The organism is Dietzia sp. 2505 (assembly GCF_040546785.1).
GTDB lineage: Bacteria > Actinomycetota > Actinomycetes > Mycobacteriales > Mycobacteriaceae > Dietzia.
Map to the genome: position 1 here is coordinate 284820 of NZ_JBEPON010000004.1, position 55724 is coordinate 340543.

Here is a 55724-nt window from a genome sequence, read left to right on the forward strand (position 1 = left end):
TGGAGCAGGACGACTTCCTCAACGCGGTCCTCGTCGTCGACCACCCCGGGTCCCCCCGCGACGTGCTCGACTGGGGCCTCGCGCGGGAGCGCGCCGCCGGCCGCACGCGCGCGGTCCGCTGGGGGCCGAGATCGCTCGATGTGGACGTGGTGTCCGCAGAGGTCGACGGGACGCCGGTGCGCTCCCGGGACGAGTCCCTGACCCTGCCCCACCCGCGCGCTGCCGAGCGCGCGTTCGTCCTGGTCCCGTGGTCGGAGGTCGAGCCCGGGGCCCGGCTCGACGGCCTCGATCTCACCGACCACCTCGACGCCCTGGACCCCGCCGAGGTCGCCGCGGTCCGCCGCACACACGACCGGCTGGACCCCGAAGGGTGGGGCCGCTGACATGGCTCGCATCGCGGTGTCCACCCTCGTCCTGGTCGCACTCGTCGCCGGGGTGGCCGCCTACTTCCTGACCGGTGCGCTGCTCGGGTCGCTGCCGCCCCTCGGGTGGGGATGGGTCACGCTCCCCGTGGTGGCGTTGATCGACGTGCTGCTGGCGCTCCGGATCCGGTCCGCGGTCTCCGACGGCGGGGTCGGTCAGGACCGAAGCCAGATGCACCCGCTGACGATCGCGCGGTGCGCAGCCCTCGGGCAGGCGTCGGCCGTGCTGGGGGCCGCGGCCGGAGGACTGGGGGCCGGACTCGTCCTCTACTTCGCGCCGAGGCTGGGCGAGCTGGCGGCGGCCGGCGCGGAGCTGCCGTCGTCCGTGGCGGTGCTGGTGTCCGGGGCGCTGCTCGTGGGGGCCGGCCTGTTCCTCGAGTCGTCGTGCGAGACCCCGCCCTCCGACGATGACGTGGGGGGACTCGCCCAGCCGACCTGAGCTGATCGAGCGGTCAGCAGACGGCGGGCATCTGGAGGAACACGCGCTGGTTACCCGTGTGACTAGTGGTTCTCTGCGTATCATGCGGGGCATGAGTTCCGACGGCGCGATCGACAAGCCCCGATCCGTCCGCCCCGCCCGCGGCGACGACCGCGGCCTGGCGGGGATCGCTCTCGGGGCGCTGCTGGTGCTGGCACTCATCGCGACCGTGGTGATGGTCTTCTCCGACAATCCGGTGTGGATGCGGATCGGCACCCTCTCGGCACTCTGGGCGGCGTTCATCGGGGCGTTCCTCGTGGCCCGGTACCGGCGGCAGGCGGCGGCCGAGGCGGCTCGGGTCCGCGACCTGCACACCGTGTACGAACTGCAACTCGAACGCGAGATCTCCGCCCGTCGCGAGCACGAGCTCGTGGTGGAGAAGGACCTGCGCGACTCCGTGCGGGCGGAGACCACCGACTCCATCCACGCGCTACGCCACGAGATCGCCGCGTTGCGGGAGCAGCTCGGTCAGATGGGCGTCACCCTGACCGACGAGCGTCTCGCCGTGGGTGGCGACACCACCGCCGGGGAGCTCGGCGCCGGGTCGTCACTGCCGTCGGTGCCGTCCGAGCGCGTCGAACCTCGCCGTCGAGCACCGGAATCGACCCTGACCCCGCCGGTCGGTGCTTCTCCGTCGGGTCGCGCGTCGGCCACGCCCGCCTCGGGCAGCCCCGCGTCGTCCGGCATGCCCGGCTCGACCCCGCCCGCATCGTCTACCTCCTCCGGCCCGGTTCGACCCCGGTCGTCGACGCCCGAGCCGACCGTCACCGGCGTCGGTCGGGACGTCACGCCCAGTACCGAGCGCACCGAGAAGTTCTCCCCGGTCGAGGCCGCGGAGTCCCGCCCCACAGGCTCGAAGGACGACAAGCCACGTGGCCCCGCGGTCCGCCCCGCCGGTCGTTCGAGGTCGGAGCCGCTGAGCCCGCCGGAGCCGCAGAAGCCCGAGCCCGAGACCGCGCGGGAGCAGGCGCAGAAGCCCGAGCCCGAGACCGCGCGGGAGCAGGCGCCGAAGCCCGATCCCGCGGCCGCCGAGTCCGCGCCGCACAGCCGTCACGGCGAGGGCGGCGGACTCTCGGTCGCCGAGCTCATGGCGCGCCTCGGCGGCGACGACGCACCCGGTCGTGGCCGTCGCCACCGCCATTCGGCTGACTGAGACGGCGCGAACCGGCGGACCACGCCCCACCCCGGCTTTGTGAGGTACGCCACTCGGACGTGCCCTGGTCGGAGAGTGCGACTATTCTCGCCCCCGAGATGTCCGGGACCCACCACGTGAGCGGGCCTGGAACGGATCGAGCACTGGAGCACCTCATGATGTCCGAATTCGGCGTCACCGGAACACCCCCTGCCCGCCTCTCGGTCGGCCTCGTGTCCGCGGGACGCGTGGGCACGGCTGTCGGCGCCGCGCTGGAGCGTCGTGGACACGTCGTCTCCGCGGTCGTCGCCCGGTCCGAGCGGTCGCGTGAGCTCGTCTCCCGCCGTCTGCCGGAGGCCCGAATCTCCGATCCCGTCGCGGTGGCCGGGGCCGTGGAACTGCTGATTCTCGCGGTTCCCGACAAGGCCCTGCCGGAAGTGGTCGCGGAATTGGCTGACGCCGACGCCTTCCGCCCCGGCCACATCGTGGTCCACGTCGCCGGCGCGGTGGGCGCGGACGTGCTCCGTCCCGCTGCCGACGCCGGCGCGGTCGTGGTGGCGGCCCACCCCGCGATGACCTTCACGGGTGGAGACTCGGACATCGAGCGCATGGAGGGGTGCTCGTGGGCGCTGACCTCCCCGGACGAGGTCGGCCTGGTCGTCGGACAGATGCTGGTGATGGAGACGGGCGGCCTGCCCGTCACCGTCGCCGAATCCCACCGGGCGCTCTACCACGCTGCGCTCGCGCACGGCGCCAACCACCTCGTCACTCTGGTCAACGACGCCGCGGAGGCTCTCGCGGCTTCCTTCTCGGTCCTGCCGGGCGGCGGGGTCCAGGGGGACCCGGACGGCATGCTCGGTTCGGACGCCGGGGCGCTGGCCCGTCGCACCCTCGAGCCGCTGTTGCGGGCCGCGCTCGACAACGTCCTGGCCTCCGGGGACTCGGCGCTGACCGGCCCCGTCATGCGGGGCGACGCGGTGACGGTCTCACGGCACCTCGACGCGCTCGAGGACGTGGACAGCGGCATCGCCGCCGGGTACCGCGCGCTCGCGCTGCGGACGGCGGATCGCTGTGGTGCCGGACGCGACGTCACCGACCTCCTGGCCCCCGACCTGACGGAGCAGCTGCGATGACCACCTCGACCCTCCCCGTGCGGACGGCGGTCCCGGGACGGCCGGGAACCGGCTACACCCGGGGCGAGCTGACCGTCCACCACGACCCCTCGGCGCTGCACGCGGTCACCCGGTCGCTGCGCAAGGTCGGCAGGCAGATCACCTTCGTCCCGACGATGGGCGCACTGCACGAGGGGCACCTGGCCCTGGTCGAGGCCGCCCGCCGGACGCCCGGTTCCGTGGTCGTGGTGTCGATCTTCGTCAACCCGCTGCAGTTCGGGCCCGGTGAGGACCTGGACGCCTACCCGCGGACTCTCGACGAGGACGTGGCCAGGCTGGCCGCCGCCGGCGTCGAGCTGGTCCTCGCCCCCAGCGCCTCCGCGATGTATCCGAACGGGCCGAGGACCACCGTGCAGCCCGGGCCGACGGGTGACATCCTCGACGGCGCCGCCCGCCCCGGCCACTTCGCCGGGATGCTCACCGTGGTGGCCAAGTTGTTCAACATCGTCGCCCCCCACCAGGCGTTCTTCGGCGAGAAGGACTATCAGCAGCTGGTCCTGATCCGTCAGATGGTGGCCGATCTGGACATGGACGTCCGGGTGGTGGGTGTTCCGACCGTCCGCGAGTCCGACGGGTTGGCGATGAGCTCGCGCAACCGCTATCTCTCCGGGGAGGAGCGGGAGTTGGCCACCACCCTCAACGCGGCGCTGGTGGCCGGGACGTTCGCGGCCAAGGGTGGCGGGCAGGCCGTGCTCGACGCCGCCCGCGCGGTCCTGGCGGAGCGACCGCAGATCTCGATCGACTACCTCGAGCTCCGGGCCGGCGACCTCGGCGAACCGCCGCAGGAGGGGCCGGGGCGGCTCCTCGTGGCGGCACGCGTTGGAAAAGCGCGCCTCATCGACAACGTCGGCGTGGCCATCGGCACGGGGTTCCTCGCCGCCGCCGAGGCGACCGTCGCCTCCCAGCAGGCCGAGCTGGCCGCAGACCTCCAGGAAGGCCTCTAGATGCAGCGCACCATGCTCCACTCCAAGATCCACCGGGCGACCGTGACCCAGGCCGACCTGCACTACGTGGGGTCCTGCACCATCGACGCGGACCTGATGGACGCCGCCGACCTGCTCGAGGGACAGCAGATCGACATCGTCGACATCGACAACGGCTCCCGTCTGACGACCTACGCCATCACCGGCGAACGGGGCTCGGGGGTCATCAGCATCAACGGCGCGGCCGCGCACCTCGTCCATCCGGGCGATCTGGTGATCATCATCGCGTACGCGGTGATGGAGGACGCCGAGGCGCGGGCCTACGAGCCGCGCGTGGTGTTCGTCGACTCCCACAACCGGAAGCTGACGGAGGGCACCGATCCGGCGGACGTCCCCGAGGGGTCGGGACTCAAGAACCCGCGCGTCCCCGAGCCGGTCACCGTCTAGGTGCCGGGGTAGGGCCGTGCTTCTCACCGTCGACGTCGGCAACACCCACATCCGGCTCGGCGTCTTCCCCCCTGATGGCGGGCCGCTCGAGCGCACCTGGAGCATGCGGACGTCGCCGGCGGTGACCTCCGACGAGTTGGCGCTGACCATCCGGGGGTTGCTCGGGGAGTGCGCCGGGCGACTCTCCGGCATCTCGGCGATGTCGGTCGTGCCCTCGGTGACGGGCGAACTGCGACGGATGGCCGCCGACTACTGGCCCGGGTTGCGCGCGGTCGTGGTGGCGCCCGGCGTGAAGACCGGGGTGCCGCTGCTCGTGGACTCTCCGCGGGAGGTGGGGTCCGACCGGGTGGTCAACGCCCTGGCCGCCCACACCCTGTTCGAGGGCGCGGTGATCGTCGTCGACGTGGACACCGCGACCACGGTCGACGCGGTCTCGGCGCGGGGTGAGTTGCTCGGGGGGGCGATCGCGCCCGGGATCGACATCTCCGTGGACGCGCTCGCCGAGCGTGCGGCCGCGTTGCGCAAGATCGAGGTCGTGCGGCCCCGGGGCGCGCTGGGCAAGAACACGGTCGCCGCGCTGCAGGCCGGGATCGTGATCGGGTTCGCCGGGCAGATCGACGCCCTCGTCGACCGACTGCGGACGGACGTCGCCGAGCTGGCCGACGCGGCGGTGGTGCTGACCGGATTGCGTGCGGACGTGGTGGCGGAGGAGTCGAGGACGATCACCGACGTGGAGCCGGAGCTCGCGCTCGAGGGCCTGCGGTTGGTGTTCGAGAGGAACGCCTGAATCTCGCCCCGCGCCGGTGGCATGCTGTCCGCCATGGACGGGATCGGGCGGAGAGAGATCGACGACGACGAGGTGATCCGCAGGGACACCTCCGAGTTCGACCGCGGGGTGTCCTTCTTCGACGCCATCTACGGCTTCGCCGTCACGCTGCTCATCGTGAACGTCGACCTGCCGGAGCCGGAGGCGTGGCAGGACCTCGGCTCCCTGGCGGCATCCGGGCTCGGGCAGCAGTTGACCGGGGTCGCGCTGAGTTTCGTGGTGATCTGCGCGCTGTGGCGGGTCAACGTCAGGATGATCAAGGGCCTCACCGGACTCGACGGCCCGATGGTCGTCGGCAACCTCCTGGCGACGGGCCTGGTGATCCTCGTGCCCTTCACCACCGACGCGATCAGCAACCCGGCCACGGCCGATCTCGACCTGCCCACCGCGCTGTACGCCCTCAACATCGCCGGGGTGTCATTGGCGCAGGCCGCCGTGTACCAGCGTGGACGCGCGGTCGGACTGGAGCGCCGTCCCACGTCGGCGAGGGAGAACCGCATGGTGCTCTTGGCGGCGACCACCACCCCGGTGGTGTTCCTGGCCTCGGTCCCCGTGGCGGTGACCATCGGCGCGGGGACCGCCCAGCTGATGTGGGTGTCGTTGGTCGTCCTGCTGCCGTTGACGGGTGGCCTCGTGAACCGGGCCAGGGGGACCTGACGGCGCAGCGGCGTCGGGCTGAGCAGGGGCCAGGCTGTACGTGGGCCAGGCTGTGCGCGGGGTCGCGCTGCGCGTGCGGGTCAGGCCGCGGAGCGATAGCTCGTCATGGAGACCGACCCCCACGCGTACCCCTTGCTGAAGGCGTCCAACCTCTCGCCGGATCCGGCTGCCATGCCCGCCGTGTAGAGCAGGGGCAGGAAGTGATCGGCGCTGGGTACGGCCAGTCGGGCGTCGGGGTGTTCGACGAGTGAGAGGGCGTCCTCCGGCCGCTCGGTGAGCAGTTCCTGGGTGTGGTCGTCGAAGCGGTGCGCCCAGTCCGTCCCCGAGTCCCCGCGGGAGGGGTCCACGGCCGCCAGGTTGTGCACCACGTTGCCGCTGGCCAGGATCAGGACACCGGAGTCCCGCAGCGCCGAGAGCCTGGTGCCCAGGTCGAAGTGGTAGCCCGCGGGCTTGGAGGCGTCCACCGACAACTGGGCCACCGGGACGTCGGCGTCGGGGAACACGTGGGCGAGGACGGACCACGTGCCGTGGTCGAGACCCCACGAGTCCCGGTCCTCGCCGACCCAGGTGGGTTTGACCACCTCGGCCACCTCGGAGGCGAGTTCGGGTGCTCCGGCGGCGGGGTAGTCGAACTCGTTGAGCTCCCGTGGGAAACCGTAGAAGTCGTGGATGGTCCTCGGATTCGCCATGGTGGTCACCGCGGTGGCCCCGATGTACCAGTGAGCCGAGACGGCCAGCACGGCCCGGGGACGTTCGGGCAGGGAGGTGCCGAGCGCGGCCCACTCGCGGGTCCACTGGTTGACCTCGAGCGCGTTGAGGGGGACGCCGTGGCCGATGAAGACGGCGGGCTGACGCGTGCGTGCGGTGGTCATGATGCTCCTTCGATCTAGCTATATGATGCATCAACTATCGCTTGGGCGCCAGCGGGTGCGCCAGCGGGTGCGCTGTCGGGTGTGGTCAGGGCTCCGGGGGATCCGCCCTTGCTCTAGATAGACCGGTCTGTCTATTATTGGGGTTATGCACGCACGACGAATGCCCTCGGCCGGTCCGGCGGGCTCCGCGCGTGCGCAGCACTGGTGTCCCCGACCGGCAGCAGCACCCTCGAACGGACCAACCGGGACCCGCCTCACCAGGAGCACCAGATGACCTCTGTCGCCGTCACCATCACCGACCCCGCCGCCCTCACGCTGGACGTGGCGGACTACCGCGCCATCGTCGAGGCGGGGGCGCTCGTCGTGGACATCCGCTCGCGGGTCCAGCGCGAGCGGCAGGGTGTGCTGGCCGGGGCGGTCGCTGTCGAGGCCCGCCCCGTCGTCGAGCTACTCGATCCCCGTTCGCCGGCGCCCCTCGCCGCCGTGGACGAGGGGCGCGAGGTGCTCCTCGTCAGTGACGACGGTCTCGACGCCGAGCTGTTCGCCCTGGAACTGCACTCCCGTGGTGTGCGACGGGTCCGGGCGGTGGACGGGGGGCACGACGCGCTGCGGACGGCAGGGGCACTCGGCCTGCTCTCGGACGCCGAGCACCTGCTGCGCGAGCGGTCCGCGATCTCGGCGCACTGAGCGCAGCACCACGTCCGACCGGGGGCGGCCCGGCACCGACCCCGGTACGGTCACGTCCATGACGGACGACATCTCGGCAGATCTGCTCCAAGGCATCCTCGACGAGGTCCGTGACGACTCCTCGGGCGACCTGGTCCCGCACCTGGGCGACTACGAACACCCGAATCCCGACGCCCTGGCGATGGCCGTGTGCGACCTCGAGGGCACCGTGACCTCCGCGGGGGACGACGACATCCGCTTCGATCTCCAATCGGCCTCCAAGCCGTTCGTGTACGCCCTGGCCCTGGACCAGAAGGGCGTCGACGAGGTGGCCAAGCGGATCGGGGTCGAACCCTCCGGAGACGCCTTCAACGAGATCTCCCTCGAGGCCGGGACCGGCCGGGCGCCCAACGGTCTGGTCAACGCCGGGGCGTTGGCCGCCCACGCGCTCGTCGGGGACACCGACGACGACGAGGTCTCGCGCTTCGAGCACATCCGCGCACTGCTCTCCCGACTCGTCGGCCGCGACGTGGAGGTCGACGAGGAGATCGCCGACATCGAGGCCAAGAGCGCACACCGCAACCAGGCGCTCGCGCACCTCCTGGCCGAGGAGGGCACCCTCGCGGACGACCCCCACGAGGTGGTGGCGGGGTACGGACGCCAGTGCGCGGTCCGCGTGGACGTCCGCGAACTCGCCCACATGGCCGCGATGTTCGCGAACGGTGGCGTGAAACCCGGCAGTGACGAACGGATCCTCGGGCGCAAGGCGGTCCGCTACGCCAATAGCGTGATGTTCACCTGCGGCATGTACGACGCGGCGGGCGACTGGGTCTACCAGGTCGGACTGCCCGCGAAGAGCGGGGTGTCGGGATGTCTGTTCGCGGTGGTTCCCGGCAAGTTCGGGATCGCGGCCTACTCGCCGCGCCTGGACGAGCACGGCAACAGTGTCCGGGCGGCGGCCGCCATCGAGCAGTTGTCGGACCGGTTCGACCTCCACGTCCTCGACCACGTGCGTGGCGACGGGTTCGGCCCCGCCGCATAGGGACGACTATCCTCGGGAGTCGTGACCGACTCGACCCCCGCCGCGACCGAGCCCGCCGACGACACCCCCGAGCAGCTGCGTATCCGTCGCGACAAGCGGCAGCGCATCCTCGATTCCGGCGTCGACGCCTATCCGGTCGAGGTCCCCCGCACACACGGTCTCGTCGAGATCGCCACGGATCCGCGCTTCGTCGCCCTCGAGCCCGGGGAGGAGACCGACGTCCGGGTCTCCGTCGCGGGCCGCGTGCTGTTCGTCCGCAACACGGGCAAGCTCTGCTTCGTCCGACTCCAGGACGGCGTGAGCGCGGACGCCGACCTGTCGGTCCCGGTGACCGAGGACGGGCCCGATTCGTTCGCTCCGCAGCTGCAGGCGATGCTCTCGCTGGCCAACGTGGGCCAGGACCGGCTCGAGGCGTGGAAGCAGGACGTGGACCTCGGTGACCACGTCTCGGTGACCGGCCGCGTGGTGCGGTCCAAGCGCGGCGAGCTGTCCGTCATGGCCGACTCGTGGGTGCTGGCGGCCAAGTCGCTGCGTCCGTTGCCGGTCGCGCACAAGGAGCTGAGCGAAGACACGCGCGTCCGTCAGCGCTACACCGACCTCATCATGCGCGACACCGCCCGGCGCAACGCAGTCACCCGCATCAAGGTCGTCCGGGCGCTGCGGGACGCCCTCGACAGGCGCGGGTTCCTCGAGGTGGAGACGCCCATGCTGCAGACCCTGCACGGCGGTGCCGCCGCCCGCCCGTTCGTCACGCACTCCAACGCCCTGGACCTGGACCTGTACCTGCGCATCGCCCCCGAGCTCTACCTCAAGCGTTGCGTGGTGGGCGGGATCGAGCGGGTCTTCGAGATCAACCGCAACTTCCGGAACGAGGGCGTGGACTCCTCGCACAGCCCCGAGTTCGCGATGCTCGAGACCTACCAGGCCTACGGCGACTACGACACGTCCGCCACGATGATCCGAGAGGTCATCCAGGAGGTCGCCCGCGAGGTGTTCGGCACCACCACGGTCACCCTCGCCGACGGCACGGAGTACGACCTGGGCGGGCAGTGGCGCGAGATGCGAATGTACCCCTCGCTCAACGAGGCCCTCCGCGCGCGACACCCCGGACTCGGCGCGGAGGTGACGGTCGACTCGACGGTCGACGAGCTCACCGACCTGGCCGGGAAGGTCGGGCTCGAGGTGCCCTCGGGCAGGGGCTGGCTGCACGGCAAGCTTGTTGAGGAACTCTGGGAGCACCTGTGCGGCGACCAGCTCGAGGGTCCGGTGTTCGTCCGCGATTTCCCGGTGGAGACCTCACCGCTGACCCGCGATCACCGCACGGACCGGGGGGTCACCGAGAAGTGGGACCTCTACGTCCGTGGGTTCGAGCTGGCGACCGGGTACTCGGAGCTCGTCGACCCTGTGATCCAGCGTCGGCGTTTCGAGGACCAGGCGCGGCTCGCCGCGGCCGGTGACGACGAGGCGATGGTGTTGGACGAGGACTTCCTGGCCGCGATGGAGCAGGGGATGCCACCCACCACCGGGTTGGGAATGGGGATCGATCGTCTGCTCATGGCGCTCACCGGGCTGGGCATCAGGGAGACGATCCTGTTCCCGATGGTCAAGCCGCTACCCCGGGACTGACGCCGGCGATCATCGCGACTCCCGAACGGGGTCAGTCCGGCTGCGCCCACGCCGCCGCCACGAGATCGCGGAGCGCGGGTTCCCGGATCCGGGCCAGGGTCGTCACGTAGAGGCACCCCTTGCCGGTCTTGTGCGGCCCCAGCGTCGCGAGCAACGCGTCGACTCCCGGGGCACCGAGCAGGCCGTAGAGGCTGATGGCGGAGGCGCGGGGGCTGAAGCCCACCCTGAGGGTGTCTCCCTCGCGGCCGCTGTCGTAGACGTAGTGGTGAGTGCCGTAGCCCACGATCGAGGGGCCCCACATCGCGGGCTGTTCGCCGGTGACCTCACCGAAGATCTCCAGTAGTCGCAGGCCGTCCTCCACGCGGCGGGCGGTCGGCAGCCCCTCGATCCACTGCCGCGGTGAGCCCGGTGCCGAGAGGAACGCCGTGTTGTCGTTGCGGCCGGTGGCCCGGGGCCGCGGGGTCGGATCGGCGAGGGACAGTCCCGCCGCGGACAATGCGTCGCGCAGCACGCCGAGCTGGGAGGGGCCGACCCCATGCAGCGCCAGAACGTCCTGCTCGGGCGTGCCGTCCAACTGGCGCAGGTCGGTGATCCCGGCCGCGTCGAGGGCGCGGGACGCCGGCGCGGAGAGCCGGGGAAGCGGAAGCGGTGACTCGCTCATGGTGCAGACGGTAGACCTCTCGCCGGTCGACCGCCCGGGTCGAGACCCGAACGTGACAGCGAGTCGCCCGTCCGGGTGACGCTCCCCGGACATAATCACGGCATGAGAAGAATCCCCTCACGAGTGGTGGTCGGTGCGGTCGCGGCGCTGCTGGCCGTGGGCACCTCCACCTCCGCCGCCTCGGCCCAGGTCGCCCTACCGCCGGAGGCACAGCAGGTACTCGATCAGGCCCTGGCGGGATCCGTGCAGGCGGACGCGGACCTGCGCACCGCCGCCGGCGGCTGGTTGGAGTCGGCGGGGATCACACCCCCGCCCGGGTTCGTGCCCCCTCCGGCCGCGCCACCGCCGCCGCCGGACCGCACCCCGCAGAGCCCGTGTCCGCGGACGGCCGCCGCGTGCGTCGACCTCGACGGGAACCGGACCTGGCTGCAGTCGGGGGAGCGGCTGAGTTACGGTCCGGTACGGATGTCCCACGGAAGGACCGGCTGGGAGACCCCTCGCGGGACGTTCCAGGTCACCCGGAAGGTGCGCCACGAGGTCAGCCGTCTGTTCGACGACGCCCCGATGCCGTACTCGGTGTACTTCGTGGGTGGGATCGCCTTCCACGAGGGCGATCCGGCCTACGAGTCGCACGGGTGTATCCGGATGGATCAGACCGCCGCGGCGACCTACTTCGAGAGGCTGCAGGTCGGGGACACCGTGGTGGTGTTCTGACGCCTCACGAATCCTTGAACATGCGGGCCTCGGCGCGGTCCGGGAGTAGATATTCGGCGGACTTGGCCGCCAACGCCGATCCGATGATCACGAGGATGAACCCGATCGCGGCGACGAACGGACCATAGGTGACCGACGTGCCGTCGGGCAGACCCGCCAGCATCGGATCCGAGGTGTCGGTCGAGTTGAACAGGACCCAGACAAAGATGAGGTGGGCGATCAACACGAGGGACGCGAGTACCGCGTTGGCGGCCGCGAAGAATCCCAGCCGGGTGAACAGCGTGACCGCCACCAGGACCGACAGCACGAGAAGCCCCAGGAAGTTCAGGGGCGCCATCGCGCGCAGGTCCAGGATCTCGGTGAGGTCGAGCGCGCTGATCCCTCCGCCGGTCCCGGTGCTCAACCAGGGGAGGTACAGACTGAGCAGGGCGAATGCCAGTCCCACGACGGCGATCAGGCCGCCGACGCGGTTACGCAGGTGGGGGATGATCTTGCCGCCGGTCGGGGTGCTCGCCGACGACGGCGAGGTGCGGGTGACGGGCGTTGCTTGTGCGGCCATGGCGGGTGCCCCTTAATCGGACCGGAACCTGCGAAGTGAGGTAAGTCACATAATAGGCGGGGTGTCAGGGTTCTGCCACAACCGTGCATTCCCGCCGGACAGTGCCTGAAGGGCAGTGTCTGAAGGGCAGTGTCTGAAGGACAGTGCCCGCCGGACCGCGCCCGACCTTCACGTCACGTGATCCTCCAGGTATCGCGCGGACCGGGCGGCCCACGCCGCCCCTGCCGCCACCATCACGAATCCGAACGCGGCCACGTAGGGTCCGGAGGTCACCGTCGCATTCGCGGGCAGGCCTGAGAGCGCCGGCTCCGTCGACCCCGTGGACAGGATCAGGGTCCAGACAAAGGCGAGGTGGCCCGCCAGCACCCCGATCGCCACCACCGCGGCCGCGACGGCGAACGCGCCCAGCCGGGTGAACGCGGTGACCGTCACGAGGAGGGCCAGGACCAGGAGCCCGACGAACAGCACCGGTGCGACGCTGCGGACGTCGATGAGTTCGGTGATCCCCAGGGCGGAGATCCGCTCGCCCCCGCTCGTGGCCAGCCACGGCAGATAGAGGCTGATCAGCGCCAGTGCCAGACCGGTGAACGTCACCAGGGCCCCGATCCGGTTCCGGACGTGCGGGATCCTCTTGGTCCGTGCGGGCGTCCTGGTCGGGAGGGGGACACGGTGGGGTGCGGGTGGGGTGTACGCGGGCATGGCGATCACGCTCCGGGCGGGGTCGACGGACGCGGGTGCGGTTGCTCATATCGTAAGAGTCGGACCGCTCCGGGGCGTTGCGACAGGGCGGTTCGTTATGGTAACGGGATCCTCAGCGTCGGCGGTTGGTCCGACGAGTGGGTTCGGCGCCCATCGGGTCCTCCGGCCACGGGTGTCGGGGATAGCGGCCCCGCATCTCCGCCCGCACGCCGGGATAGGCCTCGCGCCAGAAGAACTCCAGGTCGCGGGTCACGGCGAGTGGCCGTCCGGCGGGGGAGAGCAGATGGACCGTCACCGGTACCCGTCCGTCGCAGATCCGGGGTGAGGCCGTCCACCCGAAGCACTCCTGCAGCTTGACCGCCAGCACCGGCGCCGCGTCGGATCCGGGTTCCGGGTAGTCGACGCGGTACGACGACGAGCTGGGCACCTGTAGGCGTTCGGGCACCAGATCGTCGAAACGGGTCGCCTCCGGCCACGGGAGCAACCGCCGCAGCGCGGGGCCGACTCCGCGTCCCACCGGCTTCCCGCCACGCGCGAGGGCCTCGACCTCCGGTCCGAACCACTCGGTGAGCCGGCCTGCGAGCGCCTCGTCCGACACCTCGGGCCAGGGCGGTCCGAGCTCGCGGTGCGCGAAGGCCAGTCGGTGCCACAGGCGTAGAGCCTCGTCGTCGGGTCCGAGTGCGGCCAGGCCGTCGGACCGGACGGCGGACGCGACGGCCGACACGGCGGCGGCGGGGCCCGGCCGCACGGGGGTGACGGAGAGTTCGATCGCCCCGAGCCGTCGGATCCGGCGACCCGTCAGCGCGCCGCCCGAGAAGGTGGCCGTCTCGTCGTCGTCGAGTAGTCCCGACGCCGCACGCTCGGCTCCCTCCCGGTCCAACGGGGCGGCGGCCCGGATCACGGCGCCCGCCTCCCCGGCGGCCCGTCCGGACGCCCGTGCGACCTCGGCCACCGCGAGCCACTCGTGGCCGGCGAGGGCGGACCCGGGCGGGAGGACCGCCCCTGTGCCCGACGCGAAGGTGTACTGCCCGCCCCGGCGGCGTGCCACCCGATCGGGATGGGCCAGGGCGACGATCAGGCCGACGGCGTCCTCGAGCGGAATCCCGCCCGGCCCGCCACCGGTGCGGACCACGCGTTCCAGGCGGCGGGCCTCGCGCTCCCAGGTCCGGTGGTCCGCCGCGCGGCCCCCGCGCAGTGCGCGCAGGTCCGCCACGAGGTCGCCCGCGGGGGAGCGGCGGCCCGAGGTCAGCAATGACACCACCTCCGCCGCCATCGCGCGACCGACCACAGGGGCGCCGTCGAGCAACGCACGCGCGTGCCGCGGGTCCGCGGGAACACGGGCCAGGTCGCGCCCCCGGCCGGTGGCGCGGCCCGCGGCGTCGAGCGCACCCAGGTTCTGCAACACCGACTGGGCTCGGTGGATCTCCCCGGACGGTGGGGGGTCGGGCAGCGCCAGCCCCTCGCCCCGCGGGGCGCCCCAGCAGGCCACGTCCAGGGCGAACGCGGTCAGGTCCGAGGTGGCGATCGCCGGTGTGCGGTGCGCCGGCACGCGCGAGAACTCGTCCTCGGACAGGCAGCGCACCGCGATCCCCGGGCCGAGACGGGCCGCGCGGCCCGAGCGCTGCACGCAGGAATCGCGCGAGGCGGACACCGTGACCAGCCCCGTCATGTCGCGGGCGGCGTCCCTGCGGGGCTCGCGGCTCAGGCACGCGTCCACCACCACCCGCACCCCGGGGACGGTGAGGGAGGACTCCGCCAGGTCGGTCGAGACCACCACACGGGGGCGGGGTCCGGCCGCGCCCCGGCCCGGGGTCGGGTCCCCGCGGCCGGATCCCGAGACCGCCCGGTCCTGCTCGGCCGCGTCGAGCCCGCCGTGGAGGGGGAGGACCTCGACGCTCCCGCCCAGCCGCGCCGTGAGCGAGCGCACCACGCGATCGATCTCGCGCACCCCGGGGAGGAAGACGAGGGTGTCCGACCCGCTCGCGGTCACCTCGTCGGCCGTGACGGCGGCCACGTGGTCGAGGAAGCCGTCGGTCACCCCACGGGAATCCAGACGGGGCACGGGTGGAGGGCTGTAGCGGATCTCCAGGGGATGCAGGACGGCCGGGATGTCGATCACCGGTGCCGCGGCCTCCGTTCCGGCGCCGCCCAGCAGGCGCGCGAAGCGACCGGCCTCGACGGTCGCGGACATGGCCACCACGGGCAGGTCGTCGCGGAGCTGGCGCAGCTCGCAGAGCAGGGCCAGGGCGAGGTCGGACTCGACGTCCCGCTCGTGGACCTCGTCGAGCACCACCGCCGAGGTCCCGGGCAGGTCCGGGTCGGCGATCAGGCGCCGTACCAGCACCCCCGGGGTCACGAATTCCACGAGGGTGTCCCGGCCGACGCTGGAGTCCCCGCGCACGGAGTAACCCGCCAGGGTGCCGACCCCCGTCCCCGTCAGCGCCGCCAGTCGTCGCGCCGCCGAGCGGGCGGCCACCCGTCGGGGCTGGGTGACGACGACCCGTCCCGCGATCCCGTCCACCGAGGCGACGGCCGGTGGGGCGAGGGTGGTCTTCCCGGTGCCGGGCGGGGCCTGGACGACCGCGGTCCCCCTGGTGGCGAGGGCGTCCCGGAGGGCGGGCAGCGCGGCGGCGAAGGGCAGTCCGCGGCCGATCCGGTCCAGATCGAAGGGGGTCACGTGCCCGGCCCGTCCACCCGTGTCATGTCCACGACCCTAGGCGCCGACGGCGGAAGTACGTCCCCCAGCGCACGGATCGGCCGCGTTCGCTGTCGGCGTACACGGATCTGCAATGGTTCCCCGACCTGCCGCGTTGAACCCTGGTGACGGACCCGCTCCCGCTCCTGCGGTGCAGCGCGTCAGACACGGCCACTAGAGTGGACGAAACCCGAGGAATGTGAGGTAGCACGATGTTCGAACGGTTTACCGACCGCGCGCGTCGCGTCGTCGTCCTGGCCCAGGAAGAGGCCCGGATGCTCAACCACAACTACATCGGCACCGAGCACATCCTGCTGGGTCTCATCCACGAGGGCGAGGGAGTGGCCGCCAAGGCACTCGAGTCCCTGGGGATCTCGCTGGAAGCGGTGCGGAGTCAGGTCGAGGAGATCATCGGCCAGGGCCAGCAGGCGCCCAGCGGGCACATCCCGTTCACGCCGCGGGCCAAGAAGGTCCTGGAGCTGAGCCTGCGCGAGGCGCTGCAGCTCGGCCACAACTACATCGGCACCGAGCACATCCTGCTCGGCCTCATCCGTGAGGGCGAGGGCGTCGCCGCCCAGGTGCTGGTCAAGCTCGGAGCGGACCTCACCCGGGTCCGCCAGCAGGTCATCCAGCTGCTGTCGGGTTACCAGGGCAAGGAGGCCGAGGCCACGGGCGCCCCCGCAGGCACCGGCGGTCGCGAGTCCGGTACGCCGTCGTCCTCGACGGTGCTGGACCAGTTCGGCCGCAACCTCACGCAGGCCGCCATGGAGGGCAAGCTCGACCCGGTCGTCGGCCGCGCCAAGGAGGTCGAGCGCATCATGCAGGTGCTCTCCCGGCGCACCAAGAACAACCCGGTGCTCATCGGCGAGCCCGGCGTGGGCAAGACCGCGGTCGTCGAGGGTCTGGCTCAGGCCATCGTCAACAACGAGGTTCCCGAGACCCTCAAGGACAAGCAGGTCTACTCGCTCGACCTGGGGTCGCTGGTGGCCGGTTCGCGCTATCGCGGTGACTTCGAGGAGCGCCTGAAGAAGGTGCTCAAGGAGATCAACCAGCGCGGCGACATCATCCTGTTCATCGACGAGATCCACACGCTCGTCGGCGCGGGTGCCGCCGAGGGTGCGATCGACGCGGCGTCGATCCTCAAGCCCAAGCTGGCCCGCGGTGAACTGCAGACCATCGGCGCCACCACGCTCGAGGAGTACCGCAAGCACATCGAGAAGGACGCGGCGCTCGAGCGTCGTTTCCAGCCGGTGCAGGTCCCCGAGCCCAACGTGGAGCTGTCCATCGAGATCCTCAAGGGTCTGCGGGACCGCTACGAGGCACACCACCGCGTCACCATCACGGACGCCGCCCTGGCCGCGGCGGCCCAGCTCGCGGACCGGTACATCAACGACCGCTTCCTGCCGGACAAGGCGATCGACCTCATCGACGAGGCCGGCGCCCGCATGCGGATCAAGCGGATGACCGCTCCGCCGGACCTGCGTGAGTTCGACGAGAAGATCGCGGAGGCCCGCCGTGAGAAGGAGTCCGCGATCGACGCGCAGGACTTCGAGAAGGCCGCAGGCCTGCGGGACACCGAGAAGAAGCTCATCGCCGAGCGCTCGGAGCGCGAGAAGCAGTGGCGTGCGGGCGACATGGACGTGGCCGCCGTGGTCGACGAGGAGCAGATCGCGGAGGTCCTGGGCAACTGGACCGGGATCCCCGTGTTCAAGCTCACCGAGGAGGAGACCACGCGTCTGCTCCGCATGGAGGACGAGCTGCACAAGCGGATCATCGGCCAGGAGGACGCCATCAAGGCGGTCTCCCGGGCCATCCGCCGCACGCGGGCCGGGCTCAAGGACCCCAAGCGGCCCTCGGGTTCGTTCATCTTCGCCGGTCCCTCCGGTGTCGGCAAGACGGAGCTCTCCAAGGCGCTGGCCAACTTCCTGTTCGGCGAGGACGACGCGCTCATCCAGATCGACATGGGCGAGTTCCACGACCGTTTCACCGCGTCCCGTCTGTTCGGCGCACCTCCCGGGTACGTCGGCTACGAGGAGGGTGGCCAGCTCACGGAGAAGGTCCGGCGCAAGCCGTTCTCTGTGGTCCTGTTCGACGAGATCGAGAAGGCCCACTCCGAGATCTACAACACGCTGCTGCAGGTGCTCGAGGACGGCCGTCTCACCGACGGGCAGGGTCGCATGGTGGACTTCAAGAACACCGTGCTGATCTTCACCTCCAACCTGGGCACGAGGGACATCTCCAAGGCGGTCGGGATGGGCTTCCAGTCCTCCGACAACACCGAGGACGCCTACGAGCGGATGAAGCAGAAGGTCAACGACGAGCTCAAGAAGCACTTCCGGCCCGAGTTCCTCAACCGCATCGACGAGATCGTGGTGTTCCACCAGCTCACCAAGGATCAGATCGTGGAGATGGTCGACCTCATGGTCAGCCGCGTCGGCGTCGCGCTCAAGGCCAAGGACATGACCATCGAGATCACGGATCGGGCCAAGGAACTCCTGGCCAAGCGGGGTTTCGACCCGGTACTGGGTGCGCGGCCGCTGCGTCGCACTATCCAGCGCGAGATCGAGGACACGCTGTCGGAGAAGATCCTCTTCGGCGAGGTCGCGGCCGGCGAGCTCATCACCGTCGACGTCGAGGGCTGGGACGGCGAGTCCGACAAGACGGAGGACGCCAGGTTCACGTTCACCGGTGTCCAGCGCCCTGACGCCGGGTCCCGCGAGGGTGAGGAGATCACCGCGAGCGTCGCACCCACCGGTGAGGCCGGCCCGGGTGACTCGCTTCCGCCGAGCTCGGGCGGCTTCGGTGGCGCAGCCCCCGGCGGCCCGTCGGGTAGCGGTGGGGCGGCTCCCGCCACCACCTAGGCCGGACCCGCAGCACGGACACCAGGCGGCCCCCGCTCTCTCGAGCGGGGGCCGCCTCGTCGTCTGCCGATCTCGTGGTCAGTCGGTCTCGTTGTCAGTCGTGGGTCGTGGGCACCGCACGGAAGCCGCCGTCGAGCACCACGAGCGGATCGCCGGGATTCTCCTCGTCGAACCAGGCGTCCAGCAGCCTCGCCACCACCAGGACGTGGTCGCCCGCCGGGACGAGACGGTCGAGGGCGACCCGGAGTCGCGCCCGCCCGCCGTGGAGTAGTGGTTCACCGGTCTCGGCCCGGGTCCACAGGGAATGGTCGGCGAACCGGAGGTGGGAGGGGCCGGCGAACCGGAGCGCGAGTGGCCGATCGGCCTCGCCCAACAGGTGGATCACCGCGGTCCGGGCATCGAGCACCGCCGCCAGGCTGGACGACGAGATCCCGACGTTGAAGCTCACCAGGGCGGGCTCGGACGACAGGCTGGTCGGCGATGACGCGGTGAATCCCACCGGTCCGTCGGCGCCGTCGAGGGTGATGATCGTGACTCCGGCGGGATGCATACGCATCGCCCGCCTGTGGGTCTCCGCCGAGACGGACTGGTGAGCGGTGGACAGGCTTCGGTGGGTCATACGAGGAGTCTGTGGGTGTCCGCTACGGATGTCGAAGATAACGGTCGCGATGACCGGAAAGGGTCAGGACACCGACTGCAGCCTCGACAGCAGCGCGGTCGTGGGGTCCGCCGAGATGGTGTCGAGCGCCACCGCCATTGCCGCCAGCTGCTGGATCCGCCCGCCCGCCGTCGACACCCTGAGTTCGGGTCCCCCGCCTGCGAGCGGGGTCTCCCGTGAGGCTCTCAGGATGGGGCCCAGGTATCGCGGGTGGTCGGTGAAGGCCTGGCCGCAGAGCACCACCGAGTCCGGGCGGGTGATGGCCGAGATCAGCCCGACCAGGCGACCGAGGATCGTCGCTCGCTCGACCAGGATCGCGTCGGCGATCGGATCGCTGTGTGCCCGGGCCGCGAGCTCCGGCACCGACCCCACGGTGATCCCGCGGGTGGCCGCAGCCCGGACCAGTCCGGAATCGCCCACCACGTCAAGGAGGCCACCCCCGCGGTCGTCGAGGTAGGTGGTCGGGCCCACGGGGAGGTGGGCGAGTTCAGCCGAACCGGCCCGTGGCAGGTGGACGGCGCCGTCGATCACGAGGGCGGAACCCAGATGCTCCCGCGCGTAGACGACCAGGGTCGTGCCCCTGTGGGACTCGTGCCCCACGAGCAGCTCCGCCGCGGCCATCGCCTCGACGTGGGGGGCAACCGAGAAGGGCACCCCGATCCGATCGGCGAACAGGTCCGCCACCGGAACGTCCCGCCACCCCAGTAGGTCGTGGTCGATCCTGCCCGGAGAGGTGATCCTCGCGGCCGTGGCCACGCCGCCCCAGACGAGCCGGCGGTCGCGGTGGCCGTCGAGGAGGCGGAACGCGATCGCGGACAACTCGTCCGCGAGCACCTCCGGGTCCCGGCCCGGGGTGGGGACCGCGAACTCGGACAGGATCCGGCAGGCGAGGTCGCTGATGGCGACCACGCAACGGCTGAGGCCGATGTGGACGGCCACCACCACGGGCCCGGTGGGATCGATCTCCACGGGGATACTCGGCCGGCCGACGGAACCGTCGTGCATGAGTTCGGGCCGCTCGCGGATGACCCCGGAGGACAGCAGCGCGGCCGTGGCCCGTCCGACCGTCGCCACCGACAGGCCCGTGGACGCCGCCACCTCCGGACGGGTCACCGGCCCCCGGAACCGGATCGTGCGCATGACCCGGGCCGAGGTCACGTCGGACAAACGCAGGTCAGGGGCGGGTGAACGGGGCGTCATGGGGCGAGGGTAACACAGCATATAGACCGATCGGTCTAGTACGGTTATGTGTTTCCCTCCCGGTGACGCCAATTGTGGCCCCCCGTCTCCGTCGGGCCGCACGATATGTCGGTCCGCACTCCGACCCGAGACACCTACAGGAGCCGTCCGTGGCCACCGACCCGACTCATCCGAACCCCGACCAGACGGGGTTGCACTTCCACTGGTTCCTGCCCACCTACGGGGACTCGCGCAACCTCGTGGCCGGGGGTCACGGCACGTCGATGGCGGGGGACCGCCCGGCGACCCTTTCGTATCTGCGGCAGATCGTCGGGGCGGCCGAGCACAACGGGTTCGAATCCCTCCTCACTCCCACCGGCGCCTGGTGCGAGGACGCGCTGATCACCACCGCACTGCTCGCCGAGTCGAGCGACCGCATCAAGTTCCTCGTGGCGTTGCGCCCGGGGCTCATGAGTCCCACCCTCGCCGCGCAGATGGCGACCACCTTCCAGTGGCAGACCGGCGGCCGCCTGCTCCTCAACGTGGTCACCGGAGGCGAGTCCCGCGAGCAACGCGCCTATGGAGACTTCCTGGACAAGGAAGCGCGATACGCCAGGGCGGACGAGTTCCTCGACATCGTCCGAGGACTCTGGAGTTCGGAGGACCCGCTCTCCTACAGCGGCGACCACCTCGCCGTCGTCGATTCCGTCCTGGCGCGTCGACCGGACCCGGCGCCGCCGATCTTCTTCGGCGGTTCCTCCGCGGCCGGTATCCGCGTCGCCGCCCGCCACGCCGACACGTACCTGACCTGGGGCGAACCTCCCGCCGCCGTCGCCGCGAAGCTGGACCGGGTCCGGGACGCCGCGGCCGTCCACGGCCGGACACCCTCGTTCGGGATCCGGCTCCACGTGATCTCCAGGGACACCTCGGAGCAGGCGTGGTCCGAGGCCGATCGCCTCCTGGCGGGGATCGACCCCGCGGACGTGGCGCGGGTGCAGGCCTCGCTGGCCGCCAGCGAATCAGAGGGCCAGCGCCGGATGCTCGACCTGCACGGTGGCCGGACCGAGTCCCTCGAGGTCTCGCCGAACCTGTGGGCCGGAGTCGGCCTGGTCCGCGGGGGCGCGGGTACCGCACTCGTCGGCTCCCACGAGGAGGTCGCTGACCGGATCGCCGAGTACGCCGACCTGGGTCTCACGCACTTCGTCCTCTCCGGCTACCCGCACCTGGAGGAGACGTACACCTTCGGGGAGGGCGTCCTGCCCGTCCTGGCCCGTCGTGGGTGGTGGACCCCGGGTGATCGGCACCGAGAGACCGTGTCGGTTCCGTTCGCCACTGCCACAGCCCCAGCCCCACCCGGCACCGACGCGGCGACAGCCGCCACCGGCGCGCCCACCACCGACGCCGCGGGAGCCGATATCCGGTCCGGCGAACCCGCCACCGTCGGCGGGTGACGAGACGAGGAGACCTCACCATGACCACCGTTCTCGCCTCCACGCCGACGGGCGCGCCTGAGGTACCTGCCGGCCCGACCACGAAGAGCCCGGCTCCCGGGCGCGGCCCTGCCGGCCGCCGGCGGACCCGCCGCCGGACCACCTGGCTGCGCTGGCTCAGTCCCGTCGTGCTGATCCTGATCTGGCAGATCGCCGGCGCCACCGGCATCCTGCCGGAGCGAATCCTTCCCGCCCCGCAGCTCATCGCCTCCTCCGCACTGGAGCTCATCGCCTCCGGCGAACTCGCGGACGCGCTGGCCGTCTCGAGCGTCCGCGTGGTCCAGGGGTTCGTCCTGGGGGCCGTGGCCGGACTCGTCCTGGGGGTGGTCGTCGGCACCTCGCGGATCGCGGACGCCCTCGTCGATCCGCCGCTCCAGATGCTCCGCGCGTTGCCGCACCTCGGCCTGATCCCGCTGTTCATCCTGTGGTTCGGCATCGGCGAGACCCCGAAGGTGCTGCTCATCGCACTCGGTGTGGTTTTCCCGATCTACCTCAACACGGCCTCGGGCCTGCGTCAGGTGGATCCCAGGCTGCAGGACATGGCGACGGTGTTCGGCTTCAGCCGACGCCAGCGACTCACCGAGGTGATCCTGCCGTCGATCGCGCCCCAGGTCCTGGTCGGCGTTCGGCAGTCGCTCGCTATCGCCTGGTTGACGCTCATCGTGGCCGAGCAGCTCAACGCCACCAACGGCATCGGCTACCTCATCATGAACGCCCGCGACTACTTCCGGATCGACGTGATCATCGTCGGCCTGGTCGTGTACGCGCTGCTCGGCATCCTCACGGACGCGGTGGTCCGCGTCGCCGAGGCCCGCGCGCTGCGCCACTACCGGTGACCACCGACCACTACCCAGGAGACCTGACCATGACCACCACCCTCGCCCCCGCGGGCGCGCTGCGAGGTGTCACCCGCAGCTTCGGCGACACCGTCGTTCTCCGAGAGCTCGACCTGATCATCCCCCGCGGCGACATCGTCGCGCTGCTCGGTCGGAGCGGTAGCGGCAAATCCACCGCGCTGCGGATCCTCGCAGGACTGGACCGGGAGCTCGACGTCGGGAGCGTCCACATCGAGGGCCCCCCGGCCGTCGTGTTCCAGGACTCCAGGCTGCTGCCCTGGCGCACAGTCGCCGAGAACGTCAGGCACGGCCTCAACCGGGTCGACGTCGGACGCGGGGAGAAGTCCGCCCGGGTCGCCGGGATCCTCTCCGAGGTGGGGCTCGAGGGCCGCGAGGGCGCCTACCCGGGGGAACTCTCCGGCGGGCAGGCGCAGCGGACCTCGCTCGCCCGGGCACTCGTCGCCGAGCCGTCGCTGCTGCTCCTGGACGAACCCTTCGGCGCGCTCGACGCCCTCACCCGGCGGACCATGCACCGCCTCCTGCTGCGGTTGTGGGCCCACCACGGGCTCGGGGTCCTGCTGGTGACGCACGACGTCGACGAGGCGGTGGCCCTGGCCGACCGAGTGCTCGTCCTGGACGACGGCGTGGTCGGCCACACCGAGACCATCGACCGACCCCGCGGCGGGGGCGAGACGAGCCACCACCGCCGCTGCCTACTCGACGCGCTGGGCGTCGACCACACAGACGAGGACTATTCGATATGACCACGACACTCTCCCCGATCCACCGCCGACCCGCGATCCCTGTGGCGCTGCTCGCGCTGGCGCTGATCGTGCTGCTCGTGGGCGCAGGGTGCGCCACCCGCGACTCGGAGGCCGCGGCACCCGTCCCCGACCGGGTCGACCTCGCGGGCCTGTCCGACCTCGTCCTCCGGGTGGGTGACCAGAAGGGCGGCACCCAGGCTCTGCTCACCGCGGCGGGACAGCTCGACGACCTGCCGTACGAGGTCGAGTTCTCGACGTTCACCTCCGGGCCGCCGCAGGTGGAGGCGCTCAACGCCGGGCAGATCGACGTGGCCGTCACCGGTAACACCCCGCCGGTGTTCGGCGCGGCCGCCGGGGCGCGGGCGTCGATCGTCTCCGCCTATGCCAACGGAGGGGAGGGGGATCAGATCCTCGTCCCCGGGGACTCATCAGTACAGACCGTGGCCGACCTGGCGGGCCGCACGGTCCTGGTGGCCAAGGGGACCTCCGCCCACGGGCATCTCCTTCTCCAGCTCCGCAGGGCCGGGGTCGCGCCGGAGTCCGTCGAACTGGTCTTCCTCCAGCCGGCCGAGGCGGGTTCCGCGTTCTCCCGCGGCGACGCCGACGCCTGGGCGATCTGGGACCCGTACACGGCCATCACGCAGACCACCACCGACGCCCGGACCATCGCGACCGCGGAGGAGGCCTCCAACGGATTCTGGTTCGGCCTCGCCTCCCACGACGCCCTCGCGGACGCGCGCCGCCAGACCGCGATCGCGGACTTCCTGGTCCGGTTGGCCGAGGCGGGGACCTGGAGCGCGGAGAACCCGGCGCAGTGGGCCGCGTTCTACGGTGAGGCGGTGGGGTTGACCCCCGAGGCCGCCGAGCTCTCGCAGAGTCGCAGCACCCGCCGACCGGTGGCGCTGGCGGACACGGTGGCCCGCGAGCAGGAACTCGCCGACGTCTTCACCGAGGACGGGCAGATCGCCTCCGTCGACGTGGACTCACTGGTCGACGACAGGTTCCAGGACGTGCTCGGGCCGGTGGTCGGGCCGCTGCCCGGGAGCTAGCGGACCAGGCCCGGCCGGTCTACGAGGTGATCCCGGACCAGAGCGAGGTGATCGCGGCCCAGCCGACCATCCCGACGGTGGAGTAGAGCGTCGCCCACATGAGGCCACCCACGGTGACCGCCGGCAGGTACCGGGTCAGAGGCATGCGCGTGAACCCGGCGGTGAAGTTGATCGCCGTCTGCACGCCCACGGTGAGGAAGGACAGCGGCACCGCGATCACCCCGTAGCGCGCGGACAGCCGCTGGGCCCGCTGCATGTGCCGCCCGTCCAGGTGGCGAGCGGCCTTCCTGCTCAGCCTGCCGCCGCTCAGCGCGCCCCGGCCGAGCCAGTAGGTGGCGTTGGCGCGCAGCATGACGATGACGAACAGCGCGCCGAACGCGATGGCGAACGGCTGTTCCGAGATCCGGTCCATGAAGGCGCGGGGGCGGTGGCGGGCCCGGTCAGGCGGAGGGCTTGACGTCCATCACGACGTCGAACTCGAGGAGGTTGGCCCCCTCGGCGACGGGCTTGCCCTGCTGGCCGGCGTGGGCGGTCCGGGCGTCGCCGTCACGCCATGCGGCGAAGGACGCCTCGTCCTGCCAGGTGGTCACCACGAAGTAGCGCTCCTCTCCGGCGGTGGGGCGCAGCAGCTGGAAACCGAGGAAGCCGGGGGAGTTCTCCACGGTGTGGGCGCGCTCGGCGAAGCGACGCTCGAGCTCGGCGCCGGCCTGGGGCGGCACGGACAGGGCATTGATCTTGACGACGGCCATGTAGGTGAGCCTACGCTTTGGTGCCGCGGTCCCGGCCGGTCAACCCGGCAACGAGTACACGTCCCCGGCCCGCACCATCAACCCGTCGGCCACGAGCGACTCGAGTGCGCGTCCGCGCTGGACCGGGTCCGGCCACACCGCGTCCAGGCGGTCCCGGCCGGCGGTGCCGTCCCCGTCGCGCAGGACGTCGAGGAGCAGGCCGCGCACCTGGCGGTCGGTCCCGGCGAAGGTCTGGGTGCGGCGCCGCGGCCCGTCCCACTCGGGCCTGCCGGCGGCGAGCCACGCGCACGAGGGGGCCAGCGGGCAGTCGTCGCACCGCGGCACCCGGGCGGTGCAGACCAACGCCCCGAGCTCCATCAGGGCCACGGAGAAGGCGACCGCCAGTTCGCGGCCCGACGGCAGAAGGGCGTCGACCGCCGCGAGATCGCGTCGGGTGGACGGCGGTCCGGCCTCGGCCGCGCCGCCCACAGCGCGTGCGACCACCCGTCGCACGTTGGTGTCGACCACCGGGACGCGCTTCCCGTGGGCGAAACACGCCACCGCGCGGGCGGTGTAGTCACCCACGCCCGGGAGCGCGAGCAGGGCCTCGACGTCGGTGGGGACCTCGCCGCCGTGTCGTTCGACGACGACGAGGGCACACTCCTGCAGTCGGAGGGCGCGGCGGGGATAGCCGAGCTTGCCCCACATCCGGATCACCTCGGCGGGGGATGCCGCGGCGAGCTCGGCCGGGCCGGGCCACCGCTCGAGCCACGCCCGCCAGGCCGGTTCCACCCGTGCCACGGGGGTCTGCTGGCTCATGACCTCGCAGAGCAGGATCTCCCACGCGCCGACACCCGGGCCGCGCCAGGGCAGGGGGCGGCCCGCATGGTCGAACCAGGACAGCAGGGCGGAGGTGTCGACGGAGGTCACCGTGTCTCCGCGGGAGCGGGGTGTGCACAATATGAGCCATGCCTCATACCGATCCCATCAAGGCCTGGGCCTCGCTCCGCGACGGCAACCATCGATTCGTCGAAGGGCAGATGCGTCATCCCAGCCAGAATACCGAGCGGCGGGAGAAGCTCGTCGCGGCTCAGCACCCCAAGGCCGTACTGTTCGGCTGCTCGGACTCCCGGGTGGCGGCCGAGATCATCTTCGACCAGGGTCTCGGGGACCTCTTCGTCATCCGCACCGCGGGCCACATCAGCGACTCGGCGGTGCTCGGCTCGATCGAGTACGCGGTCCACGTCCTGGAGACCCCGCTGATCGTGGTGCTCGGTCACGACAGTTGTGGCGCCGTCAAGGCCACGGTCGACGCGCTCAACACCGGTGAGATCCCGCCCGGGTTCCTGCGTGACGTGGTGGAGAAGGTCTCGCCCTCGATCCTCAACGGTCGCCGCGAGGGGCTCAGCACCATCGACGATTTCGAGGCGCGCCACGTCCTCGAGACCGGCGAGCTCCTGCAGCAGCGCTCCAAGATCATCAGTGACCGGATCGACGCGGGGCGGCTCGCGATTGTCGGTGTGACCTACAAGCTCTCCGACGGGCGCGCGTATCTGCGCAGCGCGTTGGGGGAGGTCGAGGACACCCCCCACGGTCCGGGTGAGGAGATGATCGCGGTCTAGGGACACGCCGCGAGGGGGATCCGGCGCGGCGCCCCCTCGGCCCTAGAGTTGGGCCCGTGCACGAACCCCAGGGCTCCCTACCGCGCGAAGTCTATGTGCGTCGCCGCGTCGCCGCCGTCGCCATCGCGGTCGTCGCCGTCCTGGCCGTGGTGCTGGCGCTGTTCCTGGCCTCCAGGGACAGCGGGACGGACACCCAGGATTCGGCGGCGGGCGGCGAGGTCGACTCGGCCGAGGCGGCCACCACCTCGGAGACCACGACGACCGGGACCACCGCCCGGGACGACGGCGGTGCCTCGCGGGGCCGGTGCGCGGACGAGGACCTGAGTCTGGAGGTCTGGTCCGCCGAGCCCAACGTCCCGGTCGGCGAGGACGTCCGGTTCTTCGTCAACATCCTCAACACCTCGGACACGACGTGCGACCGCGATCTCTCCGAGGCGCCGCTGTCCTTCGAGGTCTACCGTCTGGACACCAACGTCAAAGTGTGGTCGAGCATCGACTGCACGACCCCCCGCGAGGACGACGAGGTTGACCTCCGCCCCGGTGAGCCCGAGCCGCGCCAGATCGACTGGACAGGCCGCCGGTCCGCGGAGGGCGCCTGCTCGGAGGCCGATCGGACCCCGGTCGAGGTAGGCGCCTACCAGGTGTACGCGCTGGTCGGGAACGTCTTCAGCCCGGCGGCCACCTTCAACGTTGTCGAGGGCGACTGACCTCCGACGTTCGTGAGGCCGACCGACGCCGCGTCAGGTCCTCGGACGCCGTTACCTAGGTCGAGCCGAGGCCGGTGAGCCACTGGCGCACGTGGCGGGCCCACAGGGCGCCCACCCCCTCCACGTCGGCGAAGTCGGTCTGTTCGGCTGCCAGCAGCGCCGGAACCGAGCCGAACCTCTCCACCAGGGCGGAGATCTGCACGGGTCGGAGTCTGGGGATGTGCGCGAGCATCCGGTGCCCCCGTGCGGTGACGTGCTCGTCGAGGTCCTCCGGCTCCGCGGGCAGCCCCAGGCAGCGCGCGACGGGGCCGGGCAGGAGCAGGTCGGCGTCGGTCAGGGCGGCCAGCCGTTCGAGCCCGTTCGTCACCTGGTCGGCGGTCGGGACCGTGCTCCCGCCCGCGGGGTCCACGGCGAGGTGATCGGCGACCAGGCCCCACAGCTCGTCCGGGGTGTCGGCCAGCAGCTCCTCCAGCTGGAGGGTGGTCTGGCGGCCGTACTCCCCCATCTCCACGGTGAGTTCGGCCAGCTCCGCGCCGAGACGATCCAGACGGATCAGGCGTTGCGCCATCGTCACCACGTCGCGGACGGACGCGTAGCCACCGATCTCCGCGCGGTCGAGCCGGGCGCGGGCCCGGGCGGTGCGGGCGCCGTGGCGCTCCATGGTGGCCACGGTCTGATCCGCGCGCGCCAGCAGCACCACGGGGTCGGCCAGGACCCGCGCCTGGCCGCCGGCGTAGACGGTGACGGTGGTCATCGAGGCGGAGACAGCCACGGACGGGACCCCGGTGTGCAGCGCGGTGCGCTCGGCTGCCCGGTGCCGGGTCCCGGTCTCCACCGCCGGGAGGGAGGGATCCGGGACCAGGTGGACGTTGGCATGGGTGATGCGCTCGCCGTCCGTGGACAGGACCACGGCGCCGTCCATCTTGCTCAGTTCGCGCAGCCTCGCCGGGGTGAACTCGACGTCGAGCGAGACGCCGCCGTCGCAGATCTCCCGGACGGCGGGGTCGTCGCCCAGCACGACGAGACCGCCGGTTCCGGAGCGCCGGATGCGGTCCAGCGCGTCACGGAGCGGCGTCCCCGGGGCCAGACGGCGGAGAACGGCGCGCACGGCCGCGTCGGCGGGGGAGCCGTCAGCCGCGCGGGCGGACAGGGCGGACGTCTCAGTGCCCCTCGGAGTGGGTCTCGACCGGACGGGTGTACTCGTCGCTGGCCGGGACCTCGGCGATGACGGCTGCCGCCATCTCGATCTGGTCGCCGTTGGAGAAGGAGACGGTGGCCGGCACCGAGGTGCCGATCTGGAGGTCGTCCGCACCGGGGAGGGTGGCGGTGGTCCGCTCGACGCAGAGGTCGTCCCCGGCGGGGACGGGCTCTGCGTCCTCCGCCGCGGAGACGACCAGTGAACACCCGCGCTCGAGGGGCTGCGACTCGTCGATCTGCGCCTCGATCCCGTCGATCTCGAGACGGTCGAGGGAGATCGACTCGCCCAGGCCGGTACCGGTGAAGGAGGCGACGAACCCGAGACGCGCCTCCCCCTCCTCGGGGAGGACCACCACGAGGTCGTTGACGTACAGCTCTCCCGCGGAACCCTGTCCACCGTCCACCGCGGCGACCTGACCGGCCGTCTGCGAGATCTGGCCGGCGCCACACGCGGACATACCGACGGCGGTACCCACGGCCAGGACTACGAGCGCGGTGCGGCGCAGGCCGGTGTTCGGTGAAGTCACGTCAGGCTCCTCGGGAGATGGTCGTTCTCAGGCCGGTCTCATCGTAGTCCACGGCCGGTCGTGACCGGCGTCAGAGTGCGCCCCTCGGACCCCCCGGATGAGCCGGTCGGGCCGTTCGGGTTGCTGACCTGCATAAACGGATAACCCCAGGGCTGAGGGCGTGCTAAGATGGCTCAGTCGAAAGGGGAAAGCCACTCATGGAGTTCAAGGTCGGCGACACTGTCGTCTACCCGCATCACGGCGCCGCAAGTATCCAGGCGATCGAGATGCGGACGGTCAAGGGCACCGAGAAGGAATACCTCGTCCTCAAGGTTTCACAGGGCGATCTCACGGTCCGGGTTCCGGCCGAGAACGCCGAATACGTGGGCGTGCGCGACGTGGTGGACGAGGCGGGGCTCGACAAGGTCTTCGACGTCCTGCGTACCGAGCACGCCGAGGAGCCGACCAACTGGTCGCGCCGCTACAAGGCGAACGGCGAGAAGCTGGCCTCGGGGGACGTGAACAAGGTCGCCGAGGTCGTCCGCGACCTGTGGCGCCGCGACCTGGACCGGGGTCTGTCCGCCGGCGAGAAGCGCATGCTCGCCAAGGCGCGGCAGGTGCTGGTCGGCGAACTCGCGCTGGCCGACCGCGCGGACGAGCACCGTGCGGACGAGCTCCTCGAGCAGGTCCTGGCCGCCGCGGCCGCGCCGGCCTGACGCGACCTTCGCGAGTGACCCGGTCCTCTGTGGCGCGGAACGCTTCCAGTGGCCACCCGGCCCCCACGGGCAGGGTGGCCGCCGTCGTTCCCGCGGCGGGGTCCGGACTACGGCTGGGAGCCGGGGTGCCCAAGGCCTTCGTCGAGGTGTCGGGTCGGACGATGCTCGAACGGGCCGTCGCCGGCTTGCTGGCCAGCGGGGCCGTCGACGACGTTGTGGTGGTGGTCCCGGACGACCGCGTCGGCGAGTCGGAGGCGCTGCTCGCCCCTCTCCGGACTGGGGACCACCTCGTCGTCGTCACCACGGGCGGCGCGCAGCGCACCGACTCGGTGCGCAACGGCCTGGCGGCTCTCACCGCCGGCCTCCCGCGGTCCGGCACGTCGGTGCACGACGTCGTCCTGGTCCACGACGCGGCGCGCTGCCTCACCCCCGCGGGCCCCATCGTGCGGGTGGTGGAGGCGGTCCGGTCGGGAGAGGGCGCGGTGGTGCCCGTCCTCCCCGTGGTCGACACCGTCAAGGAGATCGACGCCGCCGGATACGTGGTGGGCACGCCCGACCGCGCCGCCCTCCGCGCCGTCCAGACGCCGCAGGGCTTCGCGCCCGACGTGCTGCTGGCCGCCTACGACGCGGCCGGGGACGTGGCCACCGACGACGCGGGGCTGGTGGAGCGGCTGGGCGGGGCGGTGGCGACCGTCGACGGTGACCCGCTCGCCTTCAAGATCACCACGGCGTCGGACCACGTCCGTGCCCTGGAGGAAGTCCGTGCCATGGAAGAAATCCGTGCCCTGGAAGAAGTCGGCGCACCGCAGAAGCTCGGTGCACGCGTTAACCCGGAGGAGCATCCGTGACCGGACCCGTGATCCCGCGCGTCGGCATCGGCACCGACGCCCACCAGGTACAACCCGGCAAGCGATGCATGATGGCCTGCCTGCACTTCCCGGACGACCACGGGTGCGAGGGGCACTCCGACGGCGACGTGGTGGCCCACGCCGTGGTCGACGCGCTCCTGTCCGCGGCCGGTCTCGGTGACCTCGGCACCCTGGTCGGCACCGGTCGTCCCGAGTACGACGACGTCTCGGGTGAACGGCTCCTGCGCGAGGCGGTGGCGGAACTCGCCGAACACGGGTGGGCGATCGGGAACGCCGCCGTGCAGATGGTGGGCAATCGCCCCAAGATGGGCCCGCGGCGGGTCGAGGCGGAGGAGACGCTGTCGGCGATCATCGGGGCCCCGGTCTCCGTGTCGGCCACCACGACCGACGGGATGGGCTTCACCGGTCGCGGCGAGGGGGTCTCCGCCGTGGCGACGGCCCTGGTCTTCCGGAGCTGACGAAGCGGGCGGGAGGGTGTGACACCGGTAGACTCGCTACCCGTGACGCTCCATCTGTACGACACCGCCACCCGCTCCCTCCGGGAGTTCACCCCAGTCCGGGAGGGGCACGCGTCCGTCTACCTCTGTGGAGCCACCCCCCAGTCCGTTCCGCACATCGGCCACGTCCGGTCCGGGGTCGCCTTCGACGTCCTGCGTCGCTGGTTGCTGGCCACGGGCTACGACGTGGCGTTCGTCCGCAACGTCACCGATATCGACGACAAGATCCTCACCAAGGCCGCCGAGAACGGTCGGCCGTGGTGGGAATGGGTCGCCACGCACGAACGCGAGTTCACCAGGGCCTACGACGCCCTCGGGGTCCTGCCGCCGTCCACCGAACCGCGGGCGACCGGACACGTGACGCAGATGATCGACTACATGGAGCGGCTCATCGAGCGCGGCTTCGCCTATCCGGCCGAGGGCAGCGTCTACTTCGACGTGGCCGCCTGGTCGGCCGCTCCGGAGGGCGACTACGGCCACCTCTCGGGGCACCGCCTCGACGAGGTCGACCAGGGTGAGGCGGCCAACCTGCGCGGCAAGCGCGACCCGCGAGACTTCGCGCTGTGGAAGGCGGCCAAGCCGGGGGAGCCCAGTTGGCCCACCCCGTGGGGCGAGGGCCGTCCGGGCTGGCACCTCGAGTGCTCGGCCATGGCGACCTGGTACCTCGGTGGGACCTTCGACATCCACGGCGGTGGTCTGGACCTGCAGTTCCCGCACCACGAGAACGAGGCGGCGCAGTCCCACGCGGCCGGGGACGGCTTCGCCCGCTACTGGCTGCACAACGGCTGGGTCACCATGGCGGGGGAGAAGATGAGCAAATCGCTGGGAAACGTGCTCAGCGTGCCCAACATCCTCACCGCGGTGCGGCCCGTCGAGCTGCGCTACTACCTCGGCAGCGCCCACTACCGGTCGATGCTCGAGTATTCGCCGGAGGCACTGCAGGAAGCTGCCGCCGGGTACCGGAGGATCGAGGCGTTCGTGCGGCGCGTCACCGAGGCCGGCGTCGAGGTGCCCGTGGGTGACTGGACCGACGGCTTCGCCGCGGCGATGAACGACGATCTCGGGGTTCCCGCCGCACTGGCGGAGATCCACGGACGGGTGCGCGAGGGGAACACCGCCCTGGCGTCCGGCGACCTCGACGCCGCGCTGACCGCCGCGTCGGCCGTCCGGGCGATGACGGCGGTGTTGGGCGTCGATCCCCTCGATCCCCACTGGGTGGCCGACGGTGGCACGGACGACGCCGCGACGACAGCGCTCGACTCGCTCGTGCGCGCAGAGCTCGAGGCGCGCGATACCGCGCGTTCGAACAAGGACTTCGCCACCGCCGACGCCATCCGGGACCGTCTGGTCTCGGCGGGCGTCGAGGTGGCAGATACCGCGGACGGCCAGAGATGGTCGCTCGCCAACCGGAAGGACTGACATGGCGGGCAATTCGAGCCGACGCGGGGCGATCCGCAAGACCGGCACCAAGAAGGGCCAGGTCGTCGGATCCGGCGGCCAACGGCGGCGGGGTCTCGAGGCCCGGGGCGCCACCCCCAAGGCCGAGGACCGCACGTATCACTCCGCGCACCGCAAGGCCAAGGCCGCATCGCGGAAAGCGGAGACCACCCAGCAGCGGCGCCGGTATGCGGAGAAGCAGGCCGATGGCCCGGAGTACGTGGTGGGGCGCAACCCGGTGGTGGAGTGCCTCCGGGCCGGCGTGCCCGCGACCGCGCTGTACGTCGCGGTCGGCTCTGACGCCGACGAGCGACTGACCGAGGCCGTCCACCTGGCCGCGAACAAGGGCATCTCGATTCTCGAGGTGCCGCGCACCGACCTCGACCGCATGGTGTCGAACGGGATGCACCAGGGCATCGGGCTCCAGGTGCCTCCGTACCAGTACACCGATCCCAAGGACCTCCTCGACATCGCGATGGGTGCATCCGAACCCGCGCTGCTCGTGGCCCTGGACAACATCACCGACACCCGCAACCTCGGCGCGGTCATCCGTTCGGTCGCCGCGTTCGGTGGGCACGGCGTCCTCATCCCCGAGCGGCGCAGCGCGTCCATAACGGCCGTGGCGTGGCGCGCCTCGGCCGGTGCCGCCGCCCGGCTGCCGGTCGCGCGCGCGACCAACCTCAACCGCACGCTCCTGGACTGGGCTAAGTCCGGTGTGCAGCTCGTGGGCCTGGACGCCGACGGCGACACCACCCTGGACACCTACGACGGCACCGGCCCCACGGTCGTGGTGGTGGGCTCCGAGGGCAAGGGCCTCTCGCGGCTGGTGCGCGAGAACTGCGACTCTATCCTCTCGATCCCGATCTCCGGAGGAGTGGAGAGCCTCAACGCCTCGGTCGCCGCCGGCGTGGTGCTCTCCGAGTTCGCCCGCCAGCGTCGCGTGAAGGGCTGACGGGCACCTCGGCTCGTGCTCAGGCCGGCGGGCGTCGCGGCGATCGACAGCGATCGAAGGTCGCCCGCGCGTACTCCCACGTCTCCTCGCCGTAGTACAGGTGACCGACGACCATGTAGAGCCCGGCGAACCGCTGGTAGGTCCACGCCCGGTCGAGGAAGGTCGAGTCGATCCTGCCGACATAGCGCGCGAGCACGTCGTCGACGAAGCGTGGGCCGTACTCGTACAGCTCGGCGAAGTCGACCGCCGGGTCGCCGATGCACATGTCGGTGAAGTCGATGAGCCCCAGCCGGCCCGGAGACGTCCGCTGATCCCAGTACAGGTGACGGACGTAGACGTCGTTGTGCACGAAGACCCTGGGCAGCAGGGTGGACTGGAGCGCGGCGACCTCGTCACAGATCTCCTGCGCGGTCCGCATCTCGTCCTCGGTGAACACCGCCGGGAGGTCGTGTTCCACGATCCCCCGCACGAAGTCCAGGTTCTCGGGTTGGTAGGAGTCCGGGACCCGGTCCAGCGGCGGTGTGGAGGTGTCGGCCGCGTGCAGCGCCGCCAGCAGCGCCCCGAGCTGCCCGGCCACCGACGTTCTGTCCGTCGTGGGCAGAGCGCGGAGTAGCTCGGGGGTCAGCCTGTCCCCGCCCACCAGTGGGTACCCCGCGAAGCCGCCGCCCGACGGGAGGTGGGTGTACCGGGGGATCGCGGCGTCGACACCGGGGGACAGGTGGTCGAGGACGGCGATCTCCTGCGGGAGCTGGGCGAGCGCCTGCTCATCCGTCGGGAACCGGAACACCAGGTCCCGGTGTCCCAGGGCGTCGGCCCCGCGGCAGCCGCGGCACAGGACCACCACGTGGTCCCAGCCCTCGTCGATCCACTGCGCCGAGTCCCAGGCGAGCGTCGGGAACGCGGCGCGGATCGCATCGAGTTCGGCCGTGCGGTCAGCCGGGGAGGCGGAGTCGCGGTCTCGGTCGGGGTCTCGGGCGGCGGGCACCCGTCCGACGGTAGTCACTCGGCCCCGCCCAGCAATCCGCTACCCCGTTGAGAGGATCGCCACGCGGAATCGGATAGCGGGCCGCACAGCGGAGTAACGGATTCCCCGGGCCGGGCCGGGACCGGGCCGGGGCCGGGGCCGGGGCCGGGTCCGGGGCTGAGGCCGGGGCCGGGGCCGGGTCCGGGGCTGAGGCCGGGGGCGGGCTCAGCGCCGGAGTGCCGCGACCGCCCGGCACGCCAGGTAGATGACGAAGGAGATCGTGGTGACGAACACCGAGACGGGCACCCCGGGCGCGAGCGAGAGCAGCATCCCGCCGACCGCGGCGATCTGGGCGAACAGAATCGTCAGGGCGATCGCGCGCCCGGGGCTCGAGGTGACGGCGGCCGCGGCCGCAGCCGGAGTGATGAGCAGCGAGAGCACGAGCAGCGCACCGACCACCTGGACGGCCTGAGCGGCAGCGAGTCCCACCAGTACCGCGAAGATCAGGTTGATCGCGCGCACGGGAACGCCGCGCGCCTCGGCGACCTCGGGGTCCGCGGAGGAGAAGACCAGCGGACGGTAGAGCGCGATCAACGTGACGCAGATGATCGCCGCGACCACCGCCATCTGGGCCACGCCGTGTTCCGACACGCCCACGATCTGCCCGGTCAGCAGGGAAAAACTGGTTCCCGACCGGCCCGGGTAGAGGTGGATGAACAGCACGGCCATGCCGAGGCCGAACGCCATGACCACGCCGATCGAACTGTCGCGTTGGGAGGCGCGGGCGCCCATGAGTCCGAAGATCAGCGCGGCCACCACGGATCCGAGGATCGCACCCAGGCCCAGGTTCAGGCCGAACAGCAGTGCGGCGGCGGCGCCGGTGAGGGCGAGTTCGCTGGCCCCGTGCACGGAGAACGACATCTGCCGCATCACGATGAACGGACCGATCGCCCCGGCCAGCAGGCCGAGCAGCGCGATCGCGACCAGTCCGTAGAGCACGAAGTCCTGGCGGAGCAGGTGCGCGGTGACCTCGGTGTCGGCGATCGTCCCGGCGATCTCGAGCAGGCGGTCCATCAGTGCGCTCCGGGGTGGGTGTCGTCGTGATGGTGGTGGCCCGTGGACCAGGGTTCGGCGCAGAGGTGCTGGGTATCGCCCACCACGATGATCTGGCCACGGACCCGCAGCACCTCGACGGGCGAGGAGTAGAGGTCGGACATGACCTCGGTGGTGAACACCTCCTCCGGGGTGCCGATGCGGTGGCGCCCGTCCACGAGGTAGACGATCCGGTCGACCATCGGCAGGACCGGGTTGATCTCGTGGGTGACGAAGAGGACCGCGGTGCCGTGGTGACGGCGCCGGTCGTCGAGCACCGAGGCGACGGTGCGCTGGCCGGTGAGGTCGAGGCTCAGCAGCGGCTCGTCGCAGAGCATGACGCACGGGTCGCAGGCGATGGCCTGGGCCACCCGGACGCGTTGCTGCTCGCCGCCGGACATCCGACCGAGTGGCTTGTCCGCCAGTCGTCCGGCGCCCAGGCGGTCCAGCGCGTGGTCGACCACCCGACGCTTCTCGCCGCGTCGGGACGGCCACCCCGGACCCCAGCGGGTGCCGTCGATCCCGAGTCCCACCAGGTCACGTCCGCGCAGGGTGATCCCGGGGTCGAACGCCTTCTGCTGGGGCACGTACCCCAGGTGGGTTCCTCGGTCACCGGGGGCGCGGCAGTCGACCAGCACGGTGCCGGAATCGGGTGCCAGCTCGCCGAGGAGCACCTTGAGCAGGGTCGTCTTGCCGGCCCCGTTGGGGCCGAGGACCGCGACGAACTCCCCGGCGGCCACCTCGAGGTCGAGATCGCGGATGAGGGTGCGCCCGCCGCGGGAGACCGTCACCGATTCCAGAGAGACGACCGGCCCGGGGCCGGGTTCGCCGCGGAAGTGGGATGACACCTGGTCAGTGTCCACCGTCGGCGACCGGGGTCGCGCCGTCGAGGGCCGAGGACAGCGAGTCGACGATCCCCGTCATCCACGTGGTGTAGTCCATGCCCTCGGGGAGTGTCTCGGTGAGCTCGACGACGGCGACGTCCGCGGACTCGGCAGCGTCACGGACGCGGGCGGTCACGGTGGTCTCGGTCTGGGTGTTGAACGCGAGGAACGCGACCTCCCGCTCGCCCATCAGGTCGAGCATGGCGGAGAGGTCGGCCGCGGACGGGTCGGTGTCGTCCTCGATCGAGGCCAGGAATCCGCGCGGCGTCAGGTCGACCATGTGGGCGGCGTCGAACAGGTGGGCGCCGACCCGCTCGGTCTGGGCGTAGGGGAAGTGCCCGCGGTCGTGGATCGCGTCGAGCTCGGCCTCGAGGGGGGCGAGGGAGTCGGCGAACCGGCTGGCGTTCTCGCGGTACTCCTCGGCGTTCTCCTCGTCGATCGTCGCCAGCTCCTCGGCCACCCGTTCGGCCACGGCGGCCGCGGTGGGCAGGCTGAACCAGACGTGCTCGTTGGTGTCGGACGAGTGGTCGTGGTCGTCGTGGGCGTCGTCTGATCCGTGGTCGTCGTGCCCGTCCTCGGCACCGTGGCCGTCGTGATCGTCATCGTGCCCGTGATCGTCATCGTGGCCGTGATCGTCCGCACCGTGATCGTCGCCGTGGGAGTGTTCGGCGATCTCCTCGCCGGTGACGCGCTCGTACTCGTCGACCGCCCGGACCACGGGGATGTCCGAGGTGTTCTCCAGGGCCCGGTCCACGAAGGAGTCGTACCCGGCGCCGTTGTAGACCACGAGGTCCGCGCCGGTGACCGCTGCCGCGTCGGCCGGGCTCGCCTCGTAGGAGTGCGGGTCGGCGGCCGGGTCGGAGATCACGGCCTCGACTGTCGCGTTGTCTCCGGCCACCTGCTCGGCGATGTCGGCGTAGACGCTCGTGGAGGCCACGACGGTCGGTCCGGTGGCCGTGGCGCCGTCGCCGGCACCGTCCTCCGACCCGCAGGCGGTCAGGACGGCCCCTCCGAGGAGCGCGGCGGCGGCGATCGCCGCGGCCCGGGTTGATAGGGGGGTGCGGGACAGGCTGGATGACGACATGGCGAAGACCGCTCTCGTAGCAATGGGAACCGTTGTCGTTAAGTGTATGTTGATCCTCGCCGTCGGGGTCAACCGCGGGGTGGCCCGGAGGTCAGCCCCGCAGTTCGGCGAGCCGGGAGAGCAGCCCCACCACCGCGAGGATGTCGGCCACGCGGTGTGCGGCGAGAGTCCGGCCGTCCCCGACCTTGATCCCGACATCCCCGTCGCGGAGGCGCGCGAAACCCCGCTCGTCGGTCACGTCGTCGCCGATGAAGATCGCGATCTCCGCACCGGTCTGGTCGACCAGCCTCTCGATCGCCGCGCCCTTGCTCGCCTCGCGGACCGCGATCTCCACGACGTTCTTGCCCTCGGTCACGAACACGCCGTCGAGGGCGGCGGGTCCGGCCATCGCCTCGGCCATCGCCCGCTGGCGCAGGGCCGGGTCCTCGACCGGGCGGACGTGCAGGACGGCGGCCGTGGGCTTGGTCTCGACGTGGGCACCGGGGGTGCGCGAGACGATCTCGGAGAGCTCGGAACCCACACGGTCGAGCCGGGCGAGCTCGTCGTCGTCCAGAGGCGTGTCGAACCCGCCCTCCCACTCCGACCCGTGGCTGCCCACCAGGACCACAGGCGCGACGGCGCCGCTCACCCGGGCCAGTGCCTCACGGTTGCGGCCGGACAACAGGGCGACCGTGGTCCGCGGCAGCCCGGCGAGACGACCGAGGGCGTCGATGGCGCCGGGTGCCGGGACGGCGAGGGTCGGGTCGTCGACGAACGGCGCCAGGGTTCCGTCGTAGTCGCACGCGATCACCAGGGTGGGCGCCTGTGCCGCGCGGCGCAGGGCATCGGTGAGCTCGGGGGACAGGTCGACGGCGGCAGGGGAGGCGACGTCCGGGCGGAGGGCGGACCGCCCGTCAGGGGTGGCGTGGTCGGCTGGGGTCATGGCACCCAGGTTAGAAGGCCGGCCCGCTCCGGGTGTGGTGTCCGGTGACGCACCCGCGGCGTTGGAGAGACCGGCGTGTTGACGGATCGGTCGCCGACTGTAGGATTGTCGACAATCCGACGGAAGGTGGATGGATGACCACGTCCCTGACGGCCCTGGAACTCGCCGAGCGCTTCCGCAGCGGCGCGTTGTCCCCGGTCGACGCCGCGCAACACGCCCTCGAGGCGATCGAACGGGTCGACGGCGAGATCAACGCCTTCTGCCGCCTCGATTCCGAGGCGACCCTCGCGGCCGCCCGTCGAGCGGAGGACCGCTACCGGCGGGGTGAGCCCCTCGGTCCGATCGACGGCGTCCCCACCTCGATCAAGGACATCTTCTACACCCGTGGGGTGCCGACGCTGCGCGGTTCGCGCCTGCTCGCCGACAAGCCCGGTGCCGCCGACCCCGGGTCGTGGCCCGACGACGCCCCGGTGACCTCGGCCGTGCACGAGGCCGGCTGCGTGGTGATCGGCAAGACCACCACCCCGGAGTTCGCGTGGAAGGGGGTCACAGACAACACCCTCACCGGTATCACCCGCAACCCCCACGACCCCGACCTCACCCCGGGTGGCTCCAGTGGCGGCGCGTCGGCGGCCGTCGCCGCCGGTCTCGGTCCCCTCGCCCTGGGCACCGACGGCGGCGGCTCGGTCCGGATCCCCGCCGCGTTCTGCGGGATCGTCGCGCTCAAACCCACGTACGGCGTGATCCCCATGTTCCCGTCGAGTCCGTTCGGCACGCTCGCCCACGCCGGACCGATGACCCGGACCGTCGCCGACACCGCCGCGTTCATGGACGCGCTGCTGCGCCCTGACCCCCGGGACTGGTCGGCGGTCCCGGCCCGCGCCACGACCCCCGGCCCGGGCGGGTACCTCGCCGCGGCCACCGAGGGCGCCGGCGGGGATCGTCCGCTCGAGGGTCTGCGCGTCGCGTACAGCGCCGACCTGGGCTTCGGGACCAACGACCCCGAGGTGGAGCGAGAGGTCACGCGTGCGGTCGGCGTCCTTGAGTCGCTGGGCGCGCGGGTGGACTCGGTCGATCCCGGGGTCGACGATCCCGTCGACGCCTTCCACGTGCTGTGGTTCGCCGGTCTCGCCGCGGTGCTCGCGCCGCACGGCCCGGACGCGATCGACCACGTCGACCCGTCGATGCGGGAGGCGTTGGGTCGCTACCACGACTACTCCGCGGCCGACTATCTCGACGCGGTGGCGGTCCGGATGGCGTTGGGCGCCCGGATGGCGGACTTCCACCAGGGATACGACATCCTCATCACGCCCACCACCCCGATCCCCGCGTTCGCCGCCGGGTCGGATGTGCCCCCGGGGTGGCACAGTCCCGACTGGACCTCGTGGACCCCGTACACCTACCCGTTCAACATGACCCAGCAACCGGCGCTGAGCCTGCCCTGCGGGACCACGGACGCGGGGCTGCCGGTGGGGATCCAGATCGTGGGCGCACGGTTCGACGACCGCCAGGTCGTGCGAGTCGGCGCGGCGCTCGAGGCGGCGCTGGGACGGGTCGTGCCCACCCCACGGATCCACGCGGCTGCCGCCGGGGGTACCGGGGGATGACCGCGATCGGACCGGACCCCGGTCCGGAGGCCGCCGCCGGGCTGGAACCGGTCGTCCGGGAATCGACCCCCGCGCTCATCGCGCGCACCCTCCGCCGCGCGATCTCTGACGGCACCTTCCCCCCGGGCGCGCAGCTCGGGGAGGCCGCGCTGGCTCGCTCGCTCGGGGTGAGTCGCGGGCCGCTGCGGGAGGCCATGCAGCGGCTGACCCAGGAGGGGCTGCTCGTCTCGCACCGCAACCGGGGGCTCTTCGTCCCGGACCTCTCCGCCGAGGCGGTCGAGGACATGTACCTCTTGCGGACGACCGTCGAGACCGCCGCGTTGGACCGGGTGCTCGCGCTGGGGTGGGGAGTCGACACCGCCGACGCGCTCGACGCCGCCGTCGCCGCGATGGCGTCCCTCGCCGACGAGCCACGGTCGGAGGCCATGGTCGCGGCGGACCTCGACTTCCACCACGTCCTGGTCGAGGCGGCCCGGAGCCCCCGCCTGTCGCGGGTGCACGAGACGGTGCTGGTCGAGACCAGCATGTGCCTGCACGCCATGCGCGGCACCTACTCGGACGCGGAGTCCAGGCTCGCCGAACACCGCGCGATCGCCGACGCCGTGCGGGCCGGGGACCCGGATCGGGCCGGGGAGTTGCTGGTCGACCACATGAGGGACGGGCTCGCCCGGGTCCGCGCGGGCGGCGCGACCGCGTGAGTGCGGCGGTCAGCGGGAGACCGCGAGCCCGCTGCGCATCGCCCACGCCACCGCCTGCGGCCTGGTGGTCACACCGATCTTGCGGTAGGCCTCCCGGATGTAGGTCTTGACCGTGTTGATCGACAGGTAGCAGTCCGCGGCGATCTCCTCGTTTGACCGGCCCTGGGCGATCAGCGCGAGCATCTCCGACTCGCGGGGGGTCAGGCCCACGTCGCCGGTCGGCCACAGCCCGGCGGACGTGACCTCACCGTCGCGGCCGAGTAGGCGCACCCGCTCACCCGCCGCGATCCGTTCCACGGCCCCGACCAGATCTTCGCCGGACAGTGATTTGGACAGATAGCCCGTCGCCCCCGAGGCGAACGCCTCGTCGACCGCGCGCGGGTCGGTGACGAACGAGTAGACGGCCACGGCCCCGATCGCCGGGTCGAGGGCCAGGGCCGAACACCGGGCCTGCCAGTCCACCGGGGAGGCGAAGGTATCGAACAGCACCACGTCCACGGGCACACCGGCGCGGGCTCCGGGCCCGTTCACCACCACCTCCACGCGGCCGGGATACGCGGCGAGCAGCGCGTGCACACCTGCGATGACCAGCGTGTAGTCGTTCTCCACCGAGACCCTGACCGACATCTGGAAACTCTAACAGTTGTGACCCATCCCACCCCTGCGGGTGTGCCGAACACCCTCGAGCGTGAAAGAAGCTGGTTCCGACGGGGGGAGTGCCATGACGACCGCGACGAGAAGGATCGACGAACGATGGGCCTGGGCAGAGCACGGGATGTGCCAGGACGTACCGGACCTGTTCTACAACGCCGAGAACGAGTCGAAGAGCCTGCGCCGGCGTAAGGAGACGGCGGCCAAGAAGCTCTGTGCGCAGTGCCCGGTCATCAAGGAGTGTCGGGCCCACGCCGTGGCCCACCGCGAGCTCTACGGCGTCTGGGGCGGGATGTCCGAGGCCGAGCGGCACCGGCTCGCCGGGCGGGTCCGCACCGGCTGACCGCCCACCGCTGGACCGCCCACCGCTGGATCGCCCACCGCTGGAACGTCCGCAGGCGGCAGGCGGTCAGCGCACCGGGATCGCGACGAGTTTGGTCTCCACGAACTCCTCGATACCGGTCAGGCCGCCCTCGCGGCCCAGCCCCGACTGCTTGACGCCCCCGAACGGCGCGGCCGGGTTGGAGACGATCCCCGTGTTGACGCCCACCATGCCCGCCTGCAGCCGCTCGGACATGGTCATCGCGCGGTCCAGGTTCTCGGTCATCACGTAGGAGACCAGGCCGAACTCGGTGTCGTTGGCCAGGGCCACCGCCTCGTCGTCGGAGTCGAACGGGATCAGTGCGGCCACGGGACCGAAGATCTCGGTGGACATCAGGTCGGAGTCGGCCGCCACCCCGGTCAGGACGGTGGGCGGGTAGAAGTACCCGGGTCCCTCGGCCCGCGAGCCGCCGCACAGCACCTCGGCGCCGCGGCCCACGGCGTCGTCGACCAGTTCGACCACCTTCGCCACGGCCTTCTCCTCGACGAGCGGGCCCACGTCGGTGCCGTCCCGGGTGCCGTCGCCGACGGTCAGTGCGGACATCTTCTCGGTGAGGCGCCGACCGAACTCGTCGAGCACCGAGCGGTGGACGAGGATCCGGTTGGCCGACGTGCAGGCCTCACCCATGTTGCGCATCTTGGCAGCCATCGCCGAGGCGACGGCAGTGTCCATGTCCGCGTCCTCGCACACTACGAACGGCGCGTTTCCGCCGAGTTCCATCGACGTGCGCAGCACCCCGCGCGCGCACTGCTCGAGCAGGGTCCGCCCGACCGGCGTGGACCCGGTGAAGGACAGCTTGCGGGCGATCCCGGAGTCGATCCACGGTTCCACCACACTGCCCGGGTCGGTGGTGCACACCACGTTGAGCACACCGTCGGGGAGTCCAGCCTCGCGCAGGAGGTCCACCACGTACAGCGAGGTCAGGGGCGTGAGGTTGGCCGGTTTGAACACCATGGTGCAGCCGGCGGCGATGGCCGGGCCGATCTTGCGGGTGGCCATGGCCAGGGGGAAGTTCCACGGGGTGATGAGGATGCAGGGCCCGACCGGTTCGTGGGTCACCATGAGACGGGTCCTGCCGTCGGGCGAGCGGCGGGCGTCCCCGCGGATGCGGCAGGCCTCCTCGGAGAACCAGCGGAAGAATTCGGCCCCGTAGGTGACCTCGCCCTTCGCCTCGGCCAGCGGCTTGCCCATCTCGGTGGTCATGAGCAGGGCCAACTCGTCGGCTCGGTCGAGGATCAGCTCGTACGCCCGGCGCAGGATCTCGGCCCGGTCGCGGGCGGGCACGGCCGCCCACTCCGGCTGCGTCCGCCCGGCGGCCTCGATCGCGGCGGCCGCGTCCTCGGCCCCACCGTCGGCGACGGTGGCGATGGACTCACCGGTCGCGGGGTTGACCACCTCGAAGGTGGCACCGGAGGCGGCGTCGCGCCAGGCCCCGTCCACGTGGACGCCGGTGCCGAGCGCGGCGATGATGTCGGTGACGGATCGGGTCATGTGGGCCTCCTGGTGGGTGCGGGGCTGGGGCTGGGAACGGGGCTGGGGCTGGGAACGGGGCGCTGACGAGGGTCCGGGTCGAGCAGTTCGAACAGGTGCCGGCCCTCGCGGCCGGCTCCGGTGGTGGGGTCGGTGGCCCCCAGGTGGCCGACCTGGGTGGCGCAGGAGAATCCGTCGGTGAGCACGGGGGCGTCCGGGTCCGCCCGCAGGGCAGGGGCCAGGGCCTGCTCGGCGACGGCCGCGGTGACGGCCTCGTGGCCGGCGGTGAACCCGAAGTCCCCGGCGACGCCGCAGCAGCCGGTCGCTTCACGGACCGACCCCACGCCGAGCGCGGTGAGGGTCGCCCTCTGCACGCGGTTGCCGAACGTCGCGTACTCGTGGCAGTGGGTCTGCACCGTGACCCTGTCCGGGGCCGCGCCGCGGGGCCAGGCGGGGGCGCGCCCCTCGCCGGCGAGTCGGCCCAGGTGATCGGCCGCCGACCGGACGCGGGCAGCGACGCGGCGGGCGGCGTCGGCGTCGGGGGTGTCGGCGAGCAGGCGGGGGAGGTCCTCGCGGAGGGTGGCCGCGCAGCTGGGTTCGACGACGACCACGGGGACGCCCTCCCCGTCCGGTCCGCGGATCGCGTCGAGGTGACGGGCGGTCGCACCCATGGTCCGGCGGGCCGTGTCCAGCCGGCCGGTGGTGACGTGGGTCAATCCGCAGCAGTGGCCGGCGCTGCACGCGACGGACGGATGCACGCCGCCCAGGACGCGGGCGGCGGCGCCGGCGACGGCGGGGCGCAGGCCACGGGTGAAGGAGTCGAGGAAGAGCACCACCTCCGCGGAGGTGCGCCCCGGTCCCGGCTCGCGTACGGACCACACGCTGCCGGGGACGCGGGCGAGCTCCTCGCGCAGCTGACGGGCGGACGCGAAGCGGGGCATGGTGCGCTCGGTGCTCAGGCCGCCCATCCGTGCCGCGGCGCGGCCGGCGCGGGTCCCGAGCACGGCGTTGAGCGGTCCGGCAGCGCGGACCGTCCCGCGGAGCCACAGGGGCAACAGCCCAAGGGAGTAGTGGGCGAGCGGCCGGACCCGCCGCCGGTACCGGCGGTGCAGGACCTCGGATTTGTAGGTGGCCATGTCCACGCCGGTGGGGCAGTCCGAGGAACACGCCTTGCACGCCAGACACAGCTCCAGTGACTCCTCGACGGCCGGGTCGTCGACGGGCAGCGTCCCGCGCACCACCTCCTGCAGGACCCGGGCCCGGCCCCGGGTGGAGTCCTTCTCGTCACCGGTGGCGCGGAAGGACGGGCACATCACGCCGCCGGTGGAGGTGCGGCACCGGCCCACTCCGATGCAGGCCTGCACGGGGTGGGCGCCGTCGGAGGAGGTCAGCAGCCCCAGATCGCGGCGGCCGACACCGGCCAGGGCGAGATCGGCGTCCAGGGGCCGCGTGGCGGTCAGCCCGCCCGGGGCGAGGATCCCCGCGGGGTCCCAGACTCGGGCGAAGCGCGCGAAGGTGTCCAGCATCTCGGTCGAGTACATGACCGGCAGCAGTTCCGAGCGCGCCCGGCCGTCGCCGTGTTCCCCGGAGAGCGAGCCCCCGTGGCTCACCACCAGGTGGGCGGCGTCGGTGCAGAAGGCGCGCATGACGCCCCGGCCCTCCTCGGACCGCAGGTCGAAGCTGATGCGGATGTGCATGCACCCGGCCCCGAAGTGCCCGTACATGACGCCGGTGAGGCCGTGCCGGTCGAGCAGCCGCCGGAAGTCGGCGAGGTAGTCGGCCAGGCGATCGGGGGCCACGGCCGAGTCCTCCCAGCCGGGCCAGGACTCGATGGTCGCCCCGGTCGAGGGGTCGGTGAGTCTCGAGCTCAGCCCGGCGCCGTCCTCCCGTACCCGCCACAGGTCGGCGCGGGCCACCGGGTCCGTCACGACCAGCGCCTCGGTGGCGTGGCCGGCCCCGGTGAGCTCCGCGGCCAGTCCGGCGACCCGGTCGTCGAGCGTCCCGGCCGTGGCGTGGTCGGCTCTGGCGGCGTCGTCGTCGAGTTCGACGAACAGCCACGCCCGGCCCGCGGGGAGGGCCGCCACGGCGTCGGCGCCGCGTCGCTCGCGCATGGTCTCGACGATCACCTCGTCGATCCCCTCGACCGCGGTGGGGTGGTGCCGCAGGATCGCGGGCACGTCCCGGGCGGCGTCCACGACGTCGGCGTACCCCACGACGAGAAGCCCGGTCCGAGCGGACCGGGGGACCGCGCGCATGGTCGCGGCGGTGACCACCGCGCACGTGCCCTCGGAGCCCACGAGGGCGCGCGCGACGTCGAAGCCCTCCTCGGGCAGCAGGTGGCGCAGGTGGTAACCGGACACCTGGCGGGGTAGGCGCCCGAGCTCGGTGCGGATGGCGGCCAGGTGGTCGGCGGCGAGGTCGCGCAGCTGTGCGCCGAGGTGCTCGGCGCGGGCCGTGGCCGCCGCGTCCGACGGGTCGGTGGCCTCGACGCCGCTGCGCGTGGCGGTCAGGCGCAGACCGTCGGCGGTGACGATCCGCAGCGACACCACGTGGTCCGCGGTCCTGCCGTGGCGCACCGAATGGTTGCCGCAGGCGTCGTTGCCGATCGCCCCACCCAGGCACGCCCGGGACTGACTGGACGGATCGGGGGCGAAGGTCAGGCGCTCGTCGGTCGCGGTGTGGACGGCCGCGCGCAGGGCGGTCAGGACGCACCCGGCCTCGGCGGTGACGGTTCCGGCGCCCTCGTCCACCCCGAGGACCCGGTTCATGTGCCGAGACAGGTCGATGACCAACCCGGTGCCGATCGCGTTGCCGGCCATGGAGGTCCCGCCGCCGCGCGCGGTCGCCGGCACGCCCAGCCGGTGGCACACGGCCAGGGCGGTGGCGACCTCGGGCTCCGATCGTGGGAACAGTACGGCCGCCGGCACGACCCGGTAGTTGGAGGCGTCATAGGAGTACTCGGCGATCCGGCGGGGGTCCGACTCGGGCGCGAGGCCCGCGCCGACGAGCGCATCCACGAGCGCGCCCACCCGCCCGCCGGGATCCGCGTGCGACTGCCCGGGTGCGGCCGGTGCGACGCGGGAGGTCACGCCGCCCCGTCGCACACCCGGTGGACCGCGCGGGTGAACCGCTCGACGCCGGCGTCCACCTCGTCGGCGGTCACCACCAGCGCGGGGATGAGGCGCACCACCGAGCCCGTGGGGCCACAGGTGAGGGTGAGCAGATCCTCGTCCACGCACGCCTGCTGGACCGCTCCGGCCAGGCGGGCGGCCTCCACCGCGCCGGCACTGCCGGCGGGGGCGGTCGGGTCGCCGAACTCCACGCCCAGCATGAGCCCGGTCCCGCGGATGTCGCAGATCTCGCTCACGTCGCCGAGGCTACGCTGCAGCCCTTCGAGGAGCTGGGTTCCGCGCTCCGCGGAGTTGGCCACGAGACCCTCCCTCTCGACCACCCCGAGGGTCGCCACGCCCGCCGCGGCCGCCACGGCGTTGCCGCCGTAGGTCCCGCCCTGCGATCCGGGCCAGGCCTTGGCCATGATCGCCTCGGGTGCGGCGATCGCGGAGATGGGGAAGCCAGAGGCGATCCCCTTGGCGGTGATGATGACGTCAGGCACCAGGCCCTTGGTGTGCTGGTGGCCCCAGAACCGGCCGGTGCGCCCGATGCCCGCCTGGACCTCGTCGAGCACGAGCAGCGCGCCGATCCGGTCGGCGCGGTCCCGAAGCCCCTGCAGGTAGCGCGGAGGGGTGGCCATGTAACCGCCGTCGCCGAGGACGGGTTCGATGAGGAACGCCGCGATCTCGCGGGCGTCGACGCGGGAGGCCATGAGGTAGTCCAGCTCGGCGAGGGCGAAGTCGATCGCGTCGTCCTGGGTCCACCCGTGCCGCAGGGCGTGCGGGAACGGGGTCATCACCACCCCGCCCATGAGGGGGGAGAAGCCGGCGGAGAAGCGCGTCCCGGCGGTGGTGAGGCTCGCGGCGGCGACGGTGCGTCCGTGGAAGCCGCCCTGGACGGTGACGATGTTGGGCCGGCCGGTGGCCATGCGGGCCAGCCGGACGGCGGCCTCGACCGCCTCGGAGCCGGAGTTGGCGTAGAAGACCGAGTCGATCCCCTCCGGCAGGTGTTCGCCGAGCTTCTCCGTCAGCTGGAGCAGCGGTTGGTGCATGACGGTCGTGTACTGCGCGTGGATGATCTTCCCGCACTGCTCGCGCGCGGCGGCGACCACGTCGGGGTGGCAGTGGCCGGTGCTGGTCACACCGATGCCGGTCGTGAAGTCCAGGTAGTCGCGGCCGTCGGTGCCGTGGATCCACGAGCCGAGGGCGTGGTCCACCACGACGGGCGTGGCCTGCTTGAGAAGGGGCGACAGGTGCGCGGTCATGGGGCCAGTGTGTGACCCCTCAGGGCAGATTGTCAACAATCCGACGATCGGCGGCGTGCTGCCGCGGGCACGCTACGGTGTGTCCATGACGCAGCAGCACCGGTCCCCGGGCACGCGACCGACAGTCGTCCTCCTCACCGCCGACGGCGTCGTCCCACCAACCCACCTGGTCGAACTCCGTGAACTCGCCGACGTGCGGGAGTGCACCGCCGACACCCTCGCCGAGGCGCTGCCCGGCGCCGAGGTGCTGTTCGTGTGGGACATCTTCTCCGACGCGTTGGCCTCCGCCTGGCACGCCGCCGACGCCCTGCGGTGGGTCCACGTGGCGGCGGCCGGGGTCGATTCGCTGCTGTTCGACGGGCTGCGGGACTCGGACGTCCTGGTCACCAACGCCCGTGGCGTGTTCGACGGGCCCATCGCGGAGTACGTGCTCGCCTGCGTCCTCGCCCACGACAAGCAGTTGCACCGGACGGAGGCACTGCGACGCGCCGGGGTGTGGCGCCACCGCGAGACCACCCGCGTGGCGGGACGCCGCGCGCTCGTCGTGGGGACCGGGGGGATAGGACGGGCCACCGCGCGGCTGCTCAGGGCGGTGGGGGTGGACGTCCGCGGGGCGGGGCGTCGACCATCCGACGACGACGAGGACTTCGGGGTCGTCCTGGATTCGTCCCGACTGGCCGAACACCTGGGCGATGTCCACCACCTGGTCATGGTGGCCCCGCTGACCGAGGCCACCCGCGGGATGCTCGGGTCGGCCGAGTTGGCCGCGCTCCCGGACGGCGCCCACGTGATCAACGTGGGGCGTGGCCAACTGGTGGACCAGGAGGCCCTCATGCAGGAGATCGCGGAGGGCAGACTCTCGGCGCACCTGGACGTCCTCGTCGTCGAACCGCTGCCCGACGGCGACCCGCTGTGGACCCTCGACGGCGCGCACGTCAGCCCCCACATGTCGGGCGACGTGGTGGGCTGGCGGGACACCCTCTCGAGGCAGTTCCTCGACCACCTGCGCACCTGGGTGGACGGAGGCGAGCCCGGTCCGCTGGTCGACAAGAGTCGGGGATACGTCAGCGGTTGACCGGTTGTCCGTGACCGTGGTCACTTCTACGGTCGGGGCCAGAGGCGGGCCGACAGGGCCCCGCCCCCGACCGAGAGGAGACGCATGACACTGGCCGTCGACGGCTACGTCACGCGCGTGACCACCGCCCCGATCATCATCGATCGACCGGACCCGGTGGTGTGGTCCCGATCCGACGACCCCGAGATCCAGCAGTTCGCCGAACGCGGCTACGTGCAGAGGGAGGGCGCGCTGGACGCCGGCAGGGTGGACGCCTGCCTCGAGGAACTGCACCGCATCGGTGCCGACCCCGCGATGGCCGCCGACCCCCGGGTGATCCGCGAGGCGGCCAGCGACGCAGTCCGGTCCATCTTCGACGTCCACACCCTGAGCGAGGTCGTGTGGGAGGCGGTCGAGCACTCCGGTGCGATCGACCTGGCCCGCGAGATCCTCGGCTCCGACGTCTATGTGCACCAGAGCCGCCTGAACTACAAGCCCGGGTTCGCGGGCGGGGCGTTCTACTGGCACTCGGACTTCGAGACCTGGCACGCCGAGGACGGCATGCCCCGCCCCCGGGCGTGCAGCGCCTCCCTCGCGCTCACCCGCAACGAGGTGTACAACGGCCCGCTGATGATCATGCCGGGCACCCAGAAGTACTTCGTGCAGTGCGCGGGCCAGACCCCGGAGGACTACTACAAGGAATCCCTCGTGGCCACGGCGCCGAGGGTCGGGGTGCCGTCCGAGGAGCACATCTCGGAGTTGTACCGCTCACACGGACTGGACGTGCTCACCGGCGGAGCCGGGTCGATGACGGTGTTCGACTGCAACACACTGCACGCCTCCGGCGGGAACATCAGCCCGGTGCCGAGAGCGAACGTCTTCATCGTGTTCAACAGCGTCGAGAACGGCCTGGCCGACCCCTTCGCGGGCACTCCGCCGCGGCCAGACTTCCTCGCCTGGCGCTGATCCCGGTCGGAGCTATCGCGCCCGCGGGGCGTCGAGCCCCAGACCGAGGGCGGCCTCGGTGAACGCTCCGACGAAGGCCTGCAGGGGTCGGCGCCGCGCATCGCGCTCGCGGTAGGCGATCGAGACGGTCCTGGTGAGGGCGTCGCTCAGCGGTATCACGTCCACGTCCGCGGTCGAGGTGCCCAGCCCGAGGTCGGAGGCCAGGGTCACGCCGAGGCCCGCGGCGACCAGGGCGAGTGCGGTCGACTGCTCACCGGCCTCGTGACGGATGTCCGGTTCGAACCCCGCCTCCCGGCAGGCGAGCCGTACCGCCCTGCCGAAGTGGGAGCGCGGGTGGGCCAGGACCCAGGGCTTGCCCGCGAAGTCACCCAACGCCACCTCGCCGGCGTCGATCGACCCGCGTGGGGCCACGAGGTGCAGTGATTCCACGGCGATGGGTGTCCGGGTGAGCTCGGGGACCCGGGCCATCGTGTAACTGGAGTAGTCCAGGACGAAGGCCAGGTCGAGGGAGCCGTCCCGGACCGCGCCCGTGGTGTCCTCGGGGGCGAGCTCGCGGCTGCGCACCTCGATCCCCGGGTGGTCCCGGGCGAGCACCCGGATCCCGGCGGGCAGCAGGGTCGTGGCCACCGACGCCCAGACCCCGGCGGTGAGGGTCGTCCCGACGCCGGCCCGTGCCGATTCCATCGCGTGCCCGGCGTCCTCCACCGCGGCCAGGATGGTCTCCGCGTGCCCGGCCAGGACCAGCCCGGCCTCGGTGAGCCCGATCCGGCGTCCACGACGCTCGAACAGGGGGGTCGCCGCCTCCCGTTCGAGAAGGGCGAGCTGCTGGGACACGGCGGAGACCGTGTAGTCCAGGGCCCCGGCGACGGCGGTCACGGTCCCGCGACGCTCGAGCTCGCGGAGCAGTCTGAGTCGGTGTAGTGACGGCTCCATGGCCCCGAGCGTAGGGGCTGACCGGGGACAGTGCAGAAAAAGTGAACGGTCGGGTCCATCGATTCTCGCTGGACCCGGGCGAGTTCCCACGCCCATGCTTGGGGGACCCCGCCGGAGAGTCGGGACGAGGCGTTTTCAGGAGGCGAGCATCATGACATCCATCGAGATCCCGGGTTTCACCGCGACAACCGGGTCGGTGCCGGTGGCCGTGCCGGCTCCACCCGTGGAGAGTCCCGCCGCCCGCGAACCGTACCTGCGGCTGCACTGGAAGGACGACGTCACCGGCGCCCGCGGTTTCCTCGTCGTGGACACCCTCGTCGGTGGCCTGGCCACCGGCGGGACCAGGATGCGGGCCGGCTGCACCCTGGGCGAGGTGGAGGACCTGGCCCGCGGCATGACCCGTAAGACCGCGGCCTTCGACCTCCCCGTCGGCGGTGCCAAGGGCGGGATCGACTTCGACCCCAAGGATCCCCGCGCCGCCCGGGTACTGGGCCGGTTCTGCGAGGCGATGCGCCCGTTCCTCGACCGCCACTGGGTGACCGCTGAGGACCTGGGGGTCCCGCAACACCTGATCGACGGGGTCTTCGCCGGGCTGGGGATGCGGCAGTCGTACCACGCGGCCATCGAGCGCGCCGAGGATCCCGCCGCGACCGCCGCCCGCATCTTCCGCGGGCTCACCGCCGAGGTGCCCGGCGGGCTGCTCGGCGACGTGATCGGCGGGTACGGGGTGGCGCAGGCGTGTCTGGCCGCGGCATACGTGCGCGGCTGGGACGTCGGACGAACCACCGTCGCGGTGCAGGGTGTGGGCACGATGGGCGGCGCCGCCGCCTGGTACCTGCACGAGGCCGGGATGACCGTGGTGGCGATGGCCGACGCGGCCGGGACGCTCTACGACCCGGCGGGCCTCGACGTCCCGGCGCTACTGGCGACCCGCGACCGCTTCGGTGAGATCGACCGAGGGGCCGTGCCCGCCCGCGTCCAGCGGCTGGAGCGGGACCAGATCATCGGGATGGACGTCGACGTGCTGGTCCCCGCCGCGGTCTCGTACGCCATCACCGCGGACAACTGCGCGTCGGTCACCGCGTCGATCGTGGTGGAGGCCGCCAACGCCGCCACCACCATCGACGCCGAACTCGACCTGACCGCGCGCGGGATCGCGGTGCTACCGGACTTCGTGGCCAACGCCGGCGCGGTGGCCTGGGCCTGGTGGCTGATCCTCGGTGAGGTCGACGAGCAGCCCGGGACCTCGTTCCTGCGGCTTAGCCGGGAGATGACGGCCAAGGTCTCGGACCTGCTCACCGACTGGACTCCCGCGGACGGCCCGGTGCGCTGGACGGCCGACGTCTCGCACCTGGTGCGTCAGGTCCCGACGGTCGTGGTGCCCTGACCGAGGGGGCTCGAACCCCTGGCCGCCTGAGCACTCCAGGCGCGCGACACCACCGCAGCCGCACACGGGAAGTCCGTGTGCGGCTGCCGTCGCGGCGGGGTGGGTGAGGAGGTCGGTCAGGCCCCGGGCTCGGCCGCCGTCTCCGTGTCCCCCTCGGACACCCCGTTCCCCTTGCCGATGGCGGTGTGCAGCCGCGCCCGGCGGGGGGAGTCGTCCGTGCCCAGCAGGAGGTCGATGGTCAGGCCCAGTCGACTGTTGACGTCCGCTGCCGAGGACCGCCTGGTGAGCCAGGAGACCAGGTTGGACATCCACACGTCGGAGACCACGCGGGCGATCGAGAGCTGGACCTCGTCCGGCTCCCCCTGGGCCATGGCGCGGGCGATGATCCGGTCCATGTAGAAGCCCACCTCCTCGACCTCGTTGGCCACCGACGCGTCGGCGAACATGAACGCCCGTGTCATGGCCTCGGTGAGGTTGGGATCGCGCTGCATGGACTTGGTGATCATGTCCACCACGACCTTCATGCGCTCCTGTGCGGTGTCCCCGGGCGGGGCCGAGCGCTCCGTGCGCTGGTCCAGGCGGCGGAACTCGCGGGCCAGTGCGGAGACAAGGAGGTGGACCTTGGAGGGGAAGTAGCGGTAGAGCGTGCCCACCGCGACCTCGGCCTTCTCGGCCACCGCGCGCATCTGCACCGCCTCGTACCCGCCCTTCGCGGCCAGGGCCAGCGTGGCGTCGAGGATCCGGCGACGCCGCTCCCGCTGTGACGAGGTGCTGGGCTCGTCGCCACGGGTCGCGGGATCAGACGCGGCAGGACCGGAACCGGTCTCGGTCGAGCTCTTGGTCATGAGGCGAGCCTCCTGGGCTGGCGAGCGGCCGATGGGGGCCGGGTTCGGTGTTCACGTCCTGCTGGTGCATTCTAGAACACGGTTGTTAGAACACGTTCTACTATGGGGGAGTGCGCCGGTCCGCGGACCGGCGCCGGTTCGAACCCCGTCTCGACGAGGAGCCACCGTGAGCATCGCCACCACCCCGGATCAGACCGAGATCCAGAACTCGATCAAGTCCTGGGCGAAGTCCGTCGATCCCGTGGACACAGTACGCGCCCAGGAGACTGACCCGGACGCCTGGAAGGCGCATTGGTCGCAGTTGGCCGAATTGGGGATCTTCGGCGTGGCCGTGGCCGAGGAGCACGGCGGGGCCGGGGCCGAGATCGTCGACCTGGCCTGCATGCTCGAGGAGGCCACCGCCCGGATGGCCCCGGGCCCGATCCTGTCGACCGCCCTCGCGGGCGTCCTGGTCTCGCGTGCCGGGGGCGAGGTGGCCTCCGCGCTGGGCGAGGCCATCGCCGAGGGCGGACTGACCGTCGGCGTCTGCCTGGGCCTCGGGGCGGCGACCCTCGAGTGCTCGACCACCGGGGGCTCGACCACCGGGGGCTCGACCACGGTGACCGGTGATCCGGGTGTCGCCTACGGCGGGACCACGGGCGGCGGGATCCTCCTGTCCGTCGAGGTGGACGGGCAGACCCGGTGGGCCCTGCTCGACGGGGACACCGAGGGGCTCTCCGTGACCCCCGCGACCCCCTACGACCTGTCGGCCTCCATCGGTCACGTGTCCCTGCAGGGCGTGCGCATCCCGGACGACCGGATCCTCGACGGCATCACCACGGACCTCGTCCTCCAGCTCTTCGTGACCCTCGCCGCCGCGGAGGCCGCCGGGGTCGCCGACTACACGCTCACCACGGCCGTCGAGTACGCCAAGATCCGCGAACAGTTCGGCCGGACCATCGGCTCGTTCCAGTCCATCAAGCACCTGGCGGCCGACATGCTCTGCCGCACCGAGCAGGTCCGCGCCCTGGCGTGGGACGCCGCGTCGGCCGCCGAGGACCTGCTCGCCGAGGACTCGGAGCTGCCCGTCGCGGCGGCGGTGGCCGGGGCCCTGGCCTTCGACAACGCCGTGCGCAACTCCCAGGACTGCATCCAGATCCTCGGCGGCATCGGCTTCACCTTCGAACACGACGCCCACTTCTACATGCGGCGGGCGGGCGCACTGCGCCAGGCGATCGGCGGGTCCGCCCGCTGGCGGCGCTCGCTGGCCGAGCTCACCCTGGCGGGCACCCGCCGACACCTCGAGATCGACCTGACGGAGGTCGAGGGCCTGGACGCCAGGCGCGAGGAGATCAGGGCCCTCGTGGCGAAGGTCGCCGCGGTGTCCGGTGATGAGCGCAAGCGGGCCCTGGCCGACACGGGCCTGTTCATGCCGCATCTGCCCGAGCCGTGGGGCCTGGGGGCCTCGCCCGCCGAGCAGCTGCTCATCGACGAGGAACTCGAGTCGGCGGGCGTGACCCGGCACGAGATCACCATCGGCGGCTGGGCCGTCCCGACGATCCTCCAGGCCGCACCCGAGCACGCCGACCTGCTGGTGCCCGGCACCATGGCCGGCGAGATCAAGTGGTGCCAGCTCTTCTCCGAGCCCGGCGCCGGCTCCGATCTCGCCGCGCTGCGCGCGACCGCCGAGAAGGTCGACGGCGGGTGGCGGATCAACGGCCAGAAGGTGTGGACGTCCCTGGCGCGCGAGGCCGACTGGGCGATGTGCCTGGCCCGGACCGATCCCGACGCCCCCAAGCACAAGGGCATCACCTACTTCCTCGTGGACATGAAGTCCGAGGGCATCCGGACCAGGCCGCTGCGCGAGATCACCGGCGAGGCACTGTTCAACGAGGTCTACCTCGAGGACCTGTTCGTCCCCGACGAGTTTCAGGTGGGCCAGGTGAACGACGGTTGGAAGATCGCCCGCACGACCCTGGCCAACGAGCGGGTGGCCATGGGCGGCGGTTCCTCGCTCGGCGACGCCGCCGAGGAGATCGTCGGCCTCATCCGCGCGGCGGGGGCGGAGGACGACGCCCTGGTGCTGGACGAGCTCGGAAAGCACGTGGCCGACGGTGTTGTGGGGAGTCTGCTCGACCTGCGCACCGCCCTGCGGACCCTCTCCGGTTCCGGCCCGGGCGCCGAGTCGTCCGTCCGCAAGATCGTGGGCGTGCGCCACCGCCAGGACATCGCCGAGTTCGGACTCGAGCTCACCGGCACCGGCGGGGTCGAGTTCACCGAACAGGGGCGCAAGTTCCTCATGGTCCGCTGCCTGTCCATCGCCGGCGGCACGGAACAGGTGCTGCTCAACGTGGTCGGGGAACGCATCCTCGGCCTGCCCCGCGATTGAGCGGCGTCAACCCCGACCACCCGAGCCCGACCCCTCCGCCGAGTTAGGACTGATCCCCAGTGGACTTCACCCGTACCGAGACCCAGGTCGCCGTCGCCGAGGCCGTGGCCGGGGCACTCACCACGGCCGCCCCGGCCGATGAGCTGCTCACCGCCCTGCCCAGCCGAGGTGTCGCCGACGCCGGATACGACGAGCGGCTGTGGTCCGCGTTCGCCGGGTCGGGTCTGCTCTCGCTGGGCCTGCCCGCCGCCCTCGGCGGCGACGACCTCTCTGTGGCCGACATCGCCGTGGTCCTCGAGGAGGTCGGCCGGTCCGGGGTGGTGATCCCCGCTCTGGAGACCCTCGGCTTCGGCGTCCTGCCGATCGTCGCCCTCGGCACCGCG

The 55724-nt window shown here is 71.9% G+C and carries 54 protein-coding genes and 1 pseudogene (2 of these 55 cut by a window edge); 32 read left to right on the forward strand and 23 right to left on the reverse strand.

The window, feature by feature from the left end:
* The 8 genes from folK to ABIE38_RS10385 all read left to right on the forward strand — a co-directional run.
* Positions 1 to 383, forward strand: the 3' portion of a protein-coding gene (gene folK, locus ABIE38_RS10350; protein ID WP_354055969.1) for a 2-amino-4-hydroxy-6-hydroxymethyldihydropteridine diphosphokinase. Its footprint begins 142 nt before the window's first position; only the last 383 of its 525 coding nucleotides appear in the window; its start codon lies off the left edge, out of view; it ends in the stop codon at positions 381 to 383.
* Between the two features lies 1 nt (position 384).
* Entirely contained in the window at positions 385 to 861 is a 477-nt protein-coding gene (locus ABIE38_RS10355) for a DUF3180 domain-containing protein (RefSeq protein ID WP_354055971.1), read from the forward strand.
* Between the two features lie 91 nt (positions 862 to 952).
* Positions 953 to 2053 carry a DUF6779 domain-containing protein gene (locus ABIE38_RS10360; RefSeq protein ID WP_354055973.1) on the forward strand — a complete coding sequence of 367 codons (1101 nt, stop codon included), beginning with the start codon at positions 953 to 955 and terminating at the stop codon, positions 2051 to 2053.
* 158 nt (positions 2054 to 2211) lie between these two features.
* Complete coding sequence (locus tag ABIE38_RS10365; RefSeq protein WP_354056107.1) at positions 2212 to 3165, forward strand: Rossmann-like and DUF2520 domain-containing protein; 954 nt, start codon at positions 2212 to 2214, stop codon at positions 3163 to 3165.
* A complete protein-coding gene (gene panC, locus ABIE38_RS10370) occupies positions 3162 to 4148 on the forward strand; it encodes a pantoate--beta-alanine ligase (RefSeq protein ID WP_354055975.1) in 987 nt (328 codons plus the stop codon). Before ABIE38_RS10365 ends, panC begins: the two co-directional genes overlap by 4 nt.
* Complete coding sequence (gene panD / locus ABIE38_RS10375) at positions 4149 to 4574, forward strand: aspartate 1-decarboxylase (RefSeq protein WP_354055977.1); 426 nt, start codon at positions 4149 to 4151, stop codon at positions 4572 to 4574.
* 16 nt (positions 4575 to 4590) lie between these two features.
* A complete protein-coding gene (locus ABIE38_RS10380) occupies positions 4591 to 5361 on the forward strand; it encodes a type III pantothenate kinase (protein WP_354055979.1) in 771 nt (256 codons plus the stop codon).
* 33 nt (positions 5362 to 5394) lie between these two features.
* The gene (locus ABIE38_RS10385; RefSeq protein ID WP_354055981.1) at positions 5395 to 6057 is read left to right on the forward strand and encodes a TMEM175 family protein; all 663 of its coding nucleotides are present in this window, start codon (positions 5395 to 5397) and stop codon (positions 6055 to 6057) included.
* An 80-nt stretch (positions 6058 to 6137) separates the two neighbouring features.
* Here ABIE38_RS10385 and ygiD read toward each other — a convergent pair whose 3' ends face one another.
* Positions 6138 to 6929 (reverse strand): 4,5-DOPA-extradiol-dioxygenase, encoded by a 792-nt coding sequence (gene ygiD, locus ABIE38_RS10390; RefSeq protein ID WP_354055983.1) that lies wholly within the window; start codon positions 6927 to 6929, stop codon positions 6138 to 6140.
* A 270-nt stretch (positions 6930 to 7199) separates the two neighbouring features.
* Between ygiD and ABIE38_RS10395 the strand changes: the two genes are divergently transcribed.
* The 3 genes from ABIE38_RS10395 to lysS are packed head-to-tail and all read left to right on the forward strand — an operon-like array spanning position 7200 to position 10263.
* Positions 7200 to 7616 (forward strand): rhodanese-like domain-containing protein, encoded by a 417-nt coding sequence (locus ABIE38_RS10395; protein ID WP_354055985.1) that lies wholly within the window; start codon positions 7200 to 7202, stop codon positions 7614 to 7616.
* A gap of 58 nt (positions 7617 to 7674) precedes the next feature.
* Positions 7675 to 8637, forward strand: coding sequence for a glutaminase A (gene glsA / locus ABIE38_RS10400; protein WP_354055987.1), 963 nt, complete (start codon positions 7675 to 7677; stop codon positions 8635 to 8637).
* A 21-nt stretch (positions 8638 to 8658) separates the two neighbouring features.
* Positions 8659 to 10263: a lysine--tRNA ligase gene (gene lysS / locus ABIE38_RS10405; RefSeq protein WP_354055989.1), complete on the forward strand. Its 1605-nt coding sequence runs from the start codon at positions 8659 to 8661 to the stop codon at positions 10261 to 10263.
* 31 nt (positions 10264 to 10294) lie between these two features.
* Here the strand turns inward: lysS and ABIE38_RS10410 are convergent, their stop codons facing one another.
* A complete protein-coding gene (locus ABIE38_RS10410) occupies positions 10295 to 10924 on the reverse strand; it encodes a DUF1801 domain-containing protein (RefSeq protein WP_354055991.1) in 630 nt (209 codons plus the stop codon).
* Positions 10925 to 11026: 102 nt separating this feature from the next.
* On the opposite strand from ABIE38_RS10410, the gene ABIE38_RS10415 reads away from it, so the two are divergent.
* Positions 11027 to 11638, forward strand: coding sequence for a L,D-transpeptidase (locus ABIE38_RS10415; RefSeq protein ID WP_354055993.1), 612 nt, complete (start codon positions 11027 to 11029; stop codon positions 11636 to 11638).
* 4 nt (positions 11639 to 11642) lie between these two features.
* On the opposite strand, the gene ABIE38_RS10420 is transcribed toward ABIE38_RS10415, so the two are convergent.
* The 3 genes from ABIE38_RS10420 to hrpB all read right to left on the reverse strand — a co-directional run bounded on the left by ABIE38_RS10420 (position 11643) and on the right by hrpB (position 15573).
* A complete protein-coding gene (locus ABIE38_RS10420) occupies positions 11643 to 12197 on the reverse strand; it encodes a hypothetical protein (RefSeq protein ID WP_354055995.1) in 555 nt (184 codons plus the stop codon).
* A gap of 168 nt (positions 12198 to 12365) precedes the next feature.
* Positions 12366 to 12896, reverse strand: a complete 531-nt coding sequence (locus tag ABIE38_RS10425) for a hypothetical protein (RefSeq protein ID WP_354055997.1) — start codon at positions 12894 to 12896, stop codon at positions 12366 to 12368.
* Between the two features lie 112 nt (positions 12897 to 13008).
* Positions 13009 to 15573, reverse strand: a complete 2565-nt coding sequence (hrpB, locus tag ABIE38_RS10430; protein ID WP_354055999.1) for an ATP-dependent helicase HrpB — start codon at positions 15571 to 15573, stop codon at positions 13009 to 13011.
* A gap of 230 nt (positions 15574 to 15803) precedes the next feature.
* Here hrpB and ABIE38_RS10435 point away from each other — a divergent pair, with 230 nt between their 5' ends.
* Positions 15804 to 18452, forward strand: coding sequence for an ATP-dependent Clp protease ATP-binding subunit (locus ABIE38_RS10435; protein WP_354056001.1), 2649 nt, complete (start codon positions 15804 to 15806; stop codon positions 18450 to 18452).
* A 94-nt stretch (positions 18453 to 18546) separates the two neighbouring features.
* Here the strand turns inward: ABIE38_RS10435 and ABIE38_RS10440 are convergent, their stop codons facing one another.
* Entirely contained in the window at positions 18547 to 19071 is a 525-nt protein-coding gene (locus ABIE38_RS10440; RefSeq protein WP_354056003.1) for a flavin reductase family protein, read from the reverse strand.
* 63 nt (positions 19072 to 19134) lie between these two features.
* Positions 19135 to 20310, reverse strand: coding sequence for an ROK family transcriptional regulator (locus ABIE38_RS10445; protein WP_354056005.1), 1176 nt, complete (start codon positions 20308 to 20310; stop codon positions 19135 to 19137).
* A gap of 149 nt (positions 20311 to 20459) precedes the next feature.
* Here ABIE38_RS10445 and ABIE38_RS10450 point away from each other — a divergent pair, with 149 nt between their 5' ends.
* The 4 genes from ABIE38_RS10450 to ABIE38_RS10465 are packed head-to-tail and all read left to right on the forward strand — an operon-like array spanning position 20460 to position 24428.
* On the forward strand, positions 20460 to 21740 hold the full coding sequence (locus ABIE38_RS10450) for an LLM class flavin-dependent oxidoreductase (protein WP_354056007.1): 1281 nt from the start codon (positions 20460 to 20462) through the stop codon (positions 21738 to 21740).
* Positions 21741 to 21760: 20 nt separating this feature from the next.
* Positions 21761 to 22615 carry an ABC transporter permease gene (locus ABIE38_RS10455; protein WP_354056008.1) on the forward strand — a complete coding sequence of 285 codons (855 nt, stop codon included), beginning with the start codon at positions 21761 to 21763 and terminating at the stop codon, positions 22613 to 22615.
* 29 nt (positions 22616 to 22644) lie between these two features.
* The gene (locus ABIE38_RS10460; protein ID WP_354056010.1) at positions 22645 to 23379 is read left to right on the forward strand and encodes an ABC transporter ATP-binding protein; all 735 of its coding nucleotides are present in this window, start codon (positions 22645 to 22647) and stop codon (positions 23377 to 23379) included.
* Positions 23376 to 24428: an ABC transporter substrate-binding protein gene (locus tag ABIE38_RS10465; RefSeq protein WP_354056012.1), complete on the forward strand. Its 1053-nt coding sequence runs from the start codon at positions 23376 to 23378 to the stop codon at positions 24426 to 24428. Before ABIE38_RS10460 ends, ABIE38_RS10465 begins: the two co-directional genes overlap by 4 nt.
* A 19-nt stretch (positions 24429 to 24447) precedes the next feature.
* On the opposite strand, the gene ABIE38_RS10470 is transcribed toward ABIE38_RS10465, so the two are convergent.
* The 3 genes from ABIE38_RS10470 to ABIE38_RS10480 are packed head-to-tail and all read right to left on the reverse strand — an operon-like array spanning position 24448 to position 26086.
* Positions 24448 to 24840: a DedA family protein gene (locus ABIE38_RS10470; protein ID WP_354056014.1), complete on the reverse strand. Its 393-nt coding sequence runs from the start codon at positions 24838 to 24840 to the stop codon at positions 24448 to 24450.
* Between the two features lie 28 nt (positions 24841 to 24868).
* Positions 24869 to 25177: an antibiotic biosynthesis monooxygenase family protein gene (locus tag ABIE38_RS10475; RefSeq protein ID WP_354056016.1), complete on the reverse strand. Its 309-nt coding sequence runs from the start codon at positions 25175 to 25177 to the stop codon at positions 24869 to 24871.
* A gap of 39 nt (positions 25178 to 25216) precedes the next feature.
* Positions 25217 to 26086, reverse strand: coding sequence for an HhH-GPD family protein (locus tag ABIE38_RS10480; RefSeq protein WP_354056018.1), 870 nt, complete (start codon positions 26084 to 26086; stop codon positions 25217 to 25219).
* A 38-nt stretch (positions 26087 to 26124) separates the two neighbouring features.
* On the opposite strand from ABIE38_RS10480, the gene ABIE38_RS10485 reads away from it, so the two are divergent.
* Both ABIE38_RS10485 and ABIE38_RS10490 read left to right on the forward strand, forming a co-directional pair.
* A complete protein-coding gene (locus tag ABIE38_RS10485; RefSeq protein WP_179524500.1) occupies positions 26125 to 26778 on the forward strand; it encodes a carbonic anhydrase in 654 nt (217 codons plus the stop codon).
* 56 nt (positions 26779 to 26834) lie between these two features.
* The gene (locus ABIE38_RS10490; protein ID WP_354056020.1) at positions 26835 to 27485 is read left to right on the forward strand and encodes a hypothetical protein; all 651 of its coding nucleotides are present in this window, start codon (positions 26835 to 26837) and stop codon (positions 27483 to 27485) included.
* 55 nt (positions 27486 to 27540) lie between these two features.
* On the opposite strand, the gene disA is transcribed toward ABIE38_RS10490, so the two are convergent.
* Both disA and ABIE38_RS10500 read right to left on the reverse strand, forming a co-directional pair.
* Positions 27541 to 28593: a DNA integrity scanning diadenylate cyclase DisA gene (disA, locus tag ABIE38_RS10495; protein ID WP_354056022.1), complete on the reverse strand. Its 1053-nt coding sequence runs from the start codon at positions 28591 to 28593 to the stop codon at positions 27541 to 27543.
* A gap of 52 nt (positions 28594 to 28645) precedes the next feature.
* On the reverse strand, positions 28646 to 29209 hold the full coding sequence (locus ABIE38_RS10500) for a hypothetical protein (protein ID WP_354056024.1): 564 nt from the start codon (positions 29207 to 29209) through the stop codon (positions 28646 to 28648).
* 197 nt (positions 29210 to 29406) lie between these two features.
* Here ABIE38_RS10500 and ABIE38_RS10505 point away from each other — a divergent pair, with 197 nt between their 5' ends.
* The 5 genes from ABIE38_RS10505 to rlmB are packed head-to-tail and all read left to right on the forward strand — an operon-like array spanning position 29407 to position 33659.
* A complete protein-coding gene (locus tag ABIE38_RS10505) occupies positions 29407 to 29904 on the forward strand; it encodes a CarD family transcriptional regulator (RefSeq protein WP_179524504.1) in 498 nt (165 codons plus the stop codon).
* A gap of 29 nt (positions 29905 to 29933) precedes the next feature.
* Positions 29934 to 30752, forward strand: a complete 819-nt coding sequence (gene ispD / locus ABIE38_RS10510) for a 2-C-methyl-D-erythritol 4-phosphate cytidylyltransferase (RefSeq protein WP_354056026.1) — start codon at positions 29934 to 29936, stop codon at positions 30750 to 30752.
* A complete protein-coding gene (gene ispF, locus ABIE38_RS10515) occupies positions 30749 to 31231 on the forward strand; it encodes a 2-C-methyl-D-erythritol 2,4-cyclodiphosphate synthase (RefSeq protein ID WP_354056028.1) in 483 nt (160 codons plus the stop codon). Before ispD ends, ispF begins: the two co-directional genes overlap by 4 nt.
* A gap of 42 nt (positions 31232 to 31273) precedes the next feature.
* Positions 31274 to 32689 (forward strand): cysteine--tRNA ligase, encoded by a 1416-nt coding sequence (gene cysS, locus ABIE38_RS10520; protein WP_354056030.1) that lies wholly within the window; start codon positions 31274 to 31276, stop codon positions 32687 to 32689.
* Position 32690: 1 nt separating this feature from the next.
* Complete coding sequence (rlmB, locus tag ABIE38_RS10525) at positions 32691 to 33659, forward strand: 23S rRNA (guanosine(2251)-2'-O)-methyltransferase RlmB (protein ID WP_354056032.1); 969 nt, start codon at positions 32691 to 32693, stop codon at positions 33657 to 33659.
* Between the two features lie 19 nt (positions 33660 to 33678).
* Here rlmB and ABIE38_RS10530 read toward each other — a convergent pair whose 3' ends face one another.
* The 5 genes from ABIE38_RS10530 to otsB form a co-directional block, all read right to left on the reverse strand.
* The gene (locus ABIE38_RS10530; RefSeq protein WP_354056034.1) at positions 33679 to 34644 is read right to left on the reverse strand and encodes an aminoglycoside phosphotransferase family protein; all 966 of its coding nucleotides are present in this window, start codon (positions 34642 to 34644) and stop codon (positions 33679 to 33681) included.
* A gap of 204 nt (positions 34645 to 34848) precedes the next feature.
* Entirely contained in the window at positions 34849 to 35697 is an 849-nt protein-coding gene (locus ABIE38_RS10535) for a metal ABC transporter permease (RefSeq protein WP_354056036.1), read from the reverse strand.
* Positions 35697 to 36578, reverse strand: coding sequence for a metal ABC transporter ATP-binding protein (locus ABIE38_RS10540; protein ID WP_502914764.1), 882 nt, complete (start codon positions 36576 to 36578; stop codon positions 35697 to 35699). Before ABIE38_RS10540 ends, ABIE38_RS10535 begins: the two co-directional genes overlap by 1 nt.
* Positions 36568 to 37683, reverse strand: a complete 1116-nt coding sequence (locus tag ABIE38_RS10545; protein WP_354056039.1) for a metal ABC transporter solute-binding protein, Zn/Mn family — start codon at positions 37681 to 37683, stop codon at positions 36568 to 36570. The genes ABIE38_RS10540 and ABIE38_RS10545 overlap by 11 nt, the downstream gene beginning before the upstream one ends.
* 91 nt (positions 37684 to 37774) lie before the next feature.
* Positions 37775 to 38605, reverse strand: a complete 831-nt coding sequence (otsB, locus tag ABIE38_RS10550; RefSeq protein WP_354056041.1) for a trehalose-phosphatase — start codon at positions 38603 to 38605, stop codon at positions 37775 to 37777.
* 134 nt (positions 38606 to 38739) lie between these two features.
* On the opposite strand from otsB, the gene ABIE38_RS10555 reads away from it, so the two are divergent.
* Both ABIE38_RS10555 and ABIE38_RS10560 read left to right on the forward strand, forming a co-directional pair.
* Positions 38740 to 40212 carry an amidase gene (locus ABIE38_RS10555; RefSeq protein ID WP_354056043.1) on the forward strand — a complete coding sequence of 491 codons (1473 nt, stop codon included), beginning with the start codon at positions 38740 to 38742 and terminating at the stop codon, positions 40210 to 40212.
* Positions 40209 to 40910 carry a GntR family transcriptional regulator gene (locus tag ABIE38_RS10560; RefSeq protein WP_354056045.1) on the forward strand — a complete coding sequence of 234 codons (702 nt, stop codon included), beginning with the start codon at positions 40209 to 40211 and terminating at the stop codon, positions 40908 to 40910. The genes ABIE38_RS10555 and ABIE38_RS10560 overlap by 4 nt, the downstream gene beginning before the upstream one ends.
* Positions 40911 to 40919: 9 nt before the next feature.
* Here the strand turns inward: ABIE38_RS10560 and ABIE38_RS10565 are convergent, their stop codons facing one another.
* On the reverse strand, positions 40920 to 41537 hold the full coding sequence (locus ABIE38_RS10565) for a helix-turn-helix transcriptional regulator (protein WP_354056046.1): 618 nt from the start codon (positions 41535 to 41537) through the stop codon (positions 40920 to 40922).
* Positions 41538 to 41631: 94 nt separating this feature from the next.
* Between ABIE38_RS10565 and ABIE38_RS10570 the strand changes: the two genes are divergently transcribed.
* A complete protein-coding gene (locus tag ABIE38_RS10570) occupies positions 41632 to 41904 on the forward strand; it encodes a WhiB family transcriptional regulator (RefSeq protein WP_354056047.1) in 273 nt (90 codons plus the stop codon).
* A gap of 66 nt (positions 41905 to 41970) precedes the next feature.
* On the opposite strand, the gene ABIE38_RS10575 is transcribed toward ABIE38_RS10570, so the two are convergent.
* Genes ABIE38_RS10575 through ABIE38_RS10585 form a run of 3 tightly spaced genes read right to left on the reverse strand, consistent with a single transcriptional unit; the run spans position 41971 to position 47788 of the window.
* Positions 41971 to 43434, reverse strand: coding sequence for an NAD-dependent succinate-semialdehyde dehydrogenase (locus ABIE38_RS10575; RefSeq protein WP_354056049.1), 1464 nt, complete (start codon positions 43432 to 43434; stop codon positions 41971 to 41973).
* On the reverse strand, positions 43431 to 46517 hold the full coding sequence (locus tag ABIE38_RS10580) for an FAD-binding and (Fe-S)-binding domain-containing protein (RefSeq protein WP_502914765.1): 3087 nt from the start codon (positions 46515 to 46517) through the stop codon (positions 43431 to 43433). Before ABIE38_RS10580 ends, ABIE38_RS10575 begins: the two co-directional genes overlap by 4 nt.
* Positions 46499 to 47788: an aspartate aminotransferase family protein gene (locus ABIE38_RS10585; protein WP_354056050.1), complete on the reverse strand. Its 1290-nt coding sequence runs from the start codon at positions 47786 to 47788 to the stop codon at positions 46499 to 46501. Before ABIE38_RS10585 ends, ABIE38_RS10580 begins: the two co-directional genes overlap by 19 nt.
* A gap of 85 nt (positions 47789 to 47873) precedes the next feature.
* Here ABIE38_RS10585 and ABIE38_RS10590 point away from each other — a divergent pair, with 85 nt between their 5' ends.
* Positions 47874 to 48863 (forward strand): D-2-hydroxyacid dehydrogenase, encoded by a 990-nt coding sequence (locus tag ABIE38_RS10590; protein WP_354056052.1) that lies wholly within the window; start codon positions 47874 to 47876, stop codon positions 48861 to 48863.
* Between the two features lie 84 nt (positions 48864 to 48947).
* Positions 48948 to 49808 carry a phytanoyl-CoA dioxygenase family protein gene (locus ABIE38_RS10595; protein WP_354056054.1) on the forward strand — a complete coding sequence of 287 codons (861 nt, stop codon included), beginning with the start codon at positions 48948 to 48950 and terminating at the stop codon, positions 49806 to 49808.
* Positions 49809 to 49820: 12 nt separating this feature from the next.
* On the opposite strand, the gene ABIE38_RS10600 is transcribed toward ABIE38_RS10595, so the two are convergent.
* Positions 49821 to 50741, reverse strand: coding sequence for a LysR family transcriptional regulator (locus tag ABIE38_RS10600; protein ID WP_354056056.1), 921 nt, complete (start codon positions 50739 to 50741; stop codon positions 49821 to 49823).
* Positions 50742 to 50892: 151 nt separating this feature from the next.
* Here ABIE38_RS10600 and ABIE38_RS10605 point away from each other — a divergent pair, with 151 nt between their 5' ends.
* Complete coding sequence (locus ABIE38_RS10605) at positions 50893 to 52128, forward strand: Glu/Leu/Phe/Val family dehydrogenase (RefSeq protein WP_354056058.1); 1236 nt, start codon at positions 50893 to 50895, stop codon at positions 52126 to 52128.
* A gap of 116 nt (positions 52129 to 52244) precedes the next feature.
* Here the strand turns inward: ABIE38_RS10605 and kstR are convergent, their stop codons facing one another.
* Positions 52245 to 52973 (reverse strand): cholesterol catabolism transcriptional regulator KstR, encoded by a 729-nt coding sequence (kstR, locus tag ABIE38_RS10610; protein ID WP_354056059.1) that lies wholly within the window; start codon positions 52971 to 52973, stop codon positions 52245 to 52247.
* Between the two features lie 166 nt (positions 52974 to 53139).
* Here kstR and ABIE38_RS10615 point away from each other — a divergent pair, with 166 nt between their 5' ends.
* Complete coding sequence (locus tag ABIE38_RS10615) at positions 53140 to 55341, forward strand: acyl-CoA dehydrogenase family protein (protein ID WP_354056061.1); 2202 nt, start codon at positions 53140 to 53142, stop codon at positions 55339 to 55341.
* Between the two features lie 104 nt (positions 55342 to 55445).
* Positions 55446 to 55724, forward strand: a pseudogene (locus tag ABIE38_RS10620) (acyl-CoA dehydrogenase family protein) (its annotated part continues 756 nt past the right edge of the window); the annotation flags it as partial.

Bases quoted from the DNA above. Each gene is read 5' to 3' on its own strand.
- ABIE38_RS10505 (WP_179524504.1), top strand. From the start codon at position 29,407: ATGGAGTTCAAGGTCGGCGACACTGTCGTCTACCCGCATCACGGCGCC.
- ABIE38_RS10410 (WP_354055991.1), bottom strand. From the start codon at position 10,924: ATGAGCGAGTCACCGCTTCCGCTTCCCCGGCTCTCCGCGCCGGCGTCC.
- ABIE38_RS10545 (WP_354056039.1), bottom strand. From the start codon at position 37,683: ATGTCGTCATCCAGCCTGTCCCGCACCCCCCTATCAACCCGGGCCGCG.
- ABIE38_RS10415 (WP_354055993.1), top strand. From the start codon at position 11,027: ATGAGAAGAATCCCCTCACGAGTGGTGGTCGGTGCGGTCGCGGCGCTG.
- ABIE38_RS10475 (WP_354056016.1), bottom strand. From the start codon at position 25,177: ATGGCCGTCGTCAAGATCAATGCCCTGTCCGTGCCGCCCCAGGCCGGC.
- ygiD (WP_354055983.1), bottom strand. From the start codon at position 6,929: ATGACCACCGCACGCACGCGTCAGCCCGCCGTCTTCATCGGCCACGGC.
- ABIE38_RS10395 (WP_354055985.1), top strand. From the start codon at position 7,200: ATGACCTCTGTCGCCGTCACCATCACCGACCCCGCCGCCCTCACGCTG.
- ABIE38_RS10440 (WP_354056003.1), bottom strand. From the start codon at position 19,071: ATGACCCACCGAAGCCTGTCCACCGCTCACCAGTCCGTCTCGGCGGAG.
- ABIE38_RS10595 (WP_354056054.1), top strand. From the start codon at position 48,948: ATGACACTGGCCGTCGACGGCTACGTCACGCGCGTGACCACCGCCCCG.
- ABIE38_RS10435 (WP_354056001.1), top strand. From the start codon at position 15,804: ATGTTCGAACGGTTTACCGACCGCGCGCGTCGCGTCGTCGTCCTGGCC.
- panC (WP_354055975.1), top strand. From the start codon at position 3,162: ATGACCACCTCGACCCTCCCCGTGCGGACGGCGGTCCCGGGACGGCCG.
- ABIE38_RS10585 (WP_354056050.1), bottom strand. From the start codon at position 47,788: ATGACCGCGCACCTGTCGCCCCTTCTCAAGCAGGCCACGCCCGTCGTG.
- ABIE38_RS10575 (WP_354056049.1), bottom strand. From the start codon at position 43,434: ATGACCCGATCCGTCACCGACATCATCGCCGCGCTCGGCACCGGCGTC.
- ABIE38_RS10605 (WP_354056058.1), top strand. From the start codon at position 50,893: ATGACATCCATCGAGATCCCGGGTTTCACCGCGACAACCGGGTCGGTG.
- ABIE38_RS10460 (WP_354056010.1), top strand. From the start codon at position 22,645: ATGACCACCACCCTCGCCCCCGCGGGCGCGCTGCGAGGTGTCACCCGC.
- panD (WP_354055977.1), top strand. From the start codon at position 4,149: ATGCAGCGCACCATGCTCCACTCCAAGATCCACCGGGCGACCGTGACC.
- ABIE38_RS10570 (WP_354056047.1), top strand. From the start codon at position 41,632: ATGACGACCGCGACGAGAAGGATCGACGAACGATGGGCCTGGGCAGAG.
- rlmB (WP_354056032.1), top strand. From the start codon at position 32,691: ATGGCGGGCAATTCGAGCCGACGCGGGGCGATCCGCAAGACCGGCACC.
- ABIE38_RS10445 (WP_354056005.1), bottom strand. From the start codon at position 20,310: ATGACGCCCCGTTCACCCGCCCCTGACCTGCGTTTGTCCGACGTGACC.
- ABIE38_RS10590 (WP_354056052.1), top strand. From the start codon at position 47,874: ATGACGCAGCAGCACCGGTCCCCGGGCACGCGACCGACAGTCGTCCTC.
- kstR (WP_354056059.1), bottom strand. From the start codon at position 52,973: ATGACCAAGAGCTCGACCGAGACCGGTTCCGGTCCTGCCGCGTCTGAT.
- ABIE38_RS10465 (WP_354056012.1), top strand. From the start codon at position 23,376: ATGACCACGACACTCTCCCCGATCCACCGCCGACCCGCGATCCCTGTG.
- ABIE38_RS10455 (WP_354056008.1), top strand. From the start codon at position 21,761: ATGACCACCGTTCTCGCCTCCACGCCGACGGGCGCGCCTGAGGTACCT.
- ABIE38_RS10360 (WP_354055973.1), top strand. From the start codon at position 953: ATGAGTTCCGACGGCGCGATCGACAAGCCCCGATCCGTCCGCCCCGCC.
- ABIE38_RS10560 (WP_354056045.1), top strand. From the start codon at position 40,209: ATGACCGCGATCGGACCGGACCCCGGTCCGGAGGCCGCCGCCGGGCTG.
- ABIE38_RS10355 (WP_354055971.1), top strand. From the start codon at position 385: ATGGCTCGCATCGCGGTGTCCACCCTCGTCCTGGTCGCACTCGTCGCC.
- ABIE38_RS10600 (WP_354056056.1), bottom strand. From the start codon at position 50,741: ATGGAGCCGTCACTACACCGACTCAGACTGCTCCGCGAGCTCGAGCGT.
- ABIE38_RS10485 (WP_179524500.1), top strand. From the start codon at position 26,125: ATGCCTCATACCGATCCCATCAAGGCCTGGGCCTCGCTCCGCGACGGC.
- ABIE38_RS10420 (WP_354055995.1), bottom strand. From the start codon at position 12,197: ATGGCCGCACAAGCAACGCCCGTCACCCGCACCTCGCCGTCGTCGGCG.
- ABIE38_RS10425 (WP_354055997.1), bottom strand. From the start codon at position 12,896: ATGCCCGCGTACACCCCACCCGCACCCCACCGTGTCCCCCTCCCGACC.
- glsA (WP_354055987.1), top strand. From the start codon at position 7,675: ATGACGGACGACATCTCGGCAGATCTGCTCCAAGGCATCCTCGACGAG.
- ABIE38_RS10535 (WP_354056036.1), bottom strand. From the start codon at position 35,697: ATGGACCGCCTGCTCGAGATCGCCGGGACGATCGCCGACACCGAGGTC.
- otsB (WP_354056041.1), bottom strand. From the start codon at position 38,605: ATGACCCCAGCCGACCACGCCACCCCTGACGGGCGGTCCGCCCTCCGC.
- ABIE38_RS10365 (WP_354056107.1), top strand. From the start codon at position 2,212: ATGTCCGAATTCGGCGTCACCGGAACACCCCCTGCCCGCCTCTCGGTC.
- ABIE38_RS10565 (WP_354056046.1), bottom strand. From the start codon at position 41,537: ATGTCGGTCAGGGTCTCGGTGGAGAACGACTACACGCTGGTCATCGCA.
- ABIE38_RS10385 (WP_354055981.1), top strand. From the start codon at position 5,395: ATGGACGGGATCGGGCGGAGAGAGATCGACGACGACGAGGTGATCCGC.
- ABIE38_RS10555 (WP_354056043.1), top strand. From the start codon at position 38,740: ATGACCACGTCCCTGACGGCCCTGGAACTCGCCGAGCGCTTCCGCAGC.
- ABIE38_RS10470 (WP_354056014.1), bottom strand. From the start codon at position 24,840: ATGGACCGGATCTCGGAACAGCCGTTCGCCATCGCGTTCGGCGCGCTG.